The organism is Myceligenerans salitolerans, assembly GCF_017349295.1.
Classification (GTDB): Bacteria; Actinomycetota; Actinomycetes; order Actinomycetales; family Cellulomonadaceae; genus Myceligenerans; species Myceligenerans salitolerans.
Window position 1 is genome coordinate 936,580 of sequence record NZ_JAFMPK010000047.1, and the last position, 57,671, is coordinate 994,250.

General features: G+C 70.9%; 49 protein-coding genes and 1 other RNA gene. 29 read left to right on the forward strand and 21 right to left on the reverse strand.

Translation table 11 applies throughout. The annotated features are described in order from the left end of the window. Window positions 1-48: 48 nt before the first annotated feature. Window positions 49-402 (reverse strand): oxidoreductase, encoded by a 354-nt coding sequence (locus tag J0911_RS17705; RefSeq protein ID WP_242636772.1) that lies wholly within the window; start codon window positions 400-402, stop codon window positions 49-51. 306 nt (window positions 403-708) lie between these two features. On the opposite strand from J0911_RS17705, the gene lpdA reads away from it, so the two are divergent. Together lpdA and sucB are read left to right on the forward strand one after the other, a co-directional pair. Next, complete coding sequence (gene lpdA, locus J0911_RS17710) at window positions 709-2,148, forward strand: dihydrolipoyl dehydrogenase (RefSeq protein WP_307865164.1); 1,440 nt, start codon at window positions 709-711, stop codon at window positions 2,146-2,148. Between the two features lie 31 nt (window positions 2,149-2,179). Further along, window positions 2,180-3,997: a 2-oxoglutarate dehydrogenase, E2 component, dihydrolipoamide succinyltransferase gene (gene sucB, locus J0911_RS17715; protein WP_207276756.1), complete on the forward strand. Its 1,818-nt coding sequence runs from the start codon at window positions 2,180-2,182 to the stop codon at window positions 3,995-3,997. Window positions 3,998-4,103: 106 nt separating this feature from the next. Here the strand turns inward: sucB and J0911_RS17720 are convergent, their stop codons facing one another. Both J0911_RS17720 and J0911_RS17725 read right to left on the reverse strand, forming a co-directional pair. After that, window positions 4,104-5,468 carry a serine/threonine-protein kinase gene (locus J0911_RS17720; protein ID WP_207276757.1) on the reverse strand — a complete coding sequence of 455 codons (1,365 nt, stop codon included), beginning with the start codon at window positions 5,466-5,468 and terminating at the stop codon, window positions 4,104-4,106. A gap of 99 nt (window positions 5,469-5,567) precedes the next feature. After that, window positions 5,568-6,584, reverse strand: a complete 1,017-nt coding sequence (locus J0911_RS17725; protein ID WP_207276758.1) for a Gfo/Idh/MocA family protein — start codon at window positions 6,582-6,584, stop codon at window positions 5,568-5,570. Window positions 6,585-6,768: 184 nt separating this feature from the next. On the opposite strand from J0911_RS17725, the gene J0911_RS17730 reads away from it, so the two are divergent. Next, entirely contained in the window at window positions 6,769-7,503 is a 735-nt protein-coding gene (locus J0911_RS17730; RefSeq protein ID WP_307865151.1) for an HNH endonuclease family protein, read from the forward strand. Window positions 7,504-7,524: 21 nt separating this feature from the next. Here J0911_RS17730 and J0911_RS17735 read toward each other — a convergent pair whose 3' ends face one another. The 5 genes from J0911_RS17735 to J0911_RS20910 all read right to left on the reverse strand — a co-directional run bounded on the left by J0911_RS17735 (window position 7,525) and on the right by J0911_RS20910 (window position 18,573). Then, window positions 7,525-9,504, reverse strand: coding sequence for a hypothetical protein (locus J0911_RS17735; protein ID WP_207276760.1), 1,980 nt, complete (start codon window positions 9,502-9,504; stop codon window positions 7,525-7,527). Next, the gene (locus J0911_RS17740) at window positions 9,501-10,745 is read right to left on the reverse strand and encodes a VWA domain-containing protein (RefSeq protein ID WP_207276761.1); all 1,245 of its coding nucleotides are present in this window, start codon (window positions 10,743-10,745) and stop codon (window positions 9,501-9,503) included. The genes J0911_RS17735 and J0911_RS17740 overlap by 4 nt, the downstream gene beginning before the upstream one ends. After that, window positions 10,742-13,585: a DUF5682 family protein gene (locus tag J0911_RS17745; protein ID WP_207276762.1), complete on the reverse strand. Its 2,844-nt coding sequence runs from the start codon at window positions 13,583-13,585 to the stop codon at window positions 10,742-10,744. The genes J0911_RS17740 and J0911_RS17745 overlap by 4 nt, the downstream gene beginning before the upstream one ends. After that, a complete protein-coding gene (locus J0911_RS17750) occupies window positions 13,582-14,709 on the reverse strand; it encodes an ATP-binding protein (RefSeq protein WP_207276763.1) in 1,128 nt (375 codons plus the stop codon). The genes J0911_RS17745 and J0911_RS17750 overlap by 4 nt, the downstream gene beginning before the upstream one ends. Window positions 14,710-14,772: 63 nt before the next feature. Continuing rightward, window positions 14,773-18,573 carry a DUF4132 domain-containing protein gene (locus J0911_RS20910; RefSeq protein ID WP_207276764.1) on the reverse strand — a complete coding sequence of 1,267 codons (3,801 nt, stop codon included), beginning with the start codon at window positions 18,571-18,573 and terminating at the stop codon, window positions 14,773-14,775. 236 nt (window positions 18,574-18,809) lie between these two features. Here J0911_RS20910 and lipB point away from each other — a divergent pair, with 236 nt between their 5' ends. The 6 genes from lipB to J0911_RS17785 all read left to right on the forward strand — a co-directional run bounded on the left by lipB (window position 18,810) and on the right by J0911_RS17785 (window position 24,297). Beyond that, complete coding sequence (lipB, locus tag J0911_RS17760; protein ID WP_207276765.1) at window positions 18,810-19,538, forward strand: lipoyl(octanoyl) transferase LipB; 729 nt, start codon at window positions 18,810-18,812, stop codon at window positions 19,536-19,538. Between the two features lie 152 nt (window positions 19,539-19,690). Beyond that, window positions 19,691-20,695 carry a lipoyl synthase gene (lipA, locus tag J0911_RS17765; RefSeq protein WP_207276766.1) on the forward strand — a complete coding sequence of 335 codons (1,005 nt, stop codon included), beginning with the start codon at window positions 19,691-19,693 and terminating at the stop codon, window positions 20,693-20,695. Between the two features lie 122 nt (window positions 20,696-20,817). Further along, window positions 20,818-21,549, forward strand: a complete 732-nt coding sequence (locus J0911_RS17770; RefSeq protein WP_207276767.1) for a DUF4191 domain-containing protein — start codon at window positions 20,818-20,820, stop codon at window positions 21,547-21,549. 295 nt (window positions 21,550-21,844) lie between these two features. Next, entirely contained in the window at window positions 21,845-23,269 is a 1,425-nt protein-coding gene (glnA, locus tag J0911_RS17775) for a type I glutamate--ammonia ligase (RefSeq protein ID WP_207276768.1), read from the forward strand. Between the two features lie 141 nt (window positions 23,270-23,410). Then, entirely contained in the window at window positions 23,411-23,548 is a 138-nt protein-coding gene (locus J0911_RS17780; RefSeq protein WP_207276769.1) for a hypothetical protein, read from the forward strand. A gap of 452 nt (window positions 23,549-24,000) precedes the next feature. Beyond that, the gene (locus J0911_RS17785) at window positions 24,001-24,297 is read left to right on the forward strand and encodes a hypothetical protein (RefSeq protein ID WP_207276770.1); all 297 of its coding nucleotides are present in this window, start codon (window positions 24,001-24,003) and stop codon (window positions 24,295-24,297) included. Here J0911_RS17785 and J0911_RS17790 read toward each other — a convergent pair. Further along, window positions 24,291-25,505, reverse strand: coding sequence for an NsdA family TPR-like regulatory protein (locus tag J0911_RS17790; RefSeq protein WP_207276771.1), 1,215 nt, complete (start codon window positions 25,503-25,505; stop codon window positions 24,291-24,293). The genes J0911_RS17785 and J0911_RS17790 overlap by 7 nt on opposite strands. A 166-nt stretch (window positions 25,506-25,671) precedes the next feature. On the opposite strand from J0911_RS17790, the gene J0911_RS17795 reads away from it, so the two are divergent. The 6 genes from J0911_RS17795 (at window position 25,672) to J0911_RS17820 (ending at window position 30,608) form a co-directional block, all read left to right on the forward strand. Next, a complete protein-coding gene (locus J0911_RS17795) occupies window positions 25,672-25,914 on the forward strand; it encodes an HAD hydrolase family protein (protein WP_207276772.1) in 243 nt (80 codons plus the stop codon). Continuing rightward, window positions 25,911-26,189, forward strand: coding sequence for a KOW domain-containing RNA-binding protein (locus tag J0911_RS17800; RefSeq protein ID WP_207276773.1), 279 nt, complete (start codon window positions 25,911-25,913; stop codon window positions 26,187-26,189). The genes J0911_RS17795 and J0911_RS17800 overlap by 4 nt, the downstream gene beginning before the upstream one ends. 276 nt (window positions 26,190-26,465) lie before the next feature. Then, window positions 26,466-26,927 carry a glycine-rich domain-containing protein gene (locus tag J0911_RS17805; protein ID WP_207276774.1) on the forward strand — a complete coding sequence of 154 codons (462 nt, stop codon included), beginning with the start codon at window positions 26,466-26,468 and terminating at the stop codon, window positions 26,925-26,927. 50 nt (window positions 26,928-26,977) lie between these two features. Continuing rightward, a complete protein-coding gene (locus tag J0911_RS17810) occupies window positions 26,978-27,859 on the forward strand; it encodes a phosphotransferase (protein ID WP_372434899.1) in 882 nt (293 codons plus the stop codon). 336 nt (window positions 27,860-28,195) lie between these two features. Then, window positions 28,196-28,792: a hypothetical protein gene (locus J0911_RS17815; RefSeq protein ID WP_207276776.1), complete on the forward strand. Its 597-nt coding sequence runs from the start codon at window positions 28,196-28,198 to the stop codon at window positions 28,790-28,792. Window positions 28,793-28,889: 97 nt separating this feature from the next. Further along, on the forward strand, window positions 28,890-30,608 hold the full coding sequence (locus tag J0911_RS17820) for a cholesterol oxidase substrate-binding domain-containing protein (protein WP_207276777.1): 1,719 nt from the start codon (window positions 28,890-28,892) through the stop codon (window positions 30,606-30,608). A gap of 16 nt (window positions 30,609-30,624) precedes the next feature. Here J0911_RS17820 and J0911_RS17825 read toward each other — a convergent pair whose 3' ends face one another. Beyond that, window positions 30,625-31,227 (reverse strand): thymidine kinase, encoded by a 603-nt coding sequence (locus J0911_RS17825; protein ID WP_307865152.1) that lies wholly within the window; start codon window positions 31,225-31,227, stop codon window positions 30,625-30,627. Window positions 31,228-31,343: 116 nt separating this feature from the next. After that, entirely contained in the window at window positions 31,344-32,123 is a 780-nt protein-coding gene (locus J0911_RS21245; protein ID WP_207276778.1) for a CPBP family intramembrane glutamic endopeptidase, read from the reverse strand. Between the two features lie 142 nt (window positions 32,124-32,265). On the opposite strand from J0911_RS21245, the gene J0911_RS20620 reads away from it, so the two are divergent. The 3 genes from J0911_RS20620 (at window position 32,266) to J0911_RS17845 (ending at window position 34,511) form a co-directional block, all read left to right on the forward strand. Beyond that, window positions 32,266-33,171 carry a helix-turn-helix transcriptional regulator gene (locus J0911_RS20620; RefSeq protein ID WP_242636773.1) on the forward strand — a complete coding sequence of 302 codons (906 nt, stop codon included), beginning with the start codon at window positions 32,266-32,268 and terminating at the stop codon, window positions 33,169-33,171. Between the two features lie 51 nt (window positions 33,172-33,222). After that, window positions 33,223-33,906, forward strand: a complete 684-nt coding sequence (locus J0911_RS17840) for a nuclease-related domain-containing protein (RefSeq protein WP_207276779.1) — start codon at window positions 33,223-33,225, stop codon at window positions 33,904-33,906. Window positions 33,907-34,040: 134 nt separating this feature from the next. Continuing rightward, window positions 34,041-34,511 (forward strand): hemerythrin domain-containing protein, encoded by a 471-nt coding sequence (locus J0911_RS17845; protein ID WP_307865153.1) that lies wholly within the window; start codon window positions 34,041-34,043, stop codon window positions 34,509-34,511. Window positions 34,512-34,535: 24 nt separating this feature from the next. Here J0911_RS17845 and J0911_RS17850 read toward each other — a convergent pair whose 3' ends face one another. The 3 genes from J0911_RS17850 to glnA (J0911_RS17860) form a co-directional block, all read right to left on the reverse strand. Then, window positions 34,536-35,699 (reverse strand): endonuclease, encoded by a 1,164-nt coding sequence (locus J0911_RS17850; protein WP_207276780.1) that lies wholly within the window; start codon window positions 35,697-35,699, stop codon window positions 34,536-34,538. Window positions 35,700-35,828: 129 nt separating this feature from the next. Further along, a complete protein-coding gene (locus tag J0911_RS17855; protein ID WP_207276781.1) occupies window positions 35,829-39,095 on the reverse strand; it encodes a bifunctional [glutamine synthetase] adenylyltransferase/[glutamine synthetase]-adenylyl-L-tyrosine phosphorylase in 3,267 nt (1,088 codons plus the stop codon). Window positions 39,096-39,162: 67 nt separating this feature from the next. Next, entirely contained in the window at window positions 39,163-40,500 is a 1,338-nt protein-coding gene (glnA, locus tag J0911_RS17860; protein ID WP_207276782.1) for a type I glutamate--ammonia ligase, read from the reverse strand. 49 nt (window positions 40,501-40,549) lie between these two features. On the opposite strand from glnA (J0911_RS17860), the gene panB reads away from it, so the two are divergent. Next, a complete protein-coding gene (panB, locus tag J0911_RS17865; RefSeq protein ID WP_207276783.1) occupies window positions 40,550-41,383 on the forward strand; it encodes a 3-methyl-2-oxobutanoate hydroxymethyltransferase in 834 nt (277 codons plus the stop codon). Window positions 41,384-41,407: 24 nt separating this feature from the next. Here panB and J0911_RS17870 read toward each other — a convergent pair whose 3' ends face one another. Then, entirely contained in the window at window positions 41,408-41,596 is a 189-nt protein-coding gene (locus J0911_RS17870; protein ID WP_207276784.1) for an SPOR domain-containing protein, read from the reverse strand. Window positions 41,597-41,650: 54 nt separating this feature from the next. Between J0911_RS17870 and ppgK the strand changes: the two genes are divergently transcribed. Further along, a complete protein-coding gene (gene ppgK / locus J0911_RS17875; protein ID WP_207276785.1) occupies window positions 41,651-42,517 on the forward strand; it encodes a polyphosphate--glucose phosphotransferase in 867 nt (288 codons plus the stop codon). Window positions 42,518-42,542: 25 nt separating this feature from the next. Here ppgK and J0911_RS17880 read toward each other — a convergent pair whose 3' ends face one another. The 4 genes from J0911_RS17880 to J0911_RS17895 all read right to left on the reverse strand — a co-directional run bounded on the left by J0911_RS17880 (window position 42,543) and on the right by J0911_RS17895 (window position 45,445). Beyond that, on the reverse strand, window positions 42,543-42,908 hold the full coding sequence (locus J0911_RS17880) for an STAS domain-containing protein (RefSeq protein WP_307865154.1): 366 nt from the start codon (window positions 42,906-42,908) through the stop codon (window positions 42,543-42,545). Between the two features lie 223 nt (window positions 42,909-43,131). After that, the gene (locus J0911_RS17885; protein WP_207276787.1) at window positions 43,132-43,449 is read right to left on the reverse strand and encodes a DUF3467 domain-containing protein; all 318 of its coding nucleotides are present in this window, start codon (window positions 43,447-43,449) and stop codon (window positions 43,132-43,134) included. Between the two features lie 161 nt (window positions 43,450-43,610). Continuing rightward, complete coding sequence (locus tag J0911_RS17890) at window positions 43,611-44,417, reverse strand: ABC transporter permease (protein WP_207276788.1); 807 nt, start codon at window positions 44,415-44,417, stop codon at window positions 43,611-43,613. Beyond that, complete coding sequence (locus J0911_RS17895; protein WP_207276789.1) at window positions 44,414-45,445, reverse strand: ATP-binding cassette domain-containing protein; 1,032 nt, start codon at window positions 45,443-45,445, stop codon at window positions 44,414-44,416. The genes J0911_RS17890 and J0911_RS17895 overlap by 4 nt, the downstream gene beginning before the upstream one ends. 227 nt (window positions 45,446-45,672) lie before the next feature. On the opposite strand from J0911_RS17895, the gene J0911_RS17900 reads away from it, so the two are divergent. The 5 genes from J0911_RS17900 to J0911_RS17920 all read left to right on the forward strand — a co-directional run bounded on the left by J0911_RS17900 (window position 45,673) and on the right by J0911_RS17920 (window position 50,936). Further along, window positions 45,673-46,356 (forward strand): alpha/beta fold hydrolase, encoded by a 684-nt coding sequence (locus tag J0911_RS17900; RefSeq protein WP_207276790.1) that lies wholly within the window; start codon window positions 45,673-45,675, stop codon window positions 46,354-46,356. Window positions 46,357-46,445: 89 nt separating this feature from the next. Continuing rightward, entirely contained in the window at window positions 46,446-47,762 is a 1,317-nt protein-coding gene (locus tag J0911_RS17905) for an aspartate aminotransferase family protein (RefSeq protein WP_207276791.1), read from the forward strand. 234 nt (window positions 47,763-47,996) lie between these two features. Beyond that, window positions 47,997-49,499, forward strand: a complete 1,503-nt coding sequence (locus J0911_RS17910; protein ID WP_207276792.1) for an MDR family MFS transporter — start codon at window positions 47,997-47,999, stop codon at window positions 49,497-49,499. Window positions 49,500-49,605: 106 nt separating this feature from the next. Next, on the forward strand, window positions 49,606-50,703 hold the full coding sequence (locus J0911_RS17915) for a fatty acid desaturase family protein (protein WP_207276793.1): 1,098 nt from the start codon (window positions 49,606-49,608) through the stop codon (window positions 50,701-50,703). 20 nt (window positions 50,704-50,723) lie between these two features. Next, a complete protein-coding gene (locus tag J0911_RS17920) occupies window positions 50,724-50,936 on the forward strand; it encodes a ferredoxin (RefSeq protein WP_207276794.1) in 213 nt (70 codons plus the stop codon). Window positions 50,937-51,025: 89 nt separating this feature from the next. Here the strand turns inward: J0911_RS17920 and J0911_RS17925 are convergent, their stop codons facing one another. Further along, on the reverse strand, window positions 51,026-51,475 hold the full coding sequence (locus tag J0911_RS17925) for a MarR family winged helix-turn-helix transcriptional regulator (protein WP_207276795.1): 450 nt from the start codon (window positions 51,473-51,475) through the stop codon (window positions 51,026-51,028). A gap of 472 nt (window positions 51,476-51,947) precedes the next feature. Between J0911_RS17925 and J0911_RS17930 the strand changes: the two genes are divergently transcribed. The 4 genes from J0911_RS17930 to J0911_RS17945 all read left to right on the forward strand — a co-directional run bounded on the left by J0911_RS17930 (window position 51,948) and on the right by J0911_RS17945 (window position 57,154). Next, complete coding sequence (locus J0911_RS17930) at window positions 51,948-53,567, forward strand: alpha/beta fold hydrolase (RefSeq protein ID WP_207276796.1); 1,620 nt, start codon at window positions 51,948-51,950, stop codon at window positions 53,565-53,567. A 318-nt stretch (window positions 53,568-53,885) separates the two neighbouring features. Beyond that, a complete protein-coding gene (locus tag J0911_RS17935) occupies window positions 53,886-55,307 on the forward strand; it encodes an ATP-binding protein (RefSeq protein ID WP_207276797.1) in 1,422 nt (473 codons plus the stop codon). Window positions 55,308-55,718: 411 nt separating this feature from the next. Further along, window positions 55,719-56,279 carry a type IV toxin-antitoxin system AbiEi family antitoxin domain-containing protein gene (locus J0911_RS17940; RefSeq protein ID WP_207276798.1) on the forward strand — a complete coding sequence of 187 codons (561 nt, stop codon included), beginning with the start codon at window positions 55,719-55,721 and terminating at the stop codon, window positions 56,277-56,279. Further along, window positions 56,276-57,154, forward strand: a complete 879-nt coding sequence (locus J0911_RS17945; protein WP_207276799.1) for a nucleotidyl transferase AbiEii/AbiGii toxin family protein — start codon at window positions 56,276-56,278, stop codon at window positions 57,152-57,154. The genes J0911_RS17940 and J0911_RS17945 overlap by 4 nt, the downstream gene beginning before the upstream one ends. 86 nt (window positions 57,155-57,240) lie before the next feature. Here J0911_RS17945 and rnpB read toward each other — a convergent pair. After that, window positions 57,241-57,639, reverse strand: an RNA gene (rnpB, locus tag J0911_RS17950) — RNase P RNA component class A. Window positions 57,640-57,671 lie beyond the last annotated feature (32 nt).

Consider the following 57,671-nt stretch of genomic DNA (forward strand, 5'->3'; position numbering starts at 1 on the left):
CCGACCGCATCACCTGGGACCGGCGGCATCGGACCGGCGGCGGCTCGCCTACTTGCGGCGCTGCGCCGACGTCCAGTCACGCATGCGCTGGGGGTAGCCGATGAAACGGACGTTGTAGACCGGGACGCCGAGCTCTCCGGCCAGGTCGAAGGCGGTCTTCTCGTCGGGCACGCGGCGGCGGGTCCACTCCCCCGTCGTGGCCACGAGCAGGATCGTCGCGGGGATCTGGGCGGTGGGCGGTTCCACGTAGGCCTCGACGCCCTGGCGGGTGTCGATGAAGTCACGCAGGTGCTTCATGGTCTGCCGGCGCGCGTCGCCGGACGGCAGGCCGCCCGCTTCCTGGCCGCCACGGGTGCGGCGACGAAACAGGCTCGCGAGCGAGAAGCGGGAGGATCTGGGCATGCGGCGAAGACTACCGTTCCCTTGTGGGAATCACCTGAAAGGCATCCGGGTCGGGCCTGTACGGGCCGGCGCGCTGCCGGGGCGTGAGGGACGCGCGTACCAGGCGGCCCTCGCGGCCACGACGCCCGCCCTGGGCGCCTCGCATGCCGGGAATGTTCCCAGCGTCACACCCCGAATCGACCCCACAAATTGGGGGCTGGCGTTCAAGGTGACAAGATGTCAGGCGGTGCGTCCGGCGCCCACAAGGCACCCGCGCACGCGATGACCGCTGGAGCGAGGAGCAACGCAGTGCCATCCACGGCAACGATCGCCGGCAACCCCGGCACCTTCGACCTCGTCGTGCTCGGCGGCGGCAGCGGCGGGTACTCCGCCGCGCTGCGTGCGGCACAGCTCGGACTGAGCGTCGCCCTGATCGAGGAGAACAAGCTCGGGGGCACGTGCCTGCACAACGGCTGCATCCCGACCAAGGCTCTCCTGCACGCCGCCGAGGTCGCCGACGTCGCCCGGGAGGGCTCCCGTCTCGGGGTGCGCACGTCGTGCGACGGGATCGACGTCGCCGGCGTCCACGCCTACAAGGACTCCGTCGTGGCAGGGCTCTACAAGGGGCTGCAGGGCCTGATCGCCTCGCGCGAGGTCACTTTCGTGACCGGGCACGGCACGCTCGTGTCGCCCGGCGTGGTCGAGGTCGACGGCGTCCGGTACGCGGGACGGCACGTCGTGCTGGCCACCGGCTCGTACGCGCGTACCCTGCCCGGCCTGGAGATCGGCGGGCGGGTCATCACCTCGGACCAGGCCCTCACGCTGGATCACGTGCCGAGTTCCGTCGTGGTGCTCGGCGGCGGCGTGATCGGCGTGGAGCTGGCCAGCGTGTGGCGGTCCTTCGGCGCCGAGGTCCAGATCGTCGAGGCGCTCGACCACCTGGTTCCCTCGGAGGACGTCGCCCTGTCCAAGGCACTCGAGCGGGCGTTCCGCAAGCGCGGCATCGGGTTCTCGCTCGGGGACCGTTTCACGGAGGCCAAGCGGTCCGACGACGGCGTGCGGGTGACCCTCGAGTCCGGCACCACGTTCGACGCCGACCTGCTGCTGGTCGCCGTGGGGCGCGGTCCCCGCACCGCGGACCTCGGTCTCGAGGCCGCCGGCGTGCGGCTCGACCGGGGGTTCGTGATCACCGACGAGCGCCTGCGCACGGGCGTGACCACGCCAGGCGGCGGCCACGTGTGGGCGGTCGGCGACATCGTGCCCGGCCTGCAGCTCGCACACCGGGGGTTCGCGCAGGGCATCTTCGTGGCCGAGTCCGTCGCGGCGGCGAGCGGTGTCTCGCCCGACGCGTCCCTACCGGGCGGCCCCCGGGAACCGGCGCCCGTGGACGAAGCCACCATTCCCCGCATCACGTACTGCGAACCGGAGGTCGCGTCGGTCGGCGTGACACAGGCGCGCGCCGAGGAGCTGTACGGTGCCGACGCCGTGGAGACCCTCGAGTACAACCTCGCCGGCAACGGCAGGAGCCGCATCCTCGGCACCACGGGCTTCGCGAAGCTGGTGCGCCGCAAGGACGGGCCCGTCGTCGGCATGCACCTGATCGGTTCGCGCGTGGGCGAGCTGATCGGGGAAGGTCAGCTCATCGTGGGCTGGGAGGCGTTCCCCGAGGACGTCGCCTCGCTCGTCCACGCACATCCCACCCAGAACGAGGCACTCGGAGAGGCACACATGGCTCTGGCCGGCAAGCCTCTGCACGCCCACAACTGACCCAGTAACGACGAAGGAGACCCAACCGGTCATGTCTGAGAACGTGCAGCTGCCGGCCCTCGGCGAGTCCGTCACCGAGGGCACTGTCACCCGCTGGCTCAAGAGCGTCGGCGACACCGTCGCCGTCGACGAGCCGCTGCTCGAGGTGTCGACCGACAAGGTCGACACCGAGATCCCCTCGCCCGTCGCGGGAACCCTGGAGCAGATCCTCGTGGAGGAGGACGAGACCGTCGAGGTCGGCGCCACCCTCGCCGTGATCGGCGACGGCTCCGGCGCCGGAGAGGCATCGGCGGCTCCTGCCGCCGAACCGGCCGCGGAGGCCGAGCCCGCGGCCGAGGAGTCGGACGCGCCTGCCCCCGCGCCGGAAGCGGCTGCCGCTCCCCCGGCGGAGACGCCGGCCGCCGAGTCGCCGGCGGAAGCTCCCGCCGGAGGGGGCGGTGAGGGCACCGAGGTGAAGCTCCCCGCTCTGGGCGAGTCGGTCACCGAGGGCACCGTCACCCGCTGGCTCAAGCAGGTGGGCGAGGAGGTGGCCGTCGACGAGCCGCTGCTCGAGGTCTCCACCGACAAGGTCGACACCGAGATCCCCTCTCCGGTCGCGGGGACGGTTCAGCAGATCCTGGCTGCCGAGGACGAGACGGTCGAGGTCGGCGCCACGCTCGCCGTCGTCGGCTCCGGCGCGGGCGCACCGGCCGAGCCCGCCGCGCCCGCTCCGGCTCCTGCCGCCGAGAAGCCCGAGCCGGAGCCCGAGCCCGAGCCCGCACAGGCTCCGGCGCCCGAGCCCGAGCCGGCGGCACCCGCGCCGGCCGCTCCCGCACCGGAACCGGCGGCGGCCGCTCCGGCGCCGTCGCCGGAGCCCTCGGCACCGGCTCCCTCCTCCGAGGCTCCCGCTCCCGCCGCCACGGCAGCGGCCACGCGGTCGACCGGCTCGTACCTGACGCCGCTGGTCCGCAAGCTGGCGGCCGAGAAGGGCGTCGACGTGTCGACGATCACCGGAACCGGCGTCGGCGGCCGCATCCGCAAGGAGGACGTGCTCGCGGCGGCCGAGGCGAAGACGACGTCGGCCGGTGCGTCCGACGAGCCGAAGGCCACCCCCGCGGCGCCGTCGACCGTGCTGGAGGTGTCGCCGCTGCGGGGCACCACCGAGAAGATGTCGCGCCTGCGCAAGGTCGTCGCCGAGCGGATGCTCGAGGCGGTGCAGAGCCAGGCGCAGCTCACCACGGTCATGGAGGTGGACGTCACGCGCGTGGCGCGCCTGCGGGCCCGCGCGAAGGAGTCGTTCCTCGCTCGCGAGGGCGCCAAGCTCACGTTCCTGCCGTTCTTCACCCTGGCGACGATCGAGGCCCTGAAGGCCTACCCGAAGATCAACGCCACGATCGACACCGAGGCCGGCACGATCACCTACCACCCGTCGGAGAACGTCGGCATCGCGGTGGACACCGACCGCGGGCTCGTGGTCCCGGTGATCAAGAACGCGGGAGACCTGAACCTGGCCGGCATCGCCCGCCAGATCCAGGACCTCGGGTCGCGCACGAGGGCGAACAAGGTCACGCCGGACGAGCTGTCGGGTGGCACGTTCAACATCACGAACACGGGCTCGGGCGGGTCGCTGATCGACACGCCGATCGTGCCGGTGGGCCACGCCGCGATCCTCGGCACGGGCACCATCACGAAGAAGCCGGTCGTGGTCACGGACGCCGACGGCAACGACTCGATCGCCATCCACCAGATGTCGTACATCTTCCTCTCGTACGACCACCGGCTGGTCGACGGCGCCGACGCGGCCCGCTTCCTGACGGCCATCAAGAACCGCATCGAGGAAGGCGCGTTCGAGTCGGAGCTCGGTCTCTGACCTGACCGCACCCGGTCCGACGAAAGGGGCCGGACAGCCCGAGTGGCTGTCCGGCCCCTTTCGTCCGTGCGGTGGCGCGGGCCGCCGGTCCGCGCAAGAGCGGCTCTCAGGAGACCCGCGACACCCGCCAGCCCTCGTCGGTCCACGTCAGCTGGAGCATGGCCGAGCGGGGCTCCGACTCGGGCACCTGGACCGGCCCGCCGTCGCCCACCTGGATGTGCGCGCTGATCCGGTACTCGACACGGACCACGACGGAGTCCAGCGGGTCCCCCTTCGAGAGGTGCCCACCACCGCTGTTCTCGCTGCCGACGACCTCCGCCTTGGTGACGTGCACCTCGGCCCCCGACACCTGCTTGCTCCAGAAGAAGATGCGGTTCAGCAGGGCGATGTCCGCGGCGTGCGCCGGGGAGCCGGCCTGGTCGATGTCGGACACCTCGACCGGCATGCCGGTCAGCAGGAGCATCCGCAGGCGGGTGAGCTCGACGGCGGCCTTGGCGGGATTGCCCCGGTCGGAGATCGCCGCGAGATCGGCGCCGAGCTGTTCCGCGGTGCGCGGCTTCTTGGCGTGTTCCTGCCCGTCCTCGGTGGAGTCCGAGGCGGTGGCGGCCTCCCCGATCGGCAGGAGGCCCGGCACCGAGACGAGTGCCCCCGCCCCGACGCCGAACGCGATCCCCGCCGCGGCCACCGCGAGCACGGCTCCCCTCCGGCCACGCAGGCGGCTGCGGCGGGCACGCGGCGTCGCTCCCGAGATCGGCCGCACGTCCTCACGGCGGACGACGCGCCCCCCGGCGGCGGGGCCGATGATCGAGATCGGGCCCGTGCGCGCCGCCTCGACGAGCTCGTCCGGCGCGGGCATGTGCACGCGCTCCGGCGGCACCACGCCGTACACCTGGGCGGCGAACGTGCCCGCCTCGGGCCGCTCCCGCGGATCCGCGGCGCACGCGCGGGCGAGCTCGGCGCGCAGCGCCAGGTCCGCCCCGCTGAGGGCCGCGGGCCGGCCGTCCGCGCCCACGAGCCCCGTCCGTAGCACCGACTGCGCCAGCCGGGCGAGCGAGGGGACGTCCGCGACCGGCTCCTCGCCCGTCGCCGCGGCGGGCAGGGCGAGACGGGGCCGGAGCAGCGCCATTCCCTCGGGGGTGAACAGCACGTCCGTGGGCTCGACCGGACCGTGCACGAGCCCCGCGCTGTGCAGGGCCGCGAGCGCCTGGGCGACGGAGACCACCATGCCCGACGCCTCGGCGGCGGTGAAGGGTCCCCGGGATGCGAGGACCGTGGGGAGGTCCGCGGCGTCGGGTCGGTCGAGCCGCACGTCGATGCGGTCGCCGCCCGACGGCGAGATGGTCACCACTCGCACGAGGCTCGGGTGATCGATGTCCGCCAGCGTGTCGAGCCGCCGGACCAGCAGGTCCCGTGCCAGTCCTGCGGCCGGTACCGTGACAGGAACGAGTTCCGTGGCGTCGATGAGATGCACGCATTCATACCTACGCCCGGTGCGTGACGCTCGCCCGCTGTCCACTGATATGCGCGACCCGCGCCGGAGTGGTACAAGATCGCGGCGATCTGGTCGGGCTCAGACGTCGACGATGCGCCCTTCACGGGCGGCCACGCGGGCGGCGTCGAGCACCTCGGCGGTGCGTACGGCATCGGCCGGATCGACGGGGATCACGGCGTCGTCGTCCCCGCTGAGCCACGCCTCCACGGCGCGGTAGAAGTCGGCGTGGCCGCCGGTGGCGGCTGGTACGGGGGTCCGTTCCCGGCCGTGGGTCAGCCATCCGGCGGTGCCGTCCGGGGCGTCGGCGTCGAGTACCTCGAACGGTGAGGCGTCCTCCTCGAACGTGGTGACGACGAACGCTCCCGCCGTGCCGAGCACTCGTGTGCGCGGACCGGGCGCACCGACCAGGGACCCCGCCCAGAGGCGGGAGACCACGTGGTCGGCGTGGTGCAGCACCAGGAACACGTCGTCCTCGACGGGTGTGCTGAGGGCTCGCATCTCCGCGTACACGGCCTCGACGCGGCCGAAGAGCTGCGTGGCGGAGTCCACGAGGTGCGGGCCGAGGTCGAGGAGGAGTCCCCCGCCCCGGGGATCGCGTTCCTTCCACCGCTGCCGGGGAACGGGCCGCCAGCGTTCCCAGCGGCGCTCGAACGTGTGCACCTCGCCGAGATCGCCGCGCCGGACCAGGGCCTGGAGCGTGAGCTGTTCGGGGTCCCAACGCCGGTTGTGGAACACGGTGAACGGGGTGCCGGCGGACGCGGCGGCGTCGACGACGCGGCGAGCCTCTGCCGCGTCGATGCCGATCGGCTTGTCGAGCACGAACGGGACGCCCGCCGCGGCGACCGCGACGGCGTGCTCGGCGTGCATGGCCGTCGGACTGGCGACGACGACGAGGTCGTACGCGCCGCGGTCGTCGAGCAGGCTCGCCAGGTCGTCGTGCAGCTTGGCGCCCGGCCAGTCGCCCGCGGCCTGCACGCGCCGCCCGGGGTCGCGGGTCACGACGGCGGTGACCGTCAGCCCGGCCTCGCGTGCGAGCCTCGCGTGGATCTGTCGTCCTGCTCCGCCGTATCCGACGATTCCGAGCCGTAGTGCCATGCGCCCATCGTGCCTGAGCGGCGCCGCCCGTGCGCGGGCTGTCCGACCTGCGGCGGGAGAGGTCCCGTCGGCCCTCGTCGCCGGCCCGGCGACGCGCGCCGCGGTGATCCTGGGGTTAGCCTTCGGCTGGTATATATATGACGCAGTACGACCTTATATCGCGCTAACACGGTATTGGAGCAACGTGGCCGCCGCATCGGGTTCGAAGAAGTCGCTGCTCGAGAAGTTGAGCAAGCGCAAGGCCTTGCAGGTGACGCTCGTCGTGATCGCGGCGCTCGTCCTCGCGGGGAACTTCCTCTTCAAGTCGTTCGGTGACGGCGCGACACCGGCCGAGGGTGCCGAGGGGTCCGCCCTGGAGGCGCTGGAGAGCCTGGAGATCGGCGAGTGGGAGGACGCGGACGGGTACGACCGTGACGCGTTCGGCACCGCGTGGAAGGACGTGGACCAGAACTCGTGCGACACGCGCAACGACATCCTCGCCCGGGACCTGGAGGACTTCGAGTACAGCGAGGGCGACACGTGCGAGATCGCCTCCGGCACGCTGGACGATCCGTACACGGGCGAGGAGATCGACTTCGAGCGCGGACCGAACTCGGGTGACGTCCAGATCGACCACATCGTCGCGCTCAAGAACGCGTGGATGACCGGCGCGTACGCCTGGGACCAGGAACGGCGCGAGCAGATCGCGAACGACCCGCTGAACCTCGTGGCGTCCGACGGCCCCGCGAACATGGGCAAGGGCGCCGACGACACCTCCGAGTGGCTTCCCGACAACGGCTCCTACCGGTGCGAGTACGTCGCCGCGCAGGTGGCGGTCAAGGTCAAGTACGAACTGTGGGTCACGCAGGAAGAGCACGAAGCCATGACGGACGTCCTGACGTCGTGCCCGGCGGAGCCGCTGCCGACCGGAGGCCTGTGACACCCGCCCCCGGGGGGCCGTTCAGGCGGCCGACAGAACCTCGCGGGTGCGGTGCACCAGGAAGGCCGTGCGCGCCAGGGTCCCGGGGCCGGGCATCGCGGAACCGCCGCTTCCTCCAGTCGGCGCGGCGGCCCCGTCGTCGGGCACGAGGTCGGAGAGGCAGCGTTCCAGCGTGCTCAGCCCGAGGTCGCGCGCGAGCGTGCGGGCCAGGTCGAGGTCGGAACGCTGGCGCGGGGTGAGCCGGTAGCGTCCCGTGGCGGCCACGGCGACCAGCACGTCCCAGGCCAGACCGCAGGCGCGGACCGCGGGCGGGTCGGGCTCCGGCGCCTCGGTGACCGCTCGCGCCCGTGACCGCATCCCCGCCACTCGCGACAGGCGCTTGCGCCATGCCTGCCACTGGCCGCGGCTCCAGCGCGAGTCGCGGCCGAGCTGGTACTGGTCCGTGAGCGACGGGCTGATCAGCCGCACGACGCCGTCCGTGCCGCGCAGGAAGATTCCCACGGGCTCGGTCCGGTCCGCACGCCGCTCGACGGATACCGCGACGACGGCCCACCGGCCTGCCAGGACGTGGAGGATCACCTCGGCGGTGCGACGGTCCTCCACCGGGACACGGAGCTGATGCCCCTGCCCCGTCGAGTCGGTGACGTCCCACGTCAGGTCCTGGCGTACCTCGTCGACGCCGATCTCGCCGGTGTCGCGCACGAGCAGGAGACGCAGGTGCGACGGGCGGCGCCCGAACCCGACCGTTTCCCGGGCGGGACGACCGGTGCCGGTGCGTTCGGCGATCTCGCGCAGCTCGTCCGGGTCGAAGGCCCCGAGCGGTGCGAGCCGTGGGCTCCCGCCGGCGCCCAGGGTCCCGTCCGGCCGTGCACGGACCGCCGACAGCGAGAACGGGCCGTCGTTGAGACGTGCCGGCGACGCGCCCCACAGCAGAGGCGCCTCCCACTCCCGCCGGAACGACGGGTCCGCCCCGGCGGGCCGGCCCGTGACCGCCGTGCGGACGCGGCCCGCACCCGGGTCCCAGGCGGCGAACGCGAGGCCGCGCGATCCGCTCGGCGTGGTCCACCACCGTGCGCCGAGCGGGACGAGGCGGGCGAGGTCGATCTCGTCCTCCTCCTGTCCGGAACGGCTCGCGGTCTTCCGGCGGCCCGGCGCGTGGACGGCACCGCTGCCTGCGCCGCCGCCCGGACCGGTGTGGTCGTGTACCTCGCACAGCGCCCAGATCTCGGCGAGGGTCGCCAGGATGCCGGACTCGTCGGTGCCGTCCGCGTGTGCGGCGAGGTCCGCCGCCTGCCCGGCGGCCGTGCGCAGCAGGGCATCCAGACGCAGCCCGTGCACCGGCTCGAACCCTGCGACCCGGGCGCGGCCGGCGAGCGCGCGGAGGGACTCCGGCGCGTCGTCGCGCAGGTGGGCCAGACCGCCGTCGAGCAGGTGCACGACGGCGTCCCGCACCTCGGCGACCGCGACCGCGCGCCGCTTCGCGGCCGCCGACTCCTTCGCGGTGGCGCGCCGCACCGCCGCCGCGGATCGTCGTGCCCCGCCGCGAGGTCCGGGATCGGCCTGCTCGGCACCGCGACCGGCACCCCCGCCACCCGGGCTCCCGTCGACGGCGGGGCGCTCGGTGCCGGCGACGTCCGGACCGGGCTCGCCGACAGCGGCCGGACCACCATCGCCGTGCCCCGGCCCGCCGGCGCGCCCCGGGCCCGTCGCGGTGTGCGGCGCCTCGACGCCGAGGTCCGCCGCCCGGGCACGGGCCCAGCGCCACGCCGCGACCACGTGCACGCACACCCCGCCGGTGGGGCACTCACAGGTGACGGCCGCCGGACCACGCGCGTCCACGCGAACCCTGTGCCCGGCGATCGTCAGGTCCGCGCCCTTGACGTCCGATCCGGACTCGGCGACGTCGTCGGAGAGCTTTCGCGCGCGTCGCAGCAACCCCGCGCTCGCCAGCTCGGTGAGCTCCTCGTCCGTCAGCGCGACATACGCCTCCAGGTACGTCATGTCAGAACCTCTCCCAGCCACTCGGCGAATCTCTCGGGTGTCAGCGCGGCCACGTCCATGCCGGCCTCGGCGAGATGCCGGGCCGTGCCCTGGTCGTAGACGGGTTCGGCGGTCTCGTCCAGCGCGGCGAGACCCAGCAGGGTGACGCCGGACGACCGCAGCCGCCGCACCGCGGCCAGCAGCTCGGAGACGGAACCGCCCTCGTAGAAGTCGCTCACCAGCGCCACGACCGTCCGGGACGGGTCGCGCACCTGCCCTTCGGCGAAGCGCACGGCGCCCGCGATGTCGGTGCCGCCGCCCAGCTGAGCGGTGAGCAGGACCGACACCGGGTCGTGCGCCAGGTGCGACATGTCGACCACGCTCGTGTCGAACAGCACCAGCCGCACGTCGATGCCGGGCAGCCCCGACAGGATCCCGGCGCAGACGGCCGAGTACAGCAACGACGACGCCATCGATCCGGACTGGTCGACCAGGACGATGACGTCCCAGGTCAGTGCTCGCTTCTGCCGGGCGTTGAACCGTATCTCCTGTACGAGCATCCGCCCGTCGCCGTCCACCCGTCCCAGGTTCGCGCGCAGTGTCCGCTTCCAGTCGAAGTTGCGCGCCACCCGGTGCATGGACCGCCGCGACCGGTCCACCCGGCCGCCCACGGCGGTGAGGAACCGCGGACGCAGCCGCCGCACCACGTCCTCGACCACGCGTTCGATGACCCGCCGTACGCCGTCGGCGACGGAGGGATCGAGTGTGCCGCGAAGCTGAAGGAGCGCGGTGGCGAGTTCGCGCGAGGGTTCCATCGCCTCGACGGTCTCGCGATCACCGAGCAGCTGGGTCAGCCCGTAGCGGCCCACGGCCTCGACCTGCATGCGTTCGAAGGTCTCGCGCGGGAACAGGGACCGCGCCTCGCCGAGCCACCCGAGCGCGGAGAAGTTCACGCCGTGCGGCGCCGAGCCGTCGAGCGTCCCCGCGCCACCGCCCGAGCCACCGCCGCCCCGTCCGGCCGCGTGCCCGCGTGCCGTGTACTCCCGGTCGTAGAGATAGCCGAGCGTGCTCTCCAGCCGCTGGTCGCCGGGCGACACGTCGAGACGCTCGCCGGCGTAACGGCCGAGCACGAGCCGCCACCGTCGCGCCGCCTCCTGGTCGGAGGCCGTGCCGGCGGGTGCCGCCGTCGCTCCGGGGTACCCGGGCAGCCCGGCGGGTGCCGTGTCCGTGTCCGTGTCCGTGTCCGTGTCCGTGTCCGTCATGATTGTCCTCCGGTCCAGTGCGCCAGTCCGTCGCGCGCCAGCACGGCGGCGAGCTCCCGTTCCACCGCGAGGCCCGCCGCCAGATCGTTCTCGTCGATACGCACCCGCACGTCCACGTCGGCCGCACGGGAGCCGGTACGTTCCGCGACGCGCTCGGCGAGACGATGGGTCTCGGTAGGGCGCAGCCAGGTGAAGCCCCGCCGCAGGTCGGGCAGCACGGCCAGGAAGGCGTCGGGGGCCAGGTCCCGGAGCGCCCCGTCGACGGCGTCGAACAGCTCCGGCGTGTGCAGCAGCAGGTCGGGCGCGGCACGCAGGACGCCGCCGAGGAAGCGCACGGCGAGCGCGGGGTCCGCGCCCGGCCGCAGCGCACCGCGCACGGCCGCCACCAGTACGTCGTCGGGCACGTCGCCGTCCACCGAACCGACCGCCAGCAGCGCGCCGCGCACCGCCGGCGCCGTCGTCTCGTCGTCGCGCAGCCGCGCGAGTTCGCGCACCACCGCCGCCGCGGGTTCCCGACCGATCGCGGCCACCGCTGTCCCGGTCGTCCGCCGCGCAGCCGCCGCACCAGGCCCTGGCCCGGGAGCGCCCGTCCGGCCCGCGCCCGGCACGCCATCGGCGGCCGGCCCGCCGGAACCGGAACGGTCGGCCCACGCCCGGCGGGTGTCCCGGGCCAGCGCACGCAGCTCCAGGACCGAGACGACGGCGGCCTCCTCGTCGTCCGGGCCCGCGTGGCCGGCATCGGGCACCAGGTACGCGGCCGTCGCCAGGGCCTGTGCGACCAGTGTCAGCAGCTCGTCGGCCACCCCGCCGCCCTCGGCCGTGCCGGTGCGCCCTCGCGCCGCGCCACCGGACCCGGCGGATCCCACGACGAGGCCCAGCTCCACGCGCGACCGCCACAGTCCCAGGAGCCGCCGGGTGCCGGCCACGACCGACCCCAGGTCCCGGTCCGTGTCGAGGGTGCGGGTCAGCAGGCCGACCAGGCGGGGCAGGTGCTCGGTCAGTCCGACCACGGCCGCGCGGGCGACGAGAACGGCGACGCCGTCGGCGGCCGCCTGTGCGCCGTCCGCCCGCAGCCTCTCCTCCTCCTGGCGCAGGAGTGTCACACCGGCGGCATCGACGGTCGCCCCGAGGTGCGACAGCTCGACGAGCCGCGCCTCCACGACCGGTGTCCAGCAGTACTCCCACTCCTCGCCGATCAGTCCGAGTCCGCGCCCGGCGACGTGGTCCGGGCCGGAGAGCTGACGGCCGAACCCGCAGTCCAGCAGGTCGAGCAGCGCGAGCACCTGGCGCCGCGCCCGGTGTGCGGGCGTGCGCCGGGCGTCCAGCCGGGCGGTGCGCGGGACCGTCGTCTCGATGTCGAGCCCGACGGCCCGGACCCGCTCACGCGCGTCGCGCACCAACGGCGGAACGGCTCCCCCCTCGGGAACCCGCCCCACCGCCCGGCCCCCGAACACCTCGGCGATCGCCAGGCCCAGCGGACGCTCGGGACCGATCCCGCCGTCGTCCGTCACGAAGCAGGAGGTGATCGCGTCGAGCACGTCGGTACGGCCGGGAACGGGTCGCAGCCGCAGTTCGGCGAGCCGCGACGCCGCGACCGCGGCCGCGGCCACCTGCGGGGTCGAGACCTGGTGCCCCCGGTCGGCGGCCGCACGGGCGACGTCCACCAGCACCTCGGTCGCGACGCCGGGACCCGGTCCCTCGCCGGCGTCGGCGGTGATGGCGGCAGCGGTGACGGCGCTGGCACCGGCGCCACGGACCGTACCGGTCTCGACGTCCCGGGCGTGCGCGGCGTGGAGACGCTCGTAGAAACCCGGCGACGGCATGCCCGCGCCGTAGCCGCGCAGCCCGTCGAGCCGCTCGTGGTCGTAGCGGATCAGCCAGGCATCACCCGTCGCCGGCGAACCGTAACCGCCGTCCGGCCACCTGCGGCGTACCGGGTCGCCCTCGGGCAGCCCGGCGAGCGCCTCGGCGAGCGCCAGCGTATGGAACGCTCCCGTGACGACGAGCACGGGACCACTTGGCGTACTCGGGGCGTGCGGCGTGCCCGGGGCGTGCGGCGACAGACCCGCCGCCTCGGCGGCGCGGCCCGACATCCGTGCCTCCCGGTCGAGCGAGCCGTCGGCGGCGAGGACCTCGTCCTCGTAGTCGAGCCGGGACAGTGCCGCCCACGCGAAGACGTCGTCGAACAGCGTCCGCCAGTCCACGAGGGCGTCCGGCGAACGGCTCTCGAAGAGGTGGTCCCACAGCTCGTCGTGATCACGGCAGCCCAACCGCCGGGCGAGTGCGGCGACCGACGCCGAGTGGGCGAGGTACCGCTCCGACATGAGGGTCCGCGCGAACGGGTCCTGCTCGCCGGGCGTCTCCTGCCGGGCGGCGGACACGGCAGGGCCGTCCGTCGCGGGGGCGACGGCCGCCGAGACGGACGGGTCGCGTTCCGTGGCCGGGCGGTCGCAGAACCTCACGTCCGCACCGACGGCGCTCGCCGTCCGCAGCGCGACCCACTCCGGCGAGAACGAGGCGAGCGGGTAGAAGGACGCCCCACCAGGGACGCCCCGGCCCTCGGGCAGGCTGAGCACGGCGACGGGCGGGTGGGTCTCCTCGTGGAGAAGTTCGGGCACGAGACGGGTGTACTCCTCCGGGCCCTCGATCAGCACGACCGCGGGGCGCAACTCCTCGACCGCGCGGCGCACCGCGACGGCACAGGCCGGCGAGTGGTGCCGTACCGGGGCGAGGTAGACGCCCTGTTCGCGCAGGGCGGCCATGGCACTCGCAGCACTGCGCAGCCGGTCTGGTGCGGGTTCCCACACGTCGCGGAGCCCCGTCCGGGTGTCCGCACTCACCGCCACAACGCCTCGGCCGCGTCGAAGAACGCCTTCCACCCCTTGTCCTTGCGGGCGCGCTCGCGCACGACGTTGTCGACGTAGTGCCGTAGCCGGCGCGCGTCCTCCTCGTCCCCCTTCAGCGCCACCCCGGCCACCTGCCGGGCCACCTCGGCCGCGGTGACGCGCCCGTCCCCCAGGTAACGAGCCTCCAGGGACGCCGCCACGGCCACGTTCACGGCCTCGGCCGTCGACATGACCGTCTCGGGACGCTTGACCGGGGCGCCGTCGCGCGTGATCCCGGACCGCAGCTCCTGGAACACCGTGACCAGGACCTCGAGCACGTCGCGGGGCACCGCCGGCCGGCCGGCGGGAGCGCCGAGCTCGGCCGCGAGCTGCCGTTCGACGAGCTCGATCTCGAAGTCCCGGTCGCGCACGGGAGCCACGGTCTCGAACGAGAAGCGACGCTTGAGCGCTGCGGACATCTCGTGGACGCCCCGGTCCTTGAGGTTCGCCGTCGCGATGACGTTGAAGCCCGGCCGGGCCGCCTCCCGGGCGTCCGGTCCGAGCTCCGGGACCATGAGCTGCTTCTCGGACAGGATCGACACGAGCGTGTCCTGGATCTCCGGCGCGCAGCGGGTGATCTCCTCGAAGCGCACGAGAGAACCGGCACGCATGCCCGTCATCACGGGGGACGGCACGAGGGACCGCTCGGTCGGGCCCTCCGACACCAGCAGCGCGTAGTTCCACGAGTACCGCACGTGGTCCTCGGTGGTGGCCGCGGTGCCCTGCACGGTGAGGGTCGACGTGCCGCTCACGGCCGCCGAGAGAAGCTCCGACAGCATCGACTTCGCCGTACCCGGTTCGCCCACGAGCATCAGCCCCTGTCGGCCCATGAGGGCAACGACGGCACGGTCGACCAGCGGGTCGTCGCCGTAGAACTTGCGGCTCACCCCGAGCTGTTCGTCACCCACCACGAAGGCGCGCACGGCGCGCGGGCTCAGTCTCCAGCCCGGTGGCCGCTCCGCACCGCGTTCCGTGTCCCAGGCGGCGAGCGCCGCCAGCTCCTCGGCGTAGCGCACCTCCACGGGCGGGCGCTGCTCGCTCGCCGCGTGCGCGCGGGTACCGGTGGTCTCGGTCGTCATTCTCGGTGTTCCTCTCGTCAACGGATTCTGTCGTGGCGTCGCGGTCGGGCGGCCGGCGCGGGTTCAGTACTCCGACTTGCGCTCCCAGTCGGCGTCGTACGCGCCGGCCGCCGCGACGTCCAGGTAGTCGGCGTAGGTCTCCGCCAGCAGCACGGGGGGCACGTCGGCGAGCGGCACGATGCCGCGCTCGCCCCAGGTCCCGGGCTTGCGGAAGGCGAGGTCCTTGATCGCCGCGGGGATGTTCTCGTTGCCCATGAACGCCCCGGTGAACTCGATCTCGGCGACCAGGCCCGCCGACGGGTACTCCTTCGTGTACTCGTAGAACCAGCCGGCGTCCTGCACCTCGCCGTTCTTGTACCCGCGGGCGAGCAGCCTGCCGCGCACGGTGTAGGAGTCGGTGAGCCAGCCACGCCGGTCGGTCACGCGCAGCGCGCCGTCGGCCGCCTCGGGCATGACCGTGGCGAACTGCTCGAACAGGGGCCTCACCTCGTAGTCGGCCAGGTGCTCACGCCATGCCTCCGGTGTGTCCGCGCCGCCGTTCCCGCCGGCGAGGGTCACCGCGTGGGCGATGCCGACCGTGCCCTCGTCGGTCCCGCTCTCGCCGAGTGTCACGTCCTCGTCGTCCACGGCGACCAGCGCGCCGTCGTCGGGCCGGAACGCCCGCTGCGCGGGCGTGCCCGGTTCGGCGAGCCACACGACGCGTGCGGCGAGGCGTGACATCACCGGGTGCTCGGCAACGTACTCGCGCCACTCGGCCGCGCTCCAGGTGCGGCCCTGGATCATCGCCTCCCGCAGGCGGCGGGTCTGCAGCTCCACGACCGCCTTGAGCTCCTTCTTGCTGGCCGTGAGCTGCGCGCGGGCGTCCTTGTAGGCGGCGCGGGTGTCGTCGTCGGCGCCCTGCGGGGTGCTCGGCGGCGTCTTGACGACCTTGCCCTTGTCGTTGCGCAGTTCGATCGTGAAGGCGTCGGTGATCCGGCCGGTGTACTCGCGCTCACCGAAGGACAGGCGCAGGACGCCGTCGGCGTCGAACCCGGCGGTCTGGACCGTGCGGTCGGCGAGCTGGTCCGCGCTCCAGCCGCGCGCCTCGGCGAGCTGTCCCGCGAGCTCCTCCGCCAGCTCGCGAACCGTGCGGAGCTTGAACTGGCGGGAGACCGCGAGCAGGAGCTGTACGGCCGGGCGGTCTCCGTTCGCGGCCAGCGCCCGGACCAGCGAGTCGGCCTGGGAGCGGCGCTGCGGATGTGCCTTGAAGAAGTGCTGTGCCGCCGTGGCCAGTTCACCGCCCGGCATCCCGACGGTGAGCGCCAGGAGGCCCTTGTCCTTGGTGGCGGAGCCCAGGTAGCCGGCCTGGTGGGCCTTGTACGCGCGGCGGTAGTGCTCCTCGAGCGGGACGGCGGCACCCTCCTGCGCCCAGGAGGAGCCCGGGTTCTGCGAGAGCCATCGCTGCGCCCATCCGTACTGCTGCTGGGCCGCCTGTTCGGCGTGTTCGCGCGACTCTGCGGCGGACGGGCCGCGCGTGTCCTGGGCGATCCAGGCACGCAGCACGTACGAGCCGAGGGACGCCCGTGACGGCTCGTCGAGCAGGGAGACGTAGCGGGCGATCAGGCCTTCGCCGCTCGGTTCCTTGAGCCGCACCGCGAGCACGACCCACCAGCGGACGATCTCACGCGGCACGGCCGTGCCGTCCGCCCAGCGCAGGCCCGGCAGCGCGTCGAGCGGGAACCACGCCATGCTGACAGGAGCCTTCTTCTTCAGCCCCTTGGCGGCCTCCGCGGCCAGCTTCGCCGGCGAGAGATGCTCGCCGATGTCGTCGCCCAGCGCCTCCAGTGCCGTAAGGAGCGCGGCGCGGACGTCCTCGCGACGCTCCTTGCCCAGAGCCGTGCGCAGGGCGGGCAGCGCGTCCTTGTCCCCGAGGCCCGCCAGCCATCCTGCCGCCGACGTCCGCACCGCCGACTTACCGTCCGTCAGGCCCTGTTCGGCGAGCGACCGCACCCGCGGGTGCCGGGCGAGCACACGCTGCGCCTCCAGCCGGTGGGTTCTGGCGGCACCCATGGCCAGGGCGCTCAGGCGGGGCAGCAGGGCGGCGGGCACCACCGGGAACCGGTCGAGGATGTCGAGCACGATGCCGGGCGCCCGGTGCGCGTCGTAGCCGGCGCGCGGCACCAGCTGCTGTTCCAGGATGCCGACGCGCTCGGCGAAGTACGCCCACATCCGCTCCGCCGGGATCTCCTCCACGCCCCACCACCGCTCGAACACCAGGTCCGTGATCTGGGCATCCGGGTCCTGGTAGCCCGCCCGCACCAGGACGTCGCGCAGCACACGAAGATCGGAGACCTGGTCGAGACGGCCGCGCATCAGCCACCACAGCTGGTGGTGCGGGCCGCTTCCGGCACGGGCGGCCCTCGCGAGGTGCAGCAACGTCGCCTCGGGAGCGACCTTGGGGAGGCAGTCCACGAGCCACGACAGCGTGGACGCGTACCTCCTGCCCTCCTTGCCCGAGGGCGCCGGTGACACCGGCTCGCGGCCCGACAGGACCTCCATGAGCCGTGCCAGGTAACCCGCATCGATCTGTTCCAGCGACGCGATGTTTCGCTCGGCGCTCTGGACGTACCAGTTGTCGCCCTTCGCCTGGCCGGAGGACTTGTACTCCTTCAGCATGCGCTGCCGGTGGGCCCGGGCCGCGGCGAGCATCTCGTCGCGGTGCGCGACGGCGGCCGCGACGTGCTGCCCACCGAGCTCGACCTCCGGCAGCGGCTCGTACGCCGGCAGCCGTAGCTCCTGCTCCTGGGCGGTGCCCAGCGCCCGCAGCCGCTCCACGGCCTTGGCCAGCACGGTGGTCCGTGCGTCCTGGGCACGGCCCGGGCCCTCACCGGCCCTCGCCTTCCCCGAGGCCGCACCCGACGACGCGGTCCGCCTCGCCGCGAGCACCGCCTCGATCGCGGCGGGCCCCCCGTCGGCGCCCACGACCCGCGTCACGACGTCGTCGAGGGCGCTCGCCGGTGCCGACTCCAGCAGCGGTGTGAGCAGACGCACCTGTGCGGCGTCGGGCAGCGTCGCGACGACCTCGTCGGCGGCTCGGCGCACACCCTTCGCGGAGTCGGCGCACAGGGCAGCGAGCGTGTCGCGCAGCGGCTCCGGGGAGTTCCTCTCCGCCATGAAGGCGCAGAACGCCTTCTTCCCCGCAGCGCCGAGTCGCCGCACCTCGGCATCCACCGCACCGGAGTGCCCGGTGAGGTATGCGGATGCCTCGGACATCCGGAGGAAGCAGGCCATATCGGGGCGCCGGGAGTAGGAGTTCTCCCGTGGGCGCGCCAGGAGGAGCTGGATCACGGCAGGGACGGCCTCGTCGTCGGACAGGCCGCCCGCTCGCGCGACGGCCTCGAGGTGCTCCGGCGTCCAGACCGTTCCGGTGTTGTTGCGGGTACTCGTGCAGGTGAGCGCGACGTCCTGGGCGAGAACGCCGAACCACTCCGGTACCGCGGCGTGCACCTCCGGGTCGGTGACGACCGCGGCCAGCAGCCGGCCCATGCGCGACGACTGCTCCGGCGTGACCTGACTGCTCAGGTGGGCACGTCCGCGGGCCCGCCGGGCAGCCTCGATCGTCAGGCCCGACGTCGCCCTGCGCACACGCTTCTCGAAGTCGACCCACGCCAGGCCGTAGTGGCGCGGCCCGCTCAGCGCCGCGTCCAGGTCCTTCGTGTCCCTGGCCTGCAGCTCCAGCACAAGTTCCGGGTTCGCGCCCTCGACGACGTACCGGACGGCGCGCTCGTGCAGCGCTTCCCCCTCGATCCGCAGCACCTTGAGCCCTTCGGACACGGTGGCCGCCACGTCCTTGCGACCGGCCTTGTCCCGCACAGCCTGAAACATCTGAGGTCCATCCCCTCGTCACCGTCATGAAAGTCGTCTCCACAGCTGAGGGCGCACTTCTTCCCGGGAAGCCCGGCGCCCCGCCGGGATGACGCACAACGTAGCGGGGGTCACCGACAGCGCCGCGGGGCGTGGTCGAGAACGAGACCGCACGCCCGTGGCACGCCGCTGCCGCCCGCGGGCGGCGTGACCGACGAGACAGCGCGCGCCGAGGGCCGCGGCGTAGGCTGATCCGCGTGGAGAACCCCATCGACATCCAGCACAGAGGCGGTCACGTCGACTACCACGAGGGCTGGGACCTGCAGCGCCGCACCCATGAAGCCGTCCGCACCGGAGACGCGCCCGAGACCCTCTTCCTCCTGCAGCACGCCTCGGTGTACACCGCCGGGCGTCGCACCAACCGCTCCGAGTACCCCACGGACGGCACCGAGGTGATCGACGTCGATCGCGGCGGCAAGATCACGTGGCACGGCCCCGGCCAGATCGTGGCGTACCCCATCGTGAAACTGGCGCAGGCGTTCGACGTCGTCGGCTACATCCGTACGCTCGAGGCCGCCGTGATGGACGTGTGCGGGCAGCTCGGCGTCGAGACGATCCGCGTCGAGGGGCGCTCGGGCGTGTGGGTCGCCGCCGATGATCCCGCCGCCCTCCCCGCGGGCGTGGTCCCCCGCCGCGAGCGCAAGGTCTGTGCCATCGGGGCACGGGTCGCGAAGGGTGTCACCATGCACGGCCTCGCCCTGAACTGCGACCCGGACCTGGCGGCTTTCGACCTGATCGTGCCCTGTGGCATCGAGGACGCCGACGTGACGTCCCTGTCGGCCGAGCTGGGCCGTGACGTCACGGTCGCCGAGGTCCTGCCGCTGATCGAGGACGCCCTGGTCCGGCACCTGACGCCGCTGCTGGCCGCGCCGGGCGCCTCCACGCCCGGGAACACCGTCACCACCGGCGCGGTTGCCGCTTCGTAGGAGGTCGCGCGGCACGGGCAGCTGTGCGCGTGATGCCGCCGGGACGACGGGGTGACCAACCCCACGCACGGGCGGGCCGTCACCACGACCGCCGTCGTACACGAACGCCGTAGGCTGGCCAGGAGAACCCTGACCTGGGAGGGGAAGACAGCGTGACCATCGCACCCGAGGGACGCCGCATGCTCCGCGTCGAAGCGCGCAACGCGGCGACCCCCATCGAGAAGAAGCCCGAGTGGATCAAGACCCGGGCCACGATGGGACCCGAGTACCGCGACATGAAGGGCCTGGTCAAGGGCGAGGGCCTGCACACGGTGTGCGAGGAGGCGGGCTGTCCCAACATCTTCGAGTGTTGGGAGGACCGGGAGGCGACGTTCCTCATCGGCGGCGACCAGTGCACGCGCCGCTGCGACTTCTGCCAGATCGACACGGGCAAGCCGGCCGAGTTCGACCGCGACGAGCCGCGCCGCGTGGCCGAGTCGGTTCGCACGATGGGGCTCAAGTACTCGACGGTGACGGGGGTCGCGCGAGACGACCTGCCCGACGGCGGAGCCTGGCTGTACGCCGAGACGGTGCGCCAGATCCACGCGCTGAACCCGGGCACGGGCGTCGAGCTGCTCATCCCCGACTTCAACGCGATCCCCGAGCTGCTGGACGAGGTGAACGAGTCCCGTCCCGAGGTGCTCGCGCACAACGTGGAGACGGTCCCGCGCATCTTCAAGCAGATCCGCCCGGCCTTCCGCTACGAGCGGTCGCTGTCGGTGCTGACGCGGGCGCGCGAGGCCGGCCTGGTGACGAAGTCGAACCTGATCCTCGGGATGGGCGAGACCATCGACGAGGTCAAGCAGGCCCTCGTGGACCTGCACGACGCGGGCTGCGACCTCATCACCATCACCCAGTACCTGCGTCCGTCGGTGCGGCACCACCCGGTGGAGCGGTGGGTGCGCCCGGAGGAGTTCGTGGAGCTCAGCGAGTTCGCCGAGGAGACCGGCTTCCTGGGCGTGATGGCGGGGCCGCTGGTGCGGTCGTCCTACCGTGCGGGCCGGCTGTGGGGGCAGGCCATGACGAAGAAGGGCCGCGAGATCCCCGAGGCGCTCAAGCACCTGGGCGAGCCGACGACGGCCCGTCAGGAGGCGGCGAGCCTGCTGGCGCCGCGCTGAACGGACGTCGCGGGGAGACTCCCGGCGCGGGCGGCGGGTACGGGCTTCGGCCGGCGCCCGCCGCCTCGTGGTTCACCGGGGCCGTCCCAGGCCCCACGACGACGCAAGTAGAATCGGATTCCATGGCCCGTTCGAACTCCGGAGACAGCACGCGCGCAGGCGCGGACGGCTCCAAGAAGCCCAAGAAGCAGCGCTGGTACCACCAGGTGTGGGCCGTCTACAAGATGACCCACAAGCAGGATCCGTCGGTGACGTGGATCATGCTGGGCGTCTTCGTGGCGATCGTGCTCCTGGCCGAGGTGATCGGCCTGCTGTGGGGCCACCCGATCTACATGCTGATCGTGGGCATCCCGTTCGGCCTGCTCGGCGCGATGTTCGTGCTGTCGCGCAGGGCGGAGAAGGCCGCCTACACGCAGATCCAGGGCCAGCCGGGTGCCGCGCGGGCGGCGCTCGGCACGGTGCGCGGCGGCTGGACGTTCGAGGACGAGCCGGTCGCCGTCGACCCGCGCAACCAGGACTTCGTGTTCCGCGGTGTGGGTCGCGCCGGCGTGGTTCTCGTGTCCGAGGGCCCCTCGCATCGCGTGCGCAAGCTGCTCGACAAGGAGTACAAGCGCACCGCCCGCGTGCTGCCGAACGTGCCGGTCACCACCATCCAGTGCGGCGACGAGGAGGGCCAGGTCCCGCTCACGAAGCTGACCCGTTCCGTGACCAAGTTGAAGAAGCGGCTGACGAGGTCCGAGGTGACGGAGGTCGGCAAGCGTCTCAAGGCGCTCGGTGGTGCGCGACTGCCCATCCCGAAGGGCATCGATCCCACTCGCATGCGGCCGGACCGCAAGGCGATGCGTGGCCGCTGATCCCGCCACGTCGTGACGAAGGCGCTCCCCGAGGGAGCGCCTTCGTCGTGCGCCGGAACATCCGTCCAGCGGACACCGCGGAGACGGCGGTGCGAGTTCTGGCAATGTAAGAGCCGCTGACGCAAGCCCGACCTACCCTTCTCCCGGGAGTTACACACCCGAGAGCCGGGCGTAACGTAGCGGCAACAATCAGTAACCCGAGAGAAACCGCGGAACCATAGGTTCGGGTGGATCCGTGCGCGGTCATCCGGACGGTCACTCTCCCGAACGTCATCCAGCGAGCCAAGGAGCGCAGATGTTCAGCAACGCCGAGGAGGCAATCGCCTTCACCCGCAACGAGGGGGTGGAGTTCGTCGACGTCCGGTTCATCGACCTGCCGGGCGTGACGCAGCACTTCAACATCCCCGTCGCGCAGTTCAACGAGGACGCCTTCACCGACGGCCTCATGTTCGACGGTTCCTCGATCCGCGGGTTCCAGGCGATCCACGAGTCCGACATGAAGCTCGTGCCGGACGTGGGCACGGCGTTCGTGGACCCGTTCCGCAAGGCCAAGACGCTGGTCATGAACTTCTCGATCGTGGACCCGTTCACGAACGAGCCCTACGCCCGTGACCCGCGCAACATCGCGGCGAAGGCCGAGGCGTACCTGCGCTCCACGGGGATCGCGGACACCGCGTACTTCGGTCCCGAGGCGGAGTTCTACATCTTCGACGACGTGAAGTTCGGGACGTCGCAGTCCGAGGGTTTCTACCAGATCGACTCCGTCGAGGCCTGGTGGAACACCGGCCGCGACGAGGAGGGTGGCAACCTCGGGTACAAGACCCGCTACAAGGGCGGCTACTTCCCCACCTCGCCGGGTGACCGGTTCGCGGACCTGCGCGACGAGATGGTGACGACGCTCGGCCAGGTCGGCCTGTCCGTGGAGCGCGCGCACCACGAGGTCGGCACCGCCGGCCAGCAGGAGATCAACTACAAGTTCAACACCCTGCTGCACGCCGCCGACGACCTGATGAAGTTCAAGTACGTCATCAAGAACGTCGCTTTCAACGCCGGCAAGTCGGCCACGTTCATGCCGAAGCCGATCTTCGGCGACAACGGCTCGGGCATGCACTCGCACCAGTCCCTGTGGCTGGGCGGCGAGCCGCTGTTCTACGACGAGAAGGGCTACGGCGGCCTGTCCGACACGGCCCGCTGGTACCTGGGCGGCATCCTCAAGCACGCGCCGTCGCTGCTGGCCTTCACGAACCCCTCGATGAACTCGTACCACCGTCTGGTGCCGGGCTTCGAGGCCCCCGTGAACCTGGTCTACTCGGCCCGTAACCGCTCCGCCTCCATCCGCGTGCCGATCACCGGCTCGTCCCCGAAGGCGAAGCGCATCGAGTTCCGCGCGCCGGACCCGTCGTCGAACCCGTACCTGGCTTTCTCCGCGATGCTGCTCGCGGGCCTGGACGGCATCAAGAACAAGATCGAGCCGCCGGCGCCGGTCGACAAGGACCTGTACGAGCTGCCCCCCGAGGAGCACGCGCTCATCCCGCAGGTCCCGACCTCGCTGCCCGAGGTGCTCGACGCGCTCGAGGCCGACCACGAGTTCCTCACCGCCGGTGACGTGTTCTCCGAGGACCTCATCTCGACCTGGATCGACTACAAGCGCGAGAACGAGGTGGACCCGATCCGCCTGCGGCCGCACCCGCACGAGTTCGAGCTGTACTACGACATCTGAGCCTGATCGGCTGGATTCCGGGCTTCACGGCGCCTCCGGGTGCCCGTAGTCCATGAAGAGTCCACGCGAGTCGCGAGCACCTTTCCGGTGGCGGCACGCGTGGACTCTTCCGTGTCCGGCCCGCTTGGCTATCCTCACGGCGTGAACACGGAGATCGCTCGGCTGGTGCGCTCATGGGGTCCACGGGTGTGGCCGGACATCTGGCGGCCGGTCCGGGAGACCGGCGACCGCACGACGCTGTTGGACCGCATCCGCACGGTGCTCGACGCCGACGCCTGAGAGGCTGCGTACGACGTCATCAGCAGCGCCCTCACGCTCCGCGACCCCGAAGGGACGGACGCCGAGACGTTCCTGCCCCATGTCGACGGCGACGTGGCCTGGTGGCGATCGACGTGACCGAGAGCGCCGCCTCGACGACCTCAGCCGAGGAACAGATCACCAGTGACCACGCCTTCGGCGACCCACCCACCATGATCGTCCAACGACGCAACGCCGACACGTCCACCATGCCATCCGACAACCACAACCAGACCCGGTCGCCACGATGCCCACGACAGCGGACCCTCCAGAAGCCACGACAGCCCTGGAATGTCGCTATAGCGGAGCCACCGGAAGGCCCACCTGTGCGTGCTCACAGTGGAGCCAAGAACTTGCAGCGAGGTCGAGTCCTGGCCTACTTTACTCATCAGTCACGATAATTGAGGCGAGTCGAGCGGTGGAGGTTATCCCGGATGGGAAAGAATGCTGGCCCGTACAGTATCGGTAGTGAATCGTGGCCCGGCGCGAGTCGAATTATCGAGGAGTGCGGTGAGCTTCTCCAGGTGCTGGGCAAGTTGATTGGCTCCGGTGGCTCGACCGCGCATTGGGACGGGACGGATCTTGGTGAACGTCTTGCCGATGAGATCAGTGATACACGAGCTGCGCTCGACTATTTCATCTCTGCGAATAATCTTCCGGCAGATGTGATCGACGAGCGGACGGCTCGCAAGCGTGCCCAGTATGAGAAGTGGCACGAAGCAAATCAGTGACCCCGTTGCTTTGATGTCGCATCGAGGGCGGTGCGGATCTTCGGGCGAATATTGCGCATGGCGGCCGCGTCCAGATGGTTGGTCTTGGCGAGAAAAAGTGCCAGCTGCCTGGTGGTGCGATTCGAGGAGACCGGGCTGGCCAGTATCCGGCTTGCCGCGTCTGCTGCTTCTTCGAGCCGGTTGAGCTTGATGTACAGCCGGGACAGCATCCCGAGATAGAGCGCAGCATCACAGGTGTCACTGGCCGTGGTGAGAGAGATGGCTTGTCGCAGATTCTGTTCGGCGAGCGAGAACTCGCGGACATCCTTGTAGGCGATGCCGGCGTTGCCGAACATCTCGACCCGTGACCAGTACGCCGTGGGCGTGCGCAGTGCGGGGGCGTCAGCGCCGATGCCGCTGCTTGCCTCCAGGAGGCGGTGGACACGGGTGCGGTCGCCGCGAAGGGCTTCGGCACGTGCCTGCCTGCTGAGGAGCATGGACTTGAGGATGTCGGGCATTCGCGGGTGAAGTTGGAGTGCCGCCACAGCATGGGCGGCGCCCTCGTTGGGTTGATCGAGCCATGTGGCTTTCATGCTCATGAGTGCCCGGAATTGACCCACGAGTCTGACGTCGCCGCTCTCGTGCGCGGCCTGCAACGCGACATCGTAGTAGTGGGCGGCCAGCCGATGGCGTTGAAGGTCGTAGTAGGCGTATCCGGCGAGAGCTGAAAGCTCCGCGAACGCCGCTATGGTGCGCGGCACCCCTTCTTCCCTGACGAGTGGCGACGTCAAACTCACTTCGCGTGCCAGTGCATTGGCAAGAGAGTTCCCACCTCGTTCGCGCTCCAACGCCGCGAACTTCTCTGTTGTCCGGTGGATTCTCCCCCAGAGACTCGTGTGCTTGCCCTTCACGTGCACAGCGGCCGGCTGGCGCGTCGATGCGGACCGTTCTGCATTCCCTGGTTCCAGGTTTTCGCCCAGCCCGACAAGGAATGAAGGAATCCCGAGCACGTGGACGATCCTGATTGCCTCGTCCAGATGAAGAGGTCGCGCCCCATTGACGATCTTGTTCATCGTCGGACGGGAATAGTCCAGGACGTGCGCCACGTCGGCCTGATTCCAGCCGGGAAGGACGCCGATCTTGGCGAGTACTGACCGTAGGTCGAAGCGTTGCAGATCCTGACCCACGTCTGGCCGAAACCAGAAATCGTGCGGCACAACCTTCGTCATGGCAAGCCATCCTACAAATTCTGTTCGAACTTCGAACTCTGCATCGACGAGTAGGCGATTCGGGTTCCAGTCTGGGTGTGCCGAACACGGCGGCGGTACGGATCACCAGAGAGGCACTCCCGTGAGAACCCAACCCATCATGACAGCCGGCCCTACAGCGGATGTGGTGTTCGTCGACATCGAGGGCACCCTCATCCAGAAAGGCACCGACACCGTATCCGCACCGACGCGCCGCGCGGTCGCGGCAACGGTCGCGAAGGGCGTCACGGTCGCGCTGGCCACGCAGCGTCCGCTGGTCGACGCCCTGCCCATCGCTGAACACCTACGCCTGCACAAGGGCGGCTACATCTTCGCGTCGAACGGAGCGCTCGGGCCGGTGCGGACCCGCGGCGGGACGGAGACACGATGACCGTCTACCAGCGCGAGGACGACTTCACCGTCGAGACCACCCACGACCCCGCACGCCCCAGGACGCCGAAGCGAAGCCATCCGGCACGGTGGCACGTGGGTGACCAGGTTCGGGTTGCCGACGGTCCCCGGATGTTGATCGGTGCGACCGGGACGGTCGTCGAGTTGGACGCGCCGGGCCCGTGGCCCATCCGCGTGCAGATCGATCGACGGGGGTTCAGCAGCGCGCTCCTGGCAGCTCACGAACTGGGGCCCGCCGATGAGGCCGGGTCATGACCTGGGTCCTGGTCGGCTACATCGTGGTCCTCGCTGTGTTGCTCGGTGCGCGGCAGGCAGCGCGCACACACCGGTGAGCAACGTCGACTCCGGCCTTCCGGACTTCCCATTCTTGCGGCCTGGCGTGCGCCCCCGGGACTCCCTGCACCTCCTGCACGACGCCAGGCCGCGAGCCCGCCACCTCTGGCGGGTGACGTGGGTCGGGGCTCATGCCCCGAGCCCCGACCCACCCCACCACCACGACACGACACGACACCGAGATCCTTGGAGGACACGATGACCACCATCACCACCCCGATCCTGCGCGAGGGCCGTGAACTCATCGACCCCGACCTGTTCCAGACCCTGACCGACCGGGTCGCGGTCGAGCACGGTCACGACCCGGCGCTGGCCGGGCAGATCGTGGACCAGGCCCTGGCGTTCCTGGCCACCAGCGCCGCCCACGCCGGCCGTCCGCTGTCACCCTCACCGCTCGTCGACCACGGCTGGCACGAGTTCATCCTGCACACCCGCGACTACGCCGCCTTCTGTGACCGGGTCGCGGGCCGGTTCCTGCACCACGTGCCCACCGACCCCCACGACCCGGACGCCACCGGCCAGGCCGCGCACGACACGCTCACCTACACCGTCGACACGATCAGCGCGGCCGGGTTCTGCGTGGACACCGACCTGTGGCCCACCGGCCACCACATCGAGTGCTCCCAGTGCCACCAGGGCTGCACCAGCTCACCCGCCTGACCCGACACCCACCCCGCCACCCTGAAGGAGATGCTGATGGACCGCTGGTCGTGGAACGACCTGCCCGAACCGGTGCGCCACGCCGTGCAAGCCCAGACCGGACCCGTGCTGCACACGGTCGAACCGGCAACGGGCCGCAACAGCATGTTCGCCGCCTCTCTCGCCACGAAGAACCGGACGGTGTTCTGCAAGGGCGTGGCCGTCGGGACCAGCAGGCTCGTGCCCACCGGCACGAGATCCGCGTCAACCAGCGACTCCGGGAGGTCACGGTCGACGTGCCCTGCCTGCTGTGGACCGTGGAGACGAATGGTTGGCTGCTGGCCGGGTACACCTACGTACCCGGCCGGCACGCCAACCTCACACCCGGCTCACCTCACATCCCGGCCGTCATCGACCTCGTCTCCCGACTGGCCGACGACCTCACCCCGAGCCCAGTACCCGACATGGCGTCGTTGGTGAAGAAATACGCCAGGTTCGCGGGCTGGAAACGGCTCGCCGACCAGCATGCCGACCTGCTCGACCCGTGGGAGAAGGACCACCTGGACCAGCTCGTGCAGGCCGACCGCGACATCACCGACGTCCTAGAGGGCCGCAGTGTCGTTCACGGCGACGTGCACGAACTCAACCTCCTGGTCGCCGACGGCATCGCGAGCCTGGTCGACTGGGCCTGGGCACGCACCGGACCCGCATGGGTCGACTCCGCACTCCTGACCATCCGGCTCATCGCCGCAGGCCACCCACCAGCCGACGCCGAACAGCTGACCGCCCCGACCTGGGGAATGCGACAACCCACCACCAGCACCACGGCAGTGGCAACCTTCGCCGCAGCCACCTACGGCATGTGGCGCAAACTCGCCGTCGAGCACCCCAGCCCCCACCGCAACGGGCCAGTCCACGCCGCGCGCCGATGGACCCAACACCGGATGAGCTGACGGACGGACGCCCTGACGTGAGGCGCCCGGCACAAGAACGACGGCGACGGCGCACCCCCGTTCTCAATGTTCAGAAAAATGGACACCGCAGCTCTCGAATGTGTCGCACGAACTTTTTCTGCCCGGCCATCTGCAAGAATCCGCGAGGCGCGTTCGAAATGATAAGCCCTGCTCCTCCCGGAAAGTGGTAGTTCATTCATCGCCCACCCATTGCGTTCCGGTTGACAGGGTGAAGAAGCGACCTGATGCTCGTCGTGGTGAATCACGCAAACACGTGATCCACCGTAGTCTTGGCGAAGCTATTCGAAGGGAACGGTAATGATGCGAGGATTCCGTGTGATCCGGCGTTCCGGGATGGCCGTGATCTTGTCAGCCGGCCTGGTCGTCACCGGGGTGACGAGCGCGAACGCGCTCGCGATCCCTGGAAGCAGCGGCGCGGAAGTGGTCGGCGCCGCCACTGCGGACCCGGGACCTGCCGTCCCCGTGGACGCGCCGGCGTCCAGCACTTCGGCAGACCTCCCCGCCACCGGCCTGCTCGGCACCGTGACCGGGCTCATCGAGAGCTTGGTCGACGCCGTCCTCGGTGTGCTCGGGGGCACCGGCCCGGCCGGGACGCCCTCGGGCGACGGAACCTGGTCTCCGAGCCACGACGAGGAGACCGCGATCATCCCCGTCTGCTCTGGTCCGACCGCAACCCTCGACTGGCTGTTCGTCAACTTTTCCGATCACGGGACCGATCTCGGTCATTTTCTGGCGGAGAACGGCGACCACATCGTGCGAATCGTCACGCTTTCCTCCGACCCCTACGAGACCCTCCAGTACCTGCTGACGCCATTCCTTCAGGCTCCGGTCTACGCCATCAACGACACGGTCTTCCACCAGACGGCCACTCTTGGCGACATTCTCGCGTTCTGCGAGTCGGCTCGCTCCTGACGAGGCATCCAGCTCGCTGAATCATGTGGCGGGGTGTGCCGGCTGGCGCACCTCGCCACGTGATAACCCGAAGAATCCCCGCGCGTGAAAGAGTCCCATGAATTCAGCACCCGACCACATGGCGACATCCCGGCCGGAGGGCCCGTCGCGTCGAGCAGTCATGACCGGCGCGGCCCTCGGCGCAGCCTGGATCCTCATCGGACGGGTGGACCGGGCCGAAGCCGTCGCCACCGACCTGCCTCCCGGCTTCCCTCCAGGCGTGGATCTGCACAAGGACGTCTTCAGGAACTGGGACACCACCATCACCACCGACTCGCTGTGGACCAGCACGGTCGAGACCGCCGACGACGTCGTCGCCGTTGCGAACTGGGCGGCCACCGCGGGATATCGCGTTCGGCCGGTCGGGTTCAGCCACTCCTGGTCCCCGCTGGTCGTCGAGAACGGGACCACGGCGAACAAGAACGTCGTCCTGATCGACACCAGCAAACTGGCAGCGATGAGCATGGACACCACCGAGCGCGTGCGAGTACAGGCCGGCGCGAGCATGGAGAGCCTGCTGAACTTCCTCTCGGCGCACGACCGGTGCCTCATCGGCGCCCCCGCTCCCGGTGACGTCTCCGTGGCCGGGGTGCTCGCGGTCAGCGGCCACGGGACCAACCTCCCTGCCGAGGGCGAGACGGCTCCGCCGGGTGCGACCTACGGAACGGTCAGCAACACCGTCGTCGAGCTGACCGTGGTGGTCTGGGACGACGTCCGGGACTCCTTCGTCGTCCGCACCTTTCACCGCTCCGATCCGCAGATCGCTCCCCTGCTGGTCAACCTCGGCAGGGCCATGATTCTCGAGGCGGTGCTGCAGACGGTTCCGAACTACCACCTGCGATGCCGGAACTCGACCTCGGCCTCCTACCGGGAGCTGTTCGCGCCACCGGGCGAGGCCGGAGACGGTTCGTTGAGCGCCCTCGTGGAGCGCCATGGGCGCGTCGGGCTGATCTGGTTCGCCATGACGGAGTTCCCCTGGGTCCAGACCTGGGACGTCACGGAGAGACGGCCCCTGCTGAGCCGCCCGGTGTACGCGCCGTACAACTACCCTTTCGCCGACAACCTGCCCGACAGTGTCGCCTTCCTGATCGCGGAGATCACCAAGGGCGCGTGGCACCTGACCCCCACGGCCACGAACGCTCAGCTGACCGCGGCCGCCACCGGGCTGGTCGCCGCCCGTGCCACCGACATGTGGGGCGAGGCCAAGAACTTCATCCACTTCGTCAGACCCACGACGCTGAGGGTCTCTGCCGGCAGCCATGTCGTCATCACTCGTCGCGATCTGCTCCAGCACGTCGTCCATGGCTTCACGGACCACTACCTGAAGCTCATCGACGAGTTCCGCCGCGAGGGTGACTACCCGGCGAACAACACCTGCGAGATCCGGGTGACCGGGCTGGACCGCCCGGAAGACATCGGCGTCCCGGGAGCTGCAACCGCCACGCTGTCTGCGGTCTCCCCGGTCGAGGGACGCCCCGAACTGGATACGGCCGTCTGGCTCGATGTGCTGAATCTGCCCGGCAGTCCTCGTACCAACGAGCTGTTCATGCGGCTCGAGGCCTGGTTCCATGAACTCCCGCCCGAACTCGGCGTGGCCCGCCCCGAATGGGCGAAGCGGTTTGCCACCTCCCTCGACGGCTCCTGGACCGACACCGAAACGCTCCGAACGACGATCCCCGGCACCCTCACGGGATGGGACGAGGCGCTGGCCGCCTTGGACCGTTGGGACCCCCACGGCATCTTCCGCGCCGAAGTGCACGATCGCCTCATGCCCTGACCGCCGCCCGTACGCGTCATTCCCGCTGCGGTCGCCGCACCCCGGACGTCCCGGTCACGATCGCCGTCTCCGGCAGCACGAAGCAGCGGCGGCACAGTGCCTCGTACGTGAACGTGCCGTCGTCCGGCAGCGGCTCGGAGGCGCCCAGGGGTTCGAGGAACGGCACACCCTCACTCAGCACCTGCGTGAACGCCGCGTGGAGGTCCTGGCAGCGGTCGCAGACGGCGCGCCGGTAGCGCACGTCCGTCGGCCCGAGCTCCAGCAGCGCACGCACGGTGGCGAACAGCTCGCCCCGGTGGTCGAGGTCGATGCCGCAGGCGAGCACCCGCGTGCCGCGCAGCACGAGCTCCTCGACGACGCGCACGTCGGTGGGCGTGAACATGTGGACCTCGTCGATCGCGACGACGTCGTCGGTGGTGTGCAGCAGTGGTTCGAGGGTCTCCAGCTTGACGGTCGGCACGGAAGCCCCTGTCCGGGAGACGATGCGCGCGTCGCGCACGTGCCGGGCCGACTGCACGACGGCGCAGCTCAGCCGTGAGTACGCCAGCGGCGCCATCTGCGCGATGAGGTCGAGCGACTTGCCGGACTTCATCGGGCCGAGGACCAGCGACAGCTCCACCGATACATCTCCCCGCCGTCCACGGCAGGCCGGTCCCTGCCGGACAGAACCCTAACCCCGGGCGGGGCCCGTCCGATCGGCGCCGGAGCGCCCCGCCCACCGGCTCTCCGGGCGTGCTAGCCCGGGACACGACGTGCCAGCAGAAACCCGGCGCCGACGACGGCCAGTGCGACGCCCATCACGAGGGCGTCCGCGACGACGCTGCCGGCGGTCGCCGGCAGGAAGTTGTTGGCGAGGTGGAATCCGGCATGAACCCCTACCGCCGCGCCCGTCCCCCCGGTGCGCAGGCGTGCGGCCCCGCACGCGAATCCGAGCAGGATCGCCATGGTCACATAGGCGGCATGATCGAGCACCGTCTCCTGCCCTCCCTGGGAGAAGATGTGCAGCAGGCCGAAGGCCACCGACGTCACGACGAGCACCGTCCCTGGCGACCACCGGTCGCGCAGCACGTCGGTCACGTGGCCGCGCCAGATCAGTTCCTCGGGAAACGCCTGGTAGACGAGAGCCTGCACGACCACGGCGCCCACGACGGCGACGACGGGGAGCCCACCGAGATCGGCGTCGGACCACGTGTGGAACTCCATCGCGCCGAGTGCCACGGCGACGAGCCGGACGGCCGTCAGCCCACCCGCGATCGCGAGGGCACCGACGAGGAAGCGCAACGCTCCCGCGCGGGACCACGTGAGGCCCGCGGCGACGACCGGGCGGTGCATGAGGCGGCGCCAGCCGACGACGAGCGCCACGACGATCACGCAGGACAGCACCTGGAAGCCTGCCTGCAGGCCGACAGCGGCACCGGGCGGGAGCCCGGAACCGGCCCCGTCCAACACGCCGAGAAACGGCAGGGACGCGAGGAGCGGACCGGCGAACATGACAAGAACGGCAAGGAGAAGCACCCACGCAGGGTGAAGAGTTCGCATGGCTCAGGAAGCTACGAGACCCGCGCCCGCCGGCACATCCATCCGAAGTCATGAGTGCACGACCATGACTTCGGTCACGGGTGGACCACCGGGGACAGCACCTGGCATCGTGTGCCGCATGCCCGGGATGCCCTACCTGCTGCACGCGCCAGGGCGACCCGTGGCGTTCACCGTGGTGCTGTGGGCCGTCGTCGCGTTCGCGACCGTCTCGCTCGTCGTCGCGGGCCCGCACCGGATCGCCGCCGGAGGCCTGGGCACGGTGGGCGTCGCCCTGGCGGTGGCCAACGTCGCCGCGGTCGTCGTCCTGTGGGGCCTGCTGCCGTGGGACTCGTCACCACGGGCACGGGCCCTGGCACCCGCACTCGTCGCCGCCACCATGTTCCTCGGTCTCACCTCCGTCGCGTACGTGCAGCTCGCGCTGCTCGTGGTCGGGCTCGCCGGTGTGGCACGAGCTTGGGGCACGGGTCTCGCCGTCGGCGGCGTCGCTGCGCTCGTCGTGGCGCTCGGGGCCACACAGGCAGCCCTCACGCCCGACGAGCCGCTGCGGACGGTCGGCCAGATGGGGGCGCTGGCGTTCGGCGGTGCTCTCGCGCTCGGACTGACCGGTGCGTCCGCGCCGACCCGAGAGCCGTCATCGCCGCCGTCGCTGTCGTCGCCCCCGCCGACGTCGCCCTGGCCCTCGCCGGCGTCGCCCCCGCCCCCGCCGGCGTCGCCGCCCTCACCTCCGCCCCCGTCGTCCTCGCCGCCGCCGTCCCCGCCGTCGGAAAGCCGCTCGCCGAACGACGGCGCCTCGGCCGTCGAACCCCCGACCCGCTCCGGATCCCTCGGGTTCCCCGGCGAAGACCTCCTCACGCGACGCGAGCGTGAGGTCGCACGCCTCGTCGGCCTCGGGCACACCAACGGTGAGATCTCCGCGACCCTCCACCTCACCGAGGGCACCGTCAAGAACCACGTCTCCAGCGCCCTGCGCAAGCTCGGACTGCGCGACCGGACGCAGCTTGCGCTGCGAGTGGTCCGACGGTGACACCGCCGATCCGGGAGGCGACATCCCCGCACTCCGGCCTACGGTCGGTGCGTGCACCCGGACGAGGACCTGGCCCGCAACAAGCCGGCGCAACAACTGCTGCGCTGGCGACGGAGGTACGTGCGCCGGCACCCGCTGCGTGTTCTCAAGGGCCTCGTCGACGGCGTCCCCGACGACGAGTACCGCCGCATCACGCAAGGCATCCGTGGCGAGCGGGCCGTCGCCCGGGAACTCCGTGCCTTCCTGGGACGACATCCGAGGTGGAGGGTCCTGCACTCGATCGTGACGAGCGCGGCGGGCACCGATCTCGACCACCTCGTCATCGGGCCACCGGGCGTGTACACCATCAACACCAAGCACTGGAGCGGGCGCCGGATCACCGGCCGCCGGGAGACCGTCCGGACGAGCCGCACGGACGGGAGCGCCCGCCACGGTGAGGTGAGAACGCTCCGGTCGGCCCGCCACGAGAGCGACAAGGTGAGCGTGGCACTGTCCACGGCGGTGGGCCTGACGGTGTCGGCCCGGCCGGTCGTCACCTTCGTCGATCCGGCGGAGGTGCGTGACGAACTGTCCGCCGACGGCGTCCGGCTGCTCGCGCTCGACACGTTCCAGTCGTGGTTCGACGCTCAGGACGCGAGCCCGGGAAACTTCACGGGCGACGAGGTCGCGGCCCTCTACCAGGCCGCCAGGCACCCCGCCACGTGGCTCGCAGCACAGCGCACGCGCCGCGCCTGATCGGCGGAGCGCCTGCCGGGGCCGCGCGGTGTAACCTCGCAGCAGCGTCGCGTGCCGGTGGCAGGCCGTGTCAGGCATGGAGGCGCCGGACCGAGAGGACACGACGTGCACGTCGCCCTTTCGACCCCTGCCACGTGAGCGGGGGCGACACGACCAGGCTCGTCGCCTGGGCCGACGAGATGCGCCGGGTGCACGGTCGCCTGCGCGAGGCGCTCGCGGTGACCCGCGCCGCGGTGTCCGACGGCGTTCCCGCACCGACCGCCACCCGTGAGCTGCTGCTGTTCTGCCACGGCTTCTGCACGGCCCTGGCGGGGCACCACGAGGGCGAGGACCATGACCTCTTCCCCGCGATCACCGCACGGCACCCGGAGCTGGCCGAAACGGTGGGAAAGCTGACGCAGGACCACTCGATGATCGCGTACCTGCTGACGGCCCTCCGGGCGGCCGTCGACCGGGCGGCGCCTCCCGAGGATCTCGACCGGCATCTGGAGGGTGTCGCCGCCATCATGGAGTCGCACTTCCGCTACGAGGAGCGCGTCCTCCTACCGGTCCTGGAGACCCTCGACCTGGACGCCGATCCTCGGACCGCCCTCGGACCGCTGTGAGCGGCCGCGGGCGTGGAGGCCGCCCTACCAGATCCGTTCGGCCCACTCGGGGTGGTCGATGAACGGGTTCCGGTTCCCCTGCCAGTCGGTGTAGATGATCTCGTTGCGGCTGCGCTCGCCGGCCGAGACCGGGTCGGACGCATGCCAGTCGAGGAGTACGGAGATCCGCCCGTGCCAGGGCACCGAACCGTTGCCGGCCGTGTCGTTCAGCTCGAGGTCCGGGGCGTCGCTGCCGTCGTACCGCACGGCCATGTAGAAGAGCATCCGGGCGACGTCGCCCTTGACACGGTCCGGCGGCTCGAACGAGTTGGAGTCGGTGTAGCAGCCACCACAGTTCGTCACCGAGGCCCCGCCCTCGTCGAAGTCCTTGTTGCCGCGGGTGGAGTTCACCTGGACGTCGCTCGGCCGCAGGTGGTGCAGGTCCGTGCCGGCGCCGGCGGACGTGCCGAAGTCGCCGTGGCTCTTGGCCCAGGTGTGCTCACGGTTCCAGTCGCCGACGTCGCCACCGTTGTCGTACTCGGAGACGGAGCGGCCCGTGTACAGCTCGATGACGTTGCCCGGGGCGTCCGGGTCCTCGTCGGTCTCCCGCAGGGCGGTCCAGACGGTCGAATAGCTCAGTTCGGTGTGGTCGTCGATGATCCCGTGCAGGGCGGCCTTCAGGGCAGCCCCGGTCAGGCCGTCGGCGGCGTCGTAGTACCCGGCAGGCTCGTCCCCGCCCGGATCGGCACCACCGCCGCCGTCGCCTCCCCCGTGGACGACGGCGAACTGGCTACCGCTCTTGAGCCCCGGACGGGAGAAGTACGCCGTCAGCGTTCCGGTCACGTCCAGGAGCTGTCCCATGCGGTCCGGGTTCGACGCGAGGCCGAACTCGGCGCGGAAGCCGCTCGGGATCTGCACGTAGAGCATGTCTCCCGTGTCGGTCTCCCCGGGTGCGTCGGCCAGTGCCAGCGCGTAGTCCGTCGGGAACCCGGTGGTGACCACGCTGTCGGAGGCGACGGGCTGCCCGACGACGTAGCCGCGCACCGTCGCGGTCGAACCGTCCTGAGTGGCGCGTGCCTGGGTGACATCCATCGACGTGGCAGCGTTGCTCGGCGGTGCGGAGCTCAGGGGCACCAGCCCTGCGAGCACCAGGGAGAAGGAGAGGGCCAGGACCGTGGACAGGGCTGAGCGCCCTCGCAGCTGCCGCATGCTTTTCACCCTATCCGGGTGAGATGGCTCTGTTGTGACGCGTTCGTTAACTTTTCTTGGCATCCAGCGCGCCGGCGCGCCCCGCCTGCGGAAGGGCACGCGAGACGGCCCGCCTGCGCAGCGGGCCCGCTACTCCTCGCCGTAGAAGAGGCGCTCCATGACCGCCCGAGCCCGGCGTGCCGTGCGGAGGTAGAGCTCCTCCAGTTCCGGGCCGGTACCGACGTCACCGAGAACCGCGGCCACGCCGGCCAGGTCCTGACCACCGTGCGGCAGACGGTCCACCTGCGCACCGGTGGTCTTCCCCGACCACAGCACGATCGCGGACCGCAGCCGCGAGGCCAGGAACCACGCCTCGCGCAGTTCGGCGGCGTCCTGCTCCGACATCAGGCCCGCGTCCCGTGCCGCGTACAGTGCCGGGATGGTGCCGGTGGTCCTCAGCCCGGGCACCTCGTGGGCGTGCTGCAGCTGCAGGAGCTGGACGGTCCATTCGACGTCGGACACTCCCCCGCGCCCGAGCTTGAGGTGCCTCGCCGGGTCGACGCCCCGGGGCAGCCGTTCGGCCTCCACCCGCGCCTTGATGCGGCGCACCTCGCGGACGACGTCGTCCCCCAGTCCGCCGGCGGGGTACCGCAGCGGGTCGACGAGTCCCTTGAACCGGTCGGCCAGCCAGGCCTCCGGCCCGCTCGCGCCGCCGGCGGGCGCCCACTTGCCCAGTGGCCTGGCACGCAGCAGCGCTTGCGCCTCCCACGGCGAGGACCACCGCTCGTAGTACTCCTGGTACGACGCGAACGAGCGCACCAGCGGCCCGTTGCGCCCTTCGGGCCGCAGGTCGGCGTCCACGGGCAGCGGCGGTTCCGGCCCGACGGCGCTCAGCAGCTGCCGCAGCTCGCGCGCCACCGCCAGGGCGAACTCGCTCGCCTCACGTTCCTCGGCGCCGGCGGCCGGCGTGTGCACGAACATCACGTCGGCGTCGGAGCCGTAGCCCATCTCCTGTCCGCCGAGCCGTCCCATGGCGACCACGAGGAGGATCGCGGGTTCCGCGCCCGCGGGGATCCCGGCGGCGTCCCGCGCCTCGGCCCGCGCCACCCGCAGCGCGCCACCGAGCACGACGTCGGCCGCGTCCGAGATCGCTCGCGCCGCACTCACCGGGCCCAGTTCGCCCAGGATCTCCGCGACTCCGGTGCGTGCCAGCTCCCGGCGCCGGAGGGCCCGCAGGGTCTGTGCCGCGGGCGCGGGCTCCTCGGCGCGGCTCAGCACGGCGTCCATCTCGGCGGCCAGTCGTTCGGCCCCGAGCGGTTCGAGGGCCTCGGGCCTGCCGAGCCACTTCACGGACTCGGGGGACCGCGCCAGCGCGTCCGCCAGGTAGGAGGAACTGGACAGTACCTGCGCGAGGCGCTCGGCGGCCACCTCGGAGTCCCGTAGCAGCCGCAGGTACCAGTGTGTGGACCCGAGCATGTCGGAGACCTTCCGGAAGCCGAGCAGTCCCGCGTCCGGGTCGGCGCCGTCGGCGAACCAGCCCAGCAGGACCGGCAGCAGTTGCCGCTGGATCGCCGCCCGCCGCGACACCCCCTCGGTCAGTGCCTCGACGTGCCGCATCGCGCCCGCGGGGTTGCGGTAGCCGATCGCCGCGAACCGCGCCATGGCCGCCTCCGGGGCCAGGGAGATCTCGTCCTCGCTCAGGCCCGCGGTCGCCGGCAGCAGCGGCCGGTAGAACAGCGCCTCGTGCAGGTCGCGCACCTCGCGGCGCACCGCCTTCCACCGCTTGGTCAGCTCGTCGCCGCCGGGCATGCCGAGCCCGCGGGCGAGGCGGCGCAGGTCGGCGTCGTCGGTCGGCAGGAGGTGGGTGCGGCGCAGCCCGAACATCTGGACGCGGTGCTCCAGCGCACGCAGGAACGCGTAGCACTCCGTCATCTGCCCGGTCTCCGCCCGGCCGACGTACCCGCCCGCGGCCAGGGCGGCCAGGGCGTCCAGGGTGGTGGCCGACCGGATCGACTCGTCGGTGCGCCCGTGGACGAGCTGCAGGAGCTGCACCGTGAACTCGACGTCGCGCAGGCCACCGCGTCCCAGTTTGATCTGCCGCGGGGCCTCGGCGGGCGGCACGTTGTCCTCGACCCGTTTGCGCATGGCCCGGGCGTCCTCGACGAAGTGCTCCCGCGACGCCGCCTGCCACACCATGGGCGACAGCGCGGCGACGTACGCGTCACCGAGCGCCCGGTCGCCCGCCACCGGCCGGGCCTTGAGCAAGGCCTGGAACTCCCACGTCGAGGCCCAGCGCTCGTAGTAGGCGACGTGGCTGGCCAGGGTACGCACGAGCGGGCCCTGCTTGCCCTCCGGCCGCAGCGCGGCGTCCACCTCCCACAGCCGTGGCTCGTCGGACGTGCCGGAGCACACCCGCGCGAGCGCGGTCGCGAGACGTGTGCCCACCCGTAGGGCGTGGTCCTCGTCCCCCGGCTCACCGTCGGGAGCGGCTGCCGGCTCGGCGACGTAGATGACGTCCACGTCCGAGACGTAGTTCAGCTCCCGTCCGCCGGTCTTGCCCATCCCGATCACGGCGAGTCGTACTGCCTCGTGCCCGGGTGTCTCGAAGCGGGCCACGGCGAGCGCCGCCTCGAGTGCCGCTCCGGCCAGGTCCGCGAGCGCCGCGCCGACGGCGGGCATCGCCGCCGTCGCCACCGGCGCGGTCACGTCGGTCGCGGCGATCCGCAGCAGCCGCGCCCGGTAGGCACGCCGCAGCCGGTCGCTGTACGACGGCGACGACGGGTGAGCGGAGGGTGAGGGCTGAGGAACGAGGCCCTCGCCCGCAGCGGAACCCGAGGAGCCGTCGAGCACGGACGACGGCGACGACGGGTCGGCGGATGCGGCCTCTTGTCCGGCGACCGGCACGTCGGCGTCGGGGTCGGCGTCGACGGCCCGCAGAAGTTCCGCGCGGACGTCCTGCGGCGGCACGCCCGTACCGGGTGCGGGGTCGGTGAGTACGTCGAGCAGTTGGGGACGGCGTACGAGTTCGTCGCCGAGGGCCGAGGACGCGCCGAGCACGCGCAGCAGCCGCCGGGTGGGAACGGGTGTCGCCTGCACGCCGACGTCGGCCGGCTCGCCCGGGCCGTCGTCGGCCAGGACCTTGCGGAGCAGGTCGGGTGACGCGCCGGCGAGGCGCGTGAGCTGGAGCAGCGCGAGGTCGGGGTCGGCGGTGTCACCGAGACGGGCGAGGAGCGCGCCGGCGCGGTCGCTGAGGACCACGGCGCGGCCGTCGGGACCGACGGGGAGGGGCTCGTCGGCCTGGCCGTCGCAGACGGCGACCAGGTCGGGGTCGTTCCAGAGCGTCGCGGACCGGGTGAGGTCGGCGAAGCCCGCCCGGATGAGGTGGGTGGTCAGCGTCTGGGGACGGCGGCTGGTCACAGTCCGAGGTTAGGGGTCGCGTGGGTGGGTGTCACCACGCGACCCCGTGGGACGCCACGGCGTGGGGTCACAGGACCTGCAGGAACCGTTCGAGCTCGAACGGCGTCACCTGGGCGCTGTACGCGTCCCATTCCTGGCGCTTGTTGCTCAGCACGTACTGGAAGACGTGCTCGCCGAGCGTGGCGGCGACGAGCTCGGACTGCTCCATCGCCTCGATCGCCTCGGAAAGATTGCGCGGCAGCGGCTTGATCCCGAGGGACCGCCGTTCGGCCGAGGTGAGGTCCCAGACGGCGTCCTCGGTGTGCTCGATGAGGTCGTAGCCCTCCTCGATGCCCTTCATCCCGGCCGCGAGGAGGACGGCGAACGCGAGGTACGGGTTCGCGGCCGAGTCCAGTGCGCGGTACTCCACGCGCGACGAGTTGCCCTTGCCCGGCTTGTACATCGGCACGCGCACGAGGGCGGACCGGTTGTTGTGCCCCCAGGAGATGTACGACGGCGCCTCCTGCCCGCCCCACAACCGCTTGTACGAGTTGACGTGCTGGTTCGTGATGGCGGTGATCTCGCCGGCGTGGACCATGAGGCCGGAGATGAACTGGCGCGCCGTCTTGGACAGTTCGAACTGGGCGCCCGGCTCGTGGAAGGCGTTGCGGTCGTCCTCGAACAGCGACATGTGCGTGTGCATGCCGCTGCCCGGGTGCGTCGCGAGCGGTTTCGGCATGAACGACGCGTACACGCCCTGTTCCAGCGCGACCTCCTTCACCACGGTGCGGAACGTCATGAGGTTGTCCGCCGTGGTGAGGGCGTCGGCGTAGCGCAGGTCGATCTCGTTCTGCCCGGGCCCGGCCTCGTGGTGGGAGAACTCCACCGAGATCCCCATGGACTCCAGCATCGTGATCGCGGCGCGCCGGAAGTCGTGCGTGGAACCGCGCGCGAGGTGGTCGAAGTAACCGCCGTCGTCGACGGGAACCAGCGGCTCGCCGGCCGACTTCGGCTGGTTGAACAGGTAGAACTCCACCTCCGGATGGGTGTAGAAGGTGAAGCCCTCCTCGGCGGACCGCGCCAGCTGGCGCTTGAGCACGTTCCGGGAGTCGGCCAGCGAGGGTTCGCCGTCGGGCGTCAGGATGTCGCAGAACATCCGGCCCGTGCCGTGCCGCTCACCCCGCCACGGCAGCACCTGGAAGGTGGTCGGGTCGGGGCGCGCGACCATGTCGGCCTCGTAGACCCGCGTGAGGCCCTCGATCGCCGACCCGTCGAACCCGATGCCCTCGGTGAACGCCGACTCCAGTTCGGCCGGGGCCACGGCGACCGACTTGAGCACGCCGAGCACGTCCGTGAACCAGAGCCGGATGAACCGGATGTCACGCTCCTCGACCGTGCGGAGCACGAACTCTTGCTGCCTGTCCATGGGGGCCATCTTGCCTCATCCGTGTTACTGGTGCGTGTACGGTCAAGGCATGTCAGCCCACACCAAGCCGACGCCCGCGTCGGCCAAGAAGGTGCGTGTGCACCACCTCGCCGCCGCGAAGGAGCGCGGCGAGAAGATCACGATGCTCACGGCGTACGACGCCGTCACCGCCACGGTACTGGACGCCTCGGGCGTCGACCTGCTGCTCGTGGGCGACTCGATCGGCAACGTGATGCACGGACACGCCACGACCCTGCCGGTCACGGTGGACGACATGATCCCACCCGCCCGCGCCGTGGCGACCGCCGCGAGGCGCGCACTCGTCGTCGTGGACCTGCCGTTCGGGTCCTACGAAGCCGGAGCCGCCCAGGCCCTCGCGACCGGCGTCCGGATGATGAAGGAGACCGGGGTCGCCGCCGTCAAGCTGGAGGGCGGCAAGCGCGTGGCCGCGCAGATCCGTGCCCTGACGGACGCCGGGATCCCCGTTGTCGCGCACCTCGGGTTCACCCCGCAGTCGGAGCATGCCCTCGGCGGGCACCGCGTGCAGGGCCGTGGCGACGAGGCCGCCGAGGTCCTCGCCGACGACGCCCTCGCCGTCCAGGAGGCCGGGGCCGTCGCCGTCGTGCTCGAGATGGTCCCGGTCGACGTCGCCGCGCGGATCACGGAGATCCTGCGCATCCCCACGATCGGCATCGGAGCGGGAGCCCAGTGCGACGGCCAGGTCCTCGTGTGGACCGACATGGCCGGGATGACCGACTGGACCCCCCGCTTCGCCAAACGCTACGCCGAACTGGGACGCGCCCTCCGGCAGGCCGCCGAGGACTACGTCGCCGACGTGAAGAAGGGCACGTTCCCCGACGACGCGCACTCCTTCCTGGACTGAGCGCCGCCGGCCCGGCGCGCGGGCCTACTCCTCCCGGCGCCAGGCGTCGTCCTCGTCCTCCCACGCGTCGTTGCGAGACCGGGCACGCTCCAGTGCGCGCTCGGCCTCCGCACGGGTCGCGTACGGGCCCATCAGGTGCGTCCAGGACGAACGGTGCCCCTGCTCGACCTCGCCCGTCTTCGTGTTGTACCAGTACTTCTCCTCACCGCCCATGAGACGATCCTGACACAGCGACGTCCCGATGAAAGCGCCAGGAGTTCGCCAGCCATGAGCAAGAAGATCGCGTTCGGCATCGACATCGGCGGTTCGGGCATCAAAGGTGCCCCCGTCGACCTCGCCACCGGCGAGTTCGCCGAGGAACGCACCCGGATCCCGACCCCGGACCCCTCCACCCCCGAGGCCGTCGCGGCGGTGCTCCTCGAACTCGTCGACACCTACGACCTGCCCGCCGACGCGCCCATCGGCGTCGCCTTCCCGGGCCCCATCCACCACGGCACGGTCCGGTTCATCGCCAACCTGGACGCGTCCTGGGCCGGCGTCGACATCCCCGCCCTCGTCCACCGTGCCACCGGGCGCCACGCCATCGCCGTGAACGACGCCGACGCCGCCGGCATCGGCGAGCTGCGCTACGGCGCGGCCCGCGAGACCGACGGCGTCGTCCTGGTCAGCACCCTCGGCACCGGCATCGGGTCGGCACTGTTCGTCGACGGCGCGCTCCTGCCCAACACCGAACTCGGTCACCTCGAGATCGACGGGTACGACGCCGAGAAGCGAGCCGCCGAATCCGCACGCGAACGCGAGAACCTCTCCTGGGACGAGTGGGCCGAGCGGCTTCAGCGCTACTTCGCCGTCGTCGAGGACCTGCTCTCCCCCGACCTGATCGTCGTCGGAGGCGGCGTCAGCAAGAAGCACGACAAGTTCCTGCCCAAGCTCCACCTGCGCGCACCCGTCGTCGCGGCACAGCTGCGCAACGCGGCCGGGATCGTGGGGGCCGCGGCGCTCGCGGCGGACAGCGCGGCGCTCGCGGCACTCGCGGCGGGCGGCACGCCCACGGAGGGCACGGCCGTGAACGGCTCACCGGCGCTGGGCACGGCCGTGGACGGCACGGCCCCGACAGTCGGCACCGTGGACTGACCCGGCCCTGCCGCCGACCGGACCGTCAGACGGCCGGGCCCGCGCCGGCCGCGGCGGGCCGCATCGGGTCGCGGAACATCGCGTCCACGCCGAGCATCTCGAGGAGGTTGCGCACCACCGCCGACGGCTCCGCCAGGCTCACGCAGATGCCGTCCTCGGAGCCGAACATCCGAAGCTGCGCCAGGAAGGCAGCCCCGGTCGAGTCCATGAACGTCACGCCCGACGTGTCGACGACGACAGGCCTCGATCGGTCGAGAACCTGGCGCAGTGCGGCGCCGGTCTGACTGCGCAACGAGATATCGATCTCGCCGGACATCTTCACGACGGTGGCCTCGGTTCTTTCCTCGACAAGGATCGACCCGGCTCCCGACAGCTGGTTCAGATCTTTCACTTGCTCATCGCCCCTGTTCACGCGCATGCCGGAGTCTCACCGGCATTCCGTGGCCGACCGACCCCCCGGTCGACCCTGGATCCCGCCACACCATCGTGGCGATATTCCGCATCCTACGTGGCGCGCATTGCGAACGGAACAGGTGAAGGCGATTTTCTTCGATCAAATGACGGCACTTTACCTGACCGAAGTTCAATAAGAATTGCGACACCGCCCGAACGAACTATTGATCACTAGGGCGCTTGGCCCCGGAGGTCTCCTTCTCCCAGGCGTCGAGCTGCATGGTCAGGGCCTTGGCGAGCTCGAAGACCTGCTGCGGCGGGATCCGCACGCGTGAGGCGACCTTTCCCGGAACGACGACATTGCGCACTTCACCCGTATCCGGATCATTCTGCGGACTGGGCGGCTGCTTCACCGCGATGAAGTCGAGGACGAATGATGTCGGTGTGTGCCAGACCGACGCGAAGTCGGCGGGGACGCCGGTCTCCATCTCGTCCGGCACATCGATCTGGAACTCCTGCGGCAGGTCGTCGGACGACACGTCGTCTCCTCGAGGAAGGGCGGATGAGCGGCAGTCCGGCGTCGCGCGAGCGCGGGTTCCGGGCTCCAGACGGTACAGCGTGTTCGCCCCGGAGCGCCATGGGCGATGCGCCCGCCGGCCGGCCTCGCCGCTCGTCCTGCCGGCGGCGCGGGCACGAACGGTCAGGTCTTGCGACGGTAGATCCGCATCGCGACGGGGCCCAGCACCGCGGTGAGGACGACCGACGCGACGAGCACCCAGACGATCTCCGCCGCGTCGGGGCGGCCGGCCATGAGCCCGCGTACCGCGGTCACCAGATGACTGACCGGGTTGACGTCCACGAACGCACGCAGGCCCGAGGGCATCGTGGCCGGGTCGACGAAGACGTTCGACGCGAACGTGAGCGGCATCAGCACGATCATCGAGATGCCCATCACCGCGTTGGGCGACCGGACGAGCAGGCCGAGGATGATGAAGGTCCAGCTCAGCGCGAAGGCGAACACCAGGAGCAGCAGCACGCCGAGAAGGACGCCCAGCACGCCTCCGGCGCGCCGGAAGCCGAGGATCAGGCCCAGGCCGATCGTGATGACCGCGGCGACGGTGTAGCGCACGGTGTCCCCCAGCAGGGCGCCCACGACCGGCGACGGCCGCCAGATCGGCAACGAGCGGAAGCGGTCGAACACGCCCTTGGAGATGTCGGTGTTGAGGGTGTAACCGGTGTAGATGGTCACGAACAGGATCGTCTGCACCAGGATGCCCGGCAGCAGGAACTGGATGTACGCCTGCGTGGAGCCCGCCAGCGCGCCGCCGAACAGGTAGGTGAACATCAGCGTGAAGATGATCGGTGAGACGAGCACGTCGAAGAGCTGTTCGGGCACGTGCTTGATCTTCAGCAGCGCCCGCCGGCCGAACGTGAGAGTGGTCGACACGGGCGACGGACGGGGCGGGCGTTCGGTCAGGGCGACGGCGTCGCGCAGGGTGGTGGTCATCGGGGTGCCTCCGAGGTCTCGCGCCGGCCCGGTGCGGCGGACGAGCCGTCCGAGCCGGGCTCGTCGTCGGGCAGGGGCTGGCCGGTCAGGGCGAGGAAGACCTCGTCGAGGCTGGGCTGGCCGAGGCTGAACTCGGGGACGACGATGCCGGCGTCGGCGAGGGCGGGCAGCAGGCCCACGACGGCGTCGGCTCCCTCGTCGGGAACGCGGGCCGACAGGGCGTGCGGGTCGGAACCCAGCACGACGTCGGCGCCGAGCAGACGCTCGGTGATCTCGGCCGCCTTGGCGCGGTCCGCCACCTCGGCCACCCGCAGGTGCACCGCGCCCTCGCCGACGGATCGCTTGAGCTCGCTCGCGGTGCCCTCCGCGATGCTGCGGCCGTGGTCGATCACGGCGATCCGGTCCGCGAGCTGGTCCGCCTCGTCGAGGTACTGGGTGGTCAGGAGAACGGTGGTGCCGTCGTCGACGAGCACGCGGACGATGTCCCACACCTGGTTGCGGCTGCGTGGATCCAGGCCGGTCGTCGGCTCGTCCAGGAACAGCACGCGCGGGGCGAGCACGAGAGAGGCAGCCAGGTCGATCCGCCGGCGCATCCCGCCCGAGTAGGTCTTGACCTGCCGGGCACCGGCGTCGGCCAGGTCGAACGCCTCCAGCAACCCGTGCACACGACGCCGTGCCGCAGCCGGCCGGAACCCGTAGAGCCGGGCGAGCATGAGCAGGTTCTCCGTACCGGTCAGATCCTCGTCCACCGAGGCGTACTGCCCCGTGAGCCCGACGGCGGAACGCACGGCGTCGGCGTCACGGACGACGTCGTGGCCGAGCACCCGCGCGGTGCCGGCGTCCGGCCGCAGCAGCGTGGCGAGCATGTGCACGACGGTGGTCTTCCCGGCTCCGTTGGGGCCGAGCAAACCGAAGACGGTGCCCTCGGTGATCGCGAGATCGATCCCGTCGACCGCCTTGGTGACCGTCTTCCGGCCGGCGAAGTGTTTGACGAGGCCGTGGGCCTCGACGGCGAGGGATGGGGACATGGTGCACCTCCGGTGCCACTGTTCCACCATCGGAGCCCGCGCTCAATCGGTTTCGGCCGGACGGTGCGGGCGGGCGGTGGGGCGGGTCCCGGAGCGGCGTCGACGTCCGGTCGGGGGCTCCCCGCGACGGGCCCCGAGGCCCGGACGAGGGAGTGTCGGACACCCCTCGTACTGTGGGACCGACCTCGCACGGCGCCGGGTCGTTCACTCGAGATTGGGGCACCACCATGGACATCCTGCTGATCGGAGGCCTCTGGCTCGACGCGTCCGCGTGGGACGCCGTCGCTTCCGCGATGAGAGAGCAGGGTCATCGCCCCGTCCCGGTCGCGCTGCCCGGGCAGGGCGACGGGTCGACGTCGGCCACGCTGGACGACCAGGTCGCCGCCGTGCTGACGGCGGTGGACGCCGCGGACAGGCCTCTGGTCGTCGGCCACTCCGCCGCCTGCACGCTGGCCTGGCTGGCGGCCGACGCACGGCCGGACGCCGTCGCCGGCGTGGCGCTCGTCGGCGGCATGCCCGGCAGCGACGGCGATCTCTACGCGGACTTCTTCGACGTCGAGGACGGCGTCATGCCGTTCCCGGGCTGGCACGCGTTCGAAGGCCCGGACTCCGCGGACCTCGACGAGGAGGCGAAGGCGTCGTTCTCCGCGCGTGCCGTGCCCGTACCGGAGGGGGTGTCGCGCGGCGTCGTCCGCCTGACCGACGAGCGCCGGTTCGACGTCCCGGTCACGCTGGTGTGCCCGGAGTTCACGCCCGGTCAGGCGAAGGAGTGGCTCGAGGCCGGCCAGATGCCTGAGCTCGCCAGGACACGGCGCCTCGAGTACGTCGACATCGACTCGGGCCACTGGCCGATGTTCACGAGGCCGGCCGAGCTGGCCGCGCTCCTGGCCCACGTGGCGGAAGGCCTGTGATCGAGGAGAGCCTGGGTTCGAGGACCGCCCGCCACTAGGGTCTCGGCAGACAGGCGCGTTGCGCGGTGGCACCAGTGAGAGGGACGGCGATGGACACGGCATTCCTGGACGAGGCCGACCGGCTGCTCATCCGCTACGGGGCGAGTTTCTCTCCCCGCCTGATCGAACGCGCCTCCGGGGCGCACGTATTCGACCACCAGGGCAGGAAGATCCTGGACTTCACGTCGGGGCAGATGAGTTCCATCCTCGGCCACGCCCACCCGGACATCGTGTCCACGGTGTCGACGGCGGTGGCGTCGCTGGACCACCTCTTCAGCGGCATGCTCAGCGCTCCGGTCCTGGAACTGGGAAGGCGCCTCGCCTCGACCCTGCCCGCCACGCTGGGCAAGATGCTCCTGCTCACCACCGGCGCCGAGGCGAACGAGGCGGCGCTCAAGATGGCCAAGCTGTACACCGGCCGCTACGAGATCGTCTCGTTCGACAGGTCGTGGCACGGGATGACGCAAGGGGCCGCGTCGGCCACGTTCTCCGCCGGACGGCACGGCTACGGCCCCCCGATGCCCGGGAACCTGGCCCTGCCGTCACCGAACGCCTACCGGTCGCCCTTCCGGAGGGCTGACGGGTCCTACGACTGGGAGGCCGAGCTCGAGTACGGCTTCGCGCTCGTCGACCAGCAGTCGGCCGGCAGTCTCGCCGCCTGCCTCGTCGAGCCGATCCTGTCCTCCGGCGGGATCATCGATTTGCCGCGCGGCTACCTGCGGCGCCTCAAGCACCTGTGCGAGGAGCGTGGCATGCTGCTCGTCCTCGACGAGGCGCAGACCGGCCTGGGGCGCACCGGCGCGATGTACGCGTTCGAGCGGGACGGCGTCGCGCCCGACATCCTGACCCTGTCGAAGACGCTCGGGGCCGGGCTTCCGGTGGCCGCCGTCCTCACGAGCGCCGAGATCGAACAGGTCTGCCACGACCGGCACTTCCTCTTCTACACCACGCACGTCTCCGACCCGCTGGCGGCGTCCGTCGCGCTCACCGTTCTCGACGTCATCGAGCGGGACGGCCTCGTCGCACGGGCCGCGAGCCTGGGCGAACAGCTCACCGAACGGCTGCTCGCCCTGCGCGACGAGTTCGAGGTCGTGGGCGACGTACGAGGCCGTGGGCTCCTCCAGGGCATCGAGCTGGTGCGCGACAAGGAGAGCAAGGCCCCCGCCGACGCACTCGGCAAGGCCGTCACGTCGGCCTGCCTGGAGCACGGGCTGCACCTGAACATCGTCCAGCTGCCGGGCATGGGAGGCATCTTCCGGATCGCCCCGCCGCTGACGATCGGCGAGGACGACCTCCACGCGGGTGTGGACCTTCTCGAGAAGTCGATCGCGTCGGTGCTCTCCACGCCGGGCAGCCCCCGGACCTGACGTCCCCTCGGGCGACGAGCACGAACCCGAGCACGGAACCCCGAAAGTCACCGTGAACCAGACCCAGTCGTGCGCCGGTTCGGGCGCGACGGGAACGATCACCGGCAAGCCGGAGACGAACGCGACGAACGGTGTCGCGGCGGCCACCAGGAGACCGATCGCTCCCCTGTATCGTCCTCGTGCCCCCCCGATCCGGCCGAGACCCCTGGCCGACCGCGCACGCACAGGAGCAGCATGCCCAGCGCCACTTCCCACCCCGACAAGCTCGACCGCACCGTCATCGTCACCGGACTCGTCGTGGTCGCGGGCATGATCATGGTGGTCCTCGACACCACCATCGTGAACGTCGCCCTGGACTCGCTGAGCACCGACCTGGGTGCTCCGCTGTCCACCACGCAGTGGGTCGTCACGGGCTACCTGCTCGCCGTCGCCCTCGTCATCCCCCTGACCGGCTGGGCGATGGACAGATTCGGCCCGAGGACCACGTGGATCACCTCGGTGAGCCTGTTCGTCGCCGGTTCGGCCCTGTGCGCCGCCGCCTGGAGCGTCGAGAGCCTGGTCGCGTTCCGCATCCTCCAGGGCCTCGGCGGGGGCATGCTCCTGCCCGCCGGACAGGCCATCATTACGAAGGCCGCGGGGCCGCGGCGGCTGGGACGCGCCATGAGCATCCTGGGAATCCCCATGCTCCTGGGCCCTGTGCTGGGGCCCGTCGTCGGCGGCCTGCTGGTGGAGTACGCGAACTGGCAGTGGATCTTCATCGTCAACGTTCCCGTCGGCATTCTCGCGATCGGACTCGCTTTCTGGAAGCTGCCCGACGGCGGCGCCCGCGCCGACGCCGGCCGTCTCGACGTGCGCGGCCTCGTCCTGCTCTCGGCGGGCCTCGCCGCACTGCTCTACGGCCTCTCCCGCGCCGACTCCCAGGGTGGCTTCGGCGCGTGGGACGTGCTCGGCTGGCTCCTCGGCGGCGGCACGGCACTGACGCTGTACGCGTGGCACAGCCTGCGCCAGGGCACCGCGTCGATCATCGATGTACGCCTGTTCACCGACAGGCGATTCGCCGCGGGAACGGTCGCCGTCTTCCTCGTGGCCGGCGCGATGTTCGGCGGCATGCTGCTGCTGGCGCTGTACTACCAGACGGTCCGCGACGAGGGCCCGCTCACCGCCGGCCTGCTGCTGGCCCCCCAGGGCGTGGGCGCGGTGGTCGCGATGGTGGTCGGCGGCCGGCTGAGCGACCGGTTCGGAGCCGGCTACGTGGTCCTCGCCGGCATCGCGCTCGCGCTGCTCGGCACGCTGCCGTTCACCGGGATCGGCGTCGACACGTCCTATGCCTGGCTGAGCGTGGCCCTGTTCGTGCGAGGCGTGGGACTCGGTGCGGTGATGATGCCGGCGATCGCCGCCGCCTACACGCGGCTGGGCGAGGACGTCGTCACGCGCGCCGCACCGACCCTGTCCGCCATGCAGCAACTGGGCGCCTCCCTCGGCAGCGCCGTGCTGGTGGCCGCGCTGACCCAGCGGTTCGGTGCGCTGCTCGCCGCCCAGGGCACCCAGGGACCGGACGGCGGGGCCGAGGGGTTCAGCACGTTGCCGCCGGCGGCGATGGCAGCCGCGGGGCCGCTCATGGCGGACGCGTTCGGCGTCGCGTTCTGGATCACGTTCGCGTGCACGGCGGTGATCGTCGTTCCCGCGCTGTTCCTCCCCCGGCACGGAGCAAGCGTCCGAAGTGCGACCTCCGGCTGATCGTCCTGATGGCAACCACGACCAGGTGAGAGCGCGTTGGCGAGCGAATCCACCCCTGTTTAGCATCACTCGGTAAGCAGCCGCCCACCGCTGCTGTCGACGCGAAATGCGCTTCGGCCCGCTCGATCTGCCCGAACCACGCCGACATCTGGGGGTCACCATTCCCGGCAACCGGTACGCAGAAGCCTTCCATCAGCTGACGGCACGAGCCAACGACGCCGGCCTGATGCGCCGCCGATACGGCTTCTACTGGACGATGATGCTGTTCTGGACGCTGGCCACGGTGGCGATCCTCGTCGCCGTAGCCATGCTGGGCGACACGTGGTTCCAGCTTCTCCTGGCGGCCCTGCTCGGCGTGACCATGTCTCAGCTCGCGTTCATCGGCCACGAAGCGGCACACCGGCAGATCTTCGCGTCCCAGGGCTGGAACGAGTGGACGGCTCGCGTGATCGCGGGGCTGCTCAACGGGATCAGCTACGAATGGTGGGTGGGTAAGCACGGGCTGCATCACGCGAACCCGAACAAGGAGCGGAAGGACCCTGACGTCCGGTCCCGCGTTCTTTCCTTCACTCCGGACAGCACCGACCGCCGCACCGGCGTGGCGGCGAGGCTCGCCCGGTACCAGGGCTACTACTTCCTGCCGCTGCTGTTGTTCGAGGGATTCTCCCTGCACGTCAGCTCGATCAGGACCATCCTCACGGGCAAGGGGGTCACTCGCCGCTGGACGGAGATCCTCTTCGTCGGGGTCCGGGTGGTCGGGTACCTCGCCTTCCTGTTCATCGTCCTGCCGCCGGGAATGGCGGCCGCCTTCGTCGCCGTCCAGGTCGCCGTGTTCGGGTTCCTGCTGGGCGGCGCGTTCTCCCCCAACCACATAGGGATGCCCACCGTCCCGCACGACGCCGACATCGACTTCCTGCGCCGGCAGATCTACATGTCACGCAACGTCCGGGGCGGACCGCTGGTGCATTTCTTCATGGGCGGGCTGGAGTACCAGGTGGAGCATCACCTGTTCCCGATGGCGCCCCGGCCCAACCTGCCCGCGCTGCGAAAGGTCGTCCGCAGGTACTGCGCCGAGAACGACATTCCGTACACGGAGACATCGCTCGGCGAGGCATTCCGGACGATCATCGCCTACCTGAACCAGGTCGGGCTCAAGCACCGCGACCCCTACACCTGTCCACTCGTCCGCCGGTACCGCGGCTGAAGCATGGAGGACGCATGCCCATGAGAGTCACCATCGACCCGACCACCTGCATCGCCTCCGGCAACTGCAGTCAGACGGCACCGCGAGTGTTCGCGAACCGGGAGGCCGACGGCGGTTTCGTCAGCGTGATCGACGAGAACCCGCCCGAGTCCGAGTGGCCGTCCGCCCGCGAGGCCGAGGGCCTGTGCCCGTCAGCGACGATCCACCTCGAGGAATCCGAGGGCTCGGAGTAGTCTCGCTGCCGCCGGTGAGCACGACGAACGTGTCGTGGTCCGGGGGCGGTCCCGCTCGCCTCCCCCGTCACCCGAACCGCCCGGACCGCCTAGTGAGCCCGACCGTCGAGAGCCGTCATGAGGTCGATGAGTTCGGACCAGCGAGAGTGCGGTAGCGGGGCGAACAGATCCTCGGCGGCCGCCTGGTAGGCACGCAGCCAGGTCTCCGCCTGTCGCGCGCCCTCGGACGTGGCGATCATCTGGGTCACCCGCCGGTCGGCGGGATCCTGGGAACGCTCGACGAGCCCGTCCCGGACGAGAGCCTCGAGCAGTGTCGACGCCGTGCCCTGTGCGATGCCGACGGCCGCGGCCACATCGGTGACGCGGATCGGGCCGGACCGGTTGACCTCCACCAGGACACGCGCCCGTGGGAAGGACACGCCGACCTCGCCGAGTCGGTCGTCGAACTCGCGGGCGAGGATCTTGGCGACGCGCCCGAACGTGTCGGCGAGCTCGACGGCCGTCGGTCCGGCCTTCTGTCCGTCGGGTCGGTCTGGCATGACGAAGCCTCTCCTCCAGTACTTCCCTTGACACCAGTATGCATTGGCGTCAATCCATTGACATGGATGCATCGCGCCCGACGCATCCCCGCGATACGCCCGCGGCGAGCATCGCCCTCGACAACGAGGAGTCTTCCACGCACATCTTCCTGGCCGGCGGACGCGACGTCGTGGACAAGCCCCTGATCCGCCGACTGCGCGCCGACGGACACACGGTCGCAGCCCTGGCACGATCGGAACTCACACGGTGGAGAGCCGAACCCGCGCACCGGTCGGCGGCACGTCACCGCTGCAGCAGCACGGCGGTGCCCGCCGGGGAAACCATGGGGCCCACCCTCGGACGGACCCCCGGAAGGGAATCTCCACCTCGCGGCGGAGAGAAGATCAGCCGAGCGGTTTATTGTCCCCCACCAGCGGCGATGCTTGGGTGGAGGACATGGTGACGACGAGACGAACGGTACGAGCGGTCGCCTTGGCGACCTCCCTTCTCCTGTGTACGACGGCGCTTCCCGCCGTGGCTCAGGCCGATGACCCCAGCACCCCCTCGACCGCGTCGCGAGACGCCGTCCAGGTGCCCGAGATCGCCTGGGACGCCTGCGACGGCGCCGCGGCGTTCGACTGCGCCTCCGTGGAGGTCCCCAGCGACTACGACCGCCCGCACGGCCCGACGACGACGGTCGCCGTGACCCGCCTGCCCGCGACGGACCCGGCGAACCGGATCGGCAGCGTGTTCGTGAACTTCGGCGGCCCCGGCGGCGAGGGGGTGTCCACACTGCACCTGCTCGGGCAGCAGTTGTTCGAGCCGTCCGTCCGCGAGCGGTTCGACATCGTGTCGTTCGACCCGCGGGGGGTCGGGCAGTCGGACCCGGCGACCTGCTACCCGGACGAGGAGAGCGAGATCGAGGCGACGTCGAGAATGCTCGCCGAGCTCCCGACGACCCGGTGGGAGGAGACGCGGTACATCCTCGAGACGGCGCAGCTCGGATTCGCCTGCACCACGACGTCACCGGACCGGTTCTCCACGGCGTCGTCGGCGAACGTGGCACGTGACATGGACGTGCTGCGGCAGGCGGTGGGCGACGACGAGCTCACCTACGTCGGCTACTCGTACGGCACGATCCTCGGCGCCACGTACGGCATGCTCTTCCCCGACTCCGTGCGCGCGATGGTGCTGGACGGCCCGCTCGACCCGCGCGAGTGGTCCGGCGTGGGCAGCGACGAACTGGTGAACGCGCGGCTGCTCCAGCCGCGCGGCGCCCACGAGGCGTTCGGCGAGCTGTGGCGTCTGTGCGAGAAGGCCGGCCCGGCGGATTGCTCGACGGCGTCGCTCGGCGACCCCGCCGAGATCGCGGAGCAGGTGCTCACCGAGGTGCAGAAGACGCCCGTCGAGGTGCCGATCGGCGACGGGGAGACCTTCACCTACACGTACACCAGCCTCGTCCTCGACACGTTCTTCAACCTGTACGGTGTGGCCGGTTACGCCGCCATCGCCGACATGTACACGTACCTCGCCACCGAGCTCGGACTCGTGGGGACCGCCCGCTCCCGCGCCGCTGCCCCGGACCTGGATCTGTCCCGGTTCCACAGGCGCGTCGAGGACTACCCCTCGATCGGCACCCAGTACGCGACCTTCTGCGCCGACGTCCGGACGCCGCGCAACCCCTGGGCCTACCCCCGCAAGGTCGCCCAGCTCAACGAGCGGTACCCGCACTTCGGGCTCGCCCGCGGCTGGCTCGGCGTCCTGTGTGCTTCCATGCCCCTCCAGGACGAGGACGCGTGGACCGGACCATGGCACCAGTCCGTCGACGCTCCGGTACTGGTCATCGGCACCCGCTTCGACCCGGCCACCCACTACGACCACACCGCGCCGTACGCGTCGCTGTGGCCGGACGCCCGCACCCTCACGATCGAGGGGTACGGCCACACGAGCCCCAACGTGGGCAGCCCGTGCGCCCACGCGGCGATCGCGGACTACCTGGTGACCCTGACCGCCACGGACGGCGCCACGTGCGAGGCAGCCCAGCCGTTCGACTCGGCGGCGCCTGAGAGCGAGCAGCAGGGCCTGCAGGAGCTGCGGTTCGCGGGTTTCTGAGACGAGTGCGGTGAGGACTCCCGCGCTGCTTCACTGACGGCCATACGCCGCCCTCGGGTTCCGGGGCGACGTATGGCCGCGTCAGGGGGTCCCGCTGCGTTGTGCGGCATTCTCGGTTCCTCGCCCAGGCTGCCATCCTCGCGAACGAGCACCTCGGCCCGACAGCCTGCTCACGGCCTGGGACGGGTAGGCCTGCATGCTTGAGAGCAGCCCGTAGGCGCAGCGCCGGCGGGCCTGGTTGCGCGAAGCGATCGGAGAGATACTCTCGTTGGTGAGAGTCTCTCCGATGAGACTCTCACCAACGAGAGTATCTGGAGCATGATGGACGGGTTCATCGGTCGCGAACGGGAGCTCGCCATCCTTGATGGCAAGCTCAGCAAGGTGCGTGCCAGCAGGCGGGGACCTGCTGGCCAAGCAGTACTGATCCGTGGACGACGGCGCGTCGGCAAGTCACGCCTCGTGGAGCAGTTCGTCGAGCGGGCCGGCGTACCGCACGTCTTCTTCACCGCGGTCGGCGGCAATCGGGACGAGGACCTGGTGGGCTTCGTCCAAGAAGTCATCACCTCAGATCTCCCGGAGAGCGCGTCCGCTGCGGACTTCGCTGACCCCACCACCTGGGACGCGGCGTTCCGTGTCCTGGCGTCGGTATTGCCACAGGACTCGCCGAGCGTCGTCGTGATCGATGAGCTCCCCTACCTCGTCCGTGACGACCCAGCGTTCGAGGGCGCCCTCCAGAAAGCATTCGACAGAACGCTGTCGAAGCTGCCGGTCCTGCTACTGCTGATCGGGTCCGACACCGCAATGATGGAACGCCTCAATACCCATGGACGCCCCTTCTACCAGCGCGGTACGGAGCTGATCGTTCCACCTCTGACGCCCTCCGACGTCGCGTCGATGCTTGGCCTCCAGGCCGCAGACGCGTTCGATGCGTACCTTGTGACGGGTGGGCTGCCTCTCCTCCTGACCGAGTGGGACACGGGAGAAGGGCTGTGGAACTACCTGGAACGTGGGCTGCATGACCCCACGTCGGCACTCCTCGTGAGCGGTGAGCGCACGCTGGCCGCCGAGTTCCCCACCGAAGCCCAGGCGAGATCGATCCTCTCGGCTATCGGACATGGCGAGCGCACCTACTCACTGATCGCGCGAGCGTCCGGCATCGGACCGAACGTCTTGAACCGATCGCTGCGGCTTCTCGTCGAGCGTCGCGCCGTCGTGGCTCGAACGCCGCTGTCGACGAGGCCTAGCAAGGAGACCCGCTACTGGATCGACGACCCGTACCTCCGGTTCTGGCTGTCCTTCGTCCAACCCGGGATCGCTCAGATCGAACGCGGACGTGGTGACCGAGTGTTCGAAACCGTGCGAAAGCAGTGGACGACCTGGCGCGGCAGGGCGATCGAGCCCGTGATCCGCGATGCGCTCTGGCGATTCGCGGATGACGAGATCGCACCCGGAACCAACGTCGTGGGGGGCTACTGGACGCGGACCAACGACCCCGAGATCGACCTGGTCGGAGCCGACCGCGAGCCGATCGCCAAGACTCTGACGTTCGTAGGCTCGATCAAGTGGCTGGAGAACCGGCCGTTCGATCACCGTGACGCCACGCGACTCGTCGTTCATCGCTCGCAGTTGCCGGGAGCCACGGACGAGACCCCACTCGTGGCGGTGTCCCGCAGCGAGGCGTCGCTCGACGGGCTGACGATCATCGGGCCTGACCGCCTGCTCACCGCCTGGGACGAGTAGGGACCTGAATGCTCGAGAGAGCTGGTCGGCACGGCGTCTGCTGCGGTCAGGCCGTCAAGAGCGGACGAGCCGGCCCATGCGCCGGGTAAGTGCTGCTGGGGAAACGCGGGGGTATAGCTGGACATTGCATCGGCCGGGATCGTTGGAATTCCAGCGATCCCGGCCGATGGTGTGGTTGGAGTCCGACGGCGATTCGTGGACCTCTTGCGGACTGTGTGCGGACTCGCACGGGAGTCTGGCAACGATCAGGCCCGCATCCCGGTGAACGCGACCCCTCGGTCGGATGGACGGTGGCGACTTGCCAACACAGTCGGAAGCCGCCACCTGCCGGGCGGAACGAAGCGTCAACAGATAGAATTATCTGTACACGATTCGTACCAGACCGTTTGGCGACCTTCCGAGAGGAGCTCCATGACCGACCCGCTACGCCCTGCCGCTGCCGGGCAGGCAGACCTGTCCCGGAGCGGCCTGTACCGCGCCGTCCGGGACGGACGCTTCGAGCGGATCGCACGCGGGCTCTATCGTGCAGCGGACGCCGAACCGGGCGAGTGGGAATGGATCGAAGCCGCCGCCCGAAGGCAAGACGCAACGATCTGCCTGGCGTCCGCCCTCGCGTACCACGACCTGACCGACACCATTCCGACAGTGCTCGACGTCGCGCTGCGGCGTGGTGCGCGCCGACCGGCGACGGACTCGGCGATCGCCTGGCACCTGTTCGATACAGCTACCTTCGACGTCGGACGAACGACGATCCCGGTTCCCGGCTCGACCTTACGGATCGGGCTGTACGACGCACAGCGGTCGATCGTCGACGCCTTCCGGCTCCGCGCCGCCACGGGGTACGAGATCGGACGCGACGCCCTGCGCGAGTGGCTCCGTCGCGGCGGCAAACCCGCCGAGATCCTGCGGACCGCCCAGCAGATCCCACGCAGCACAGGACCACTCCGCCAAGCCCTGGAGGCACTTGCATGACGACCGACGCCCTCGCCGTCTACCGGGCGATCCAAGGCCAGGCCCGAAGCCAGGCAGCCCACACAGGAAAACCTGTCGCCACCGGCGAGCTACTCACCCGCCACGCACTGGAGTCGTTCCTGCACCGGCTCACACAGACCGACCACGCCCCCTCATTCGTCCTCAAAGGCGGCGTACTGCTCACCGCATACGACGTGCGCCGCCCGACCCGCGACCTCGACGCGGAGGCCGTCGACGCTCCGCTGACCGCCGAGCACCTCAGCCGTGTCGTCGACGCCGTGATCGCCGTCGAGAGCGACGACGGCATCGAGTTCAACCGTGAAGCGATGTCCGTCCAGCAAATCCGGGACGATGCGACCTACTCGGGCCTACGGATGCGGCTACCCGTCACGCTCGCCTCCTGGCGCGGCACCATCGCATGGGACGTCTCGACCGGCGATCCGATCGTTCCAGCCCCGCACGTCGTCCACATCCCGCGCGTCCTCGGCGATCCGATACCCGTCGTCGGATACCGACCAGAGACTGTGATCGCCGAGAAGGGCGTGACGATCCTCGAACGAGGCACGACGAGCACTCGCTGGCGCGACTACGTCGACATCGTCCAACTTCCCGTCCGACACGAGATCGACCAGGTCGAGCTGCGCCATGCCGCAGAATCGGTGGCTGGTTACCGCAAGGTCGACCTCGCCCCGATCGGCGAGCTCGTGGCCGGCTACGGAGATATCGCCCAGGGGAAGTGGGCGGCTTGGCGTCGCAAGGAAGGCCTTCAGGACATCACCGAGCCGTTGCTCGACGACCAGATCGAACGCGTCGCAACGGTTCTGGATCCCGTCTTCGGATTGATCCGGAACGGGCCCTCAGACTCGGCCCACTGACGAGCGCTCAGCCAAGCTCTTGCGGACTGCCTGCAGACTGACGCGCCCGCCCTGCCCGCAAAGCACGCAGGTCAGGCCCCGGAGAGCGGACGAGCCGGCCCATACGCCGGGTTCTGTTTCCCGCACAAGGTCACCCCTGCGCGGGCGACGGCCATCCATCTAGGCCCAGCGTTGCCGCTGGGCTCGAGCGGTCTACCCGGGAGCTCGGGCGGGCAGCCCTCGAACACTCCCTGTCTGACCTTGCTCCGGGTGGGGTTTGCCGAGCCGCCCCTGTCACCAGAGGCGCTGGTGGTCTCTTACACCGCCGTTTCACCCTTACCGCCGCCGGTCACCCGGCGTCGGCGGTCTGTTTTCTGTGGCACTTTCCCGCGGGTCACCCCGGGTGGCCGTTAGCCACCACCCTGCCCTGTGGAGCCCGGACGTTCCTCGGCGCCGACGCTCCCGGTTTCCCGGGCCACCGACGACGCGGCCGTCCGACCGGCTCGTCCGCGCAGGCCAGGATACCCGAGCGGCGACC

Excerpts from the sequence above, each read along its gene's own strand:
- J0911_RS17870 (WP_207276784.1), bottom strand. The coding sequence starts at position 41,596 with ATGGGCGGTGAGGAGAAGTACTGGTACAACACGAAGACGGGCGAGGTC.
- J0911_RS17805 (WP_207276774.1), top strand. The coding sequence starts at position 26,466 with ATGACCACCATCACCACCCCGATCCTGCGCGAGGGCCGTGAACTCATC.
- glnA (WP_207276782.1), bottom strand. The coding sequence starts at position 40,500 with ATGGACAGGCAGCAAGAGTTCGTGCTCCGCACGGTCGAGGAGCGTGAC.
- J0911_RS17785 (WP_207276770.1), top strand. The coding sequence starts at position 24,001 with ATGGGAAAGAATGCTGGCCCGTACAGTATCGGTAGTGAATCGTGGCCC.
- panB (WP_207276783.1), top strand. The coding sequence starts at position 40,550 with ATGTCAGCCCACACCAAGCCGACGCCCGCGTCGGCCAAGAAGGTGCGT.
- J0911_RS17900 (WP_207276790.1), top strand. The coding sequence starts at position 45,673 with ATGGACATCCTGCTGATCGGAGGCCTCTGGCTCGACGCGTCCGCGTGG.
- J0911_RS17925 (WP_207276795.1), bottom strand. The coding sequence starts at position 51,475 with ATGCCAGACCGACCCGACGGACAGAAGGCCGGACCGACGGCCGTCGAG.
- J0911_RS17895 (WP_207276789.1), bottom strand. The coding sequence starts at position 45,445 with ATGTCCCCATCCCTCGCCGTCGAGGCCCACGGCCTCGTCAAACACTTC.
- J0911_RS17905 (WP_207276791.1), top strand. The coding sequence starts at position 46,446 with ATGGACACGGCATTCCTGGACGAGGCCGACCGGCTGCTCATCCGCTAC.
- J0911_RS17820 (WP_207276777.1), top strand. The coding sequence starts at position 28,890 with ATGAATTCAGCACCCGACCACATGGCGACATCCCGGCCGGAGGGCCCG.
- J0911_RS17940 (WP_207276798.1), top strand. The coding sequence starts at position 55,719 with ATGACCGACCCGCTACGCCCTGCCGCTGCCGGGCAGGCAGACCTGTCC.
- J0911_RS17945 (WP_207276799.1), top strand. The coding sequence starts at position 56,276 with ATGACGACCGACGCCCTCGCCGTCTACCGGGCGATCCAAGGCCAGGCC.
- J0911_RS17850 (WP_207276780.1), bottom strand. The coding sequence starts at position 35,699 with ATGCGGCAGCTGCGAGGGCGCTCAGCCCTGTCCACGGTCCTGGCCCTC.
- J0911_RS17740 (WP_207276761.1), bottom strand. The coding sequence starts at position 10,745 with ATGACGGACACGGACACGGACACGGACACGGACACGGACACGGCACCC.
- J0911_RS17735 (WP_207276760.1), bottom strand. The coding sequence starts at position 9,504 with ATGACGTACCTGGAGGCGTATGTCGCGCTGACGGACGAGGAGCTCACC.
- J0911_RS17800 (WP_207276773.1), top strand. The coding sequence starts at position 25,911 with ATGACCGTCTACCAGCGCGAGGACGACTTCACCGTCGAGACCACCCAC.
- sucB (WP_207276756.1), top strand. The coding sequence starts at position 2,180 with ATGTCTGAGAACGTGCAGCTGCCGGCCCTCGGCGAGTCCGTCACCGAG.
- J0911_RS20910 (WP_207276764.1), bottom strand. The coding sequence starts at position 18,573 with ATGTTTCAGGCTGTGCGGGACAAGGCCGGTCGCAAGGACGTGGCGGCC.
- J0911_RS17935 (WP_207276797.1), top strand. The coding sequence starts at position 53,886 with ATGATGGACGGGTTCATCGGTCGCGAACGGGAGCTCGCCATCCTTGAT.
- J0911_RS17915 (WP_207276793.1), top strand. The coding sequence starts at position 49,606 with ATGCGCTTCGGCCCGCTCGATCTGCCCGAACCACGCCGACATCTGGGG.
- J0911_RS17705 (WP_242636772.1), bottom strand. The coding sequence starts at position 402 with ATGCCCAGATCCTCCCGCTTCTCGCTCGCGAGCCTGTTTCGTCGCCGC.
- J0911_RS17920 (WP_207276794.1), top strand. The coding sequence starts at position 50,724 with ATGAGAGTCACCATCGACCCGACCACCTGCATCGCCTCCGGCAACTGC.
- J0911_RS17725 (WP_207276758.1), bottom strand. The coding sequence starts at position 6,584 with ATGGCACTACGGCTCGGAATCGTCGGATACGGCGGAGCAGGACGACAG.
- J0911_RS20620 (WP_242636773.1), top strand. The coding sequence starts at position 32,266 with ATGCCCGGGATGCCCTACCTGCTGCACGCGCCAGGGCGACCCGTGGCG.
- J0911_RS17790 (WP_207276771.1), bottom strand. The coding sequence starts at position 25,505 with ATGACGAAGGTTGTGCCGCACGATTTCTGGTTTCGGCCAGACGTGGGT.
- J0911_RS17750 (WP_207276763.1), bottom strand. The coding sequence starts at position 14,709 with ATGACGACCGAGACCACCGGTACCCGCGCGCACGCGGCGAGCGAGCAG.
- ppgK (WP_207276785.1), top strand. The coding sequence starts at position 41,651 with ATGAGCAAGAAGATCGCGTTCGGCATCGACATCGGCGGTTCGGGCATC.
- J0911_RS17910 (WP_207276792.1), top strand. The coding sequence starts at position 47,997 with ATGCCCAGCGCCACTTCCCACCCCGACAAGCTCGACCGCACCGTCATC.
- J0911_RS17770 (WP_207276767.1), top strand. The coding sequence starts at position 20,818 with ATGGCCCGTTCGAACTCCGGAGACAGCACGCGCGCAGGCGCGGACGGC.
- glnA (WP_207276768.1), top strand. The coding sequence starts at position 21,845 with ATGTTCAGCAACGCCGAGGAGGCAATCGCCTTCACCCGCAACGAGGGG.
- J0911_RS17890 (WP_207276788.1), bottom strand. The coding sequence starts at position 44,417 with ATGACCACCACCCTGCGCGACGCCGTCGCCCTGACCGAACGCCCGCCC.